The sequence below is a fragment of the Nocardiopsis synnemataformans genome, from assembly GCF_965343085.1.
In the GTDB taxonomy this organism is placed as follows: domain Bacteria; phylum Actinomycetota; class Actinomycetes; order Streptosporangiales; family Streptosporangiaceae; genus Nocardiopsis; species Nocardiopsis alborubida.
On the sequence record NZ_CBDRFA010000057.1, the window covers coordinates 1 to 55955 of the forward strand.

The 55955-nt window shown below is 72.8% G+C and carries 47 protein-coding genes; 6 read left to right on the top strand and 41 right to left on the bottom strand.

Features of this window, described 5'->3' with window-relative positions:
• Positions 1-445: 445 nt before the first annotated feature.
• Complete coding sequence (tyrS, locus tag ACSIH6_RS27145) at positions 446-1744, bottom strand: tyrosine--tRNA ligase (protein WP_435111185.1); 1299 nt, start codon at positions 1742-1744, stop codon at positions 446-448.
• A 255-nt stretch (positions 1745-1999) separates the two neighbouring features.
• Here tyrS and ACSIH6_RS27150 point away from each other — a divergent pair, with 255 nt between their 5' ends.
• The 4 genes from ACSIH6_RS27150 to ACSIH6_RS27165 all read left to right on the top strand — a co-directional run bounded on the left by ACSIH6_RS27150 (position 2000) and on the right by ACSIH6_RS27165 (position 4850).
• Complete coding sequence (locus tag ACSIH6_RS27150; RefSeq protein ID WP_435111186.1) at positions 2000-2809, top strand: alpha/beta fold hydrolase; 810 nt, start codon at positions 2000-2002, stop codon at positions 2807-2809.
• Entirely contained in the window at positions 2802-3410 is a 609-nt protein-coding gene (locus tag ACSIH6_RS27155; protein ID WP_435111187.1) for a TetR/AcrR family transcriptional regulator, read from the top strand. The genes ACSIH6_RS27150 and ACSIH6_RS27155 overlap by 8 nt, the downstream gene beginning before the upstream one ends.
• A gap of 3 nt (positions 3411-3413) precedes the next feature.
• Entirely contained in the window at positions 3414-3572 is a 159-nt protein-coding gene (locus ACSIH6_RS27160; protein ID WP_435111188.1) for a hypothetical protein, read from the top strand.
• 570 nt (positions 3573-4142) lie between these two features.
• Positions 4143-4850: an HNH endonuclease family protein gene (locus tag ACSIH6_RS27165; protein ID WP_150254734.1), complete on the top strand. Its 708-nt coding sequence runs from the start codon at positions 4143-4145 to the stop codon at positions 4848-4850.
• 7 nt (positions 4851-4857) lie between these two features.
• On the opposite strand, the gene ACSIH6_RS27170 is transcribed toward ACSIH6_RS27165, so the two are convergent.
• From ACSIH6_RS27170 to ACSIH6_RS27345, 36 genes are all read right to left on the bottom strand, one after another.
• On the bottom strand, positions 4858-5265 hold the full coding sequence (locus ACSIH6_RS27170; protein WP_435111223.1) for a hypothetical protein: 408 nt from the start codon (positions 5263-5265) through the stop codon (positions 4858-4860).
• 243 nt (positions 5266-5508) lie between these two features.
• A complete protein-coding gene (lhgO, locus tag ACSIH6_RS27175) occupies positions 5509-6720 on the bottom strand; it encodes an L-2-hydroxyglutarate oxidase (RefSeq protein ID WP_435111189.1) in 1212 nt (403 codons plus the stop codon).
• A 47-nt stretch (positions 6721-6767) separates the two neighbouring features.
• Complete coding sequence (locus tag ACSIH6_RS27180; RefSeq protein ID WP_435111190.1) at positions 6768-7229, bottom strand: DUF742 domain-containing protein; 462 nt, start codon at positions 7227-7229, stop codon at positions 6768-6770.
• Positions 7219-9777 carry a sensor histidine kinase gene (locus ACSIH6_RS27185; protein WP_435111191.1) on the bottom strand — a complete coding sequence of 853 codons (2559 nt, stop codon included), beginning with the start codon at positions 9775-9777 and terminating at the stop codon, positions 7219-7221. Before ACSIH6_RS27185 ends, ACSIH6_RS27180 begins: the two co-directional genes overlap by 11 nt.
• Before the next feature lie 323 nt (positions 9778-10100).
• Complete coding sequence (locus ACSIH6_RS27190) at positions 10101-11018, bottom strand: sirohydrochlorin chelatase (protein WP_435111192.1); 918 nt, start codon at positions 11016-11018, stop codon at positions 10101-10103.
• Positions 11019-11174: 156 nt separating this feature from the next.
• Positions 11175-11771 carry a GTP-binding protein gene (locus tag ACSIH6_RS27195; protein WP_435111193.1) on the bottom strand — a complete coding sequence of 199 codons (597 nt, stop codon included), beginning with the start codon at positions 11769-11771 and terminating at the stop codon, positions 11175-11177.
• Complete coding sequence (locus ACSIH6_RS27200; RefSeq protein WP_435111194.1) at positions 11752-12246, bottom strand: DUF742 domain-containing protein; 495 nt, start codon at positions 12244-12246, stop codon at positions 11752-11754. Before ACSIH6_RS27200 ends, ACSIH6_RS27195 begins: the two co-directional genes overlap by 20 nt.
• Positions 12243-12677, bottom strand: coding sequence for a roadblock/LC7 domain-containing protein (locus ACSIH6_RS27205; RefSeq protein WP_017565019.1), 435 nt, complete (start codon positions 12675-12677; stop codon positions 12243-12245). The genes ACSIH6_RS27200 and ACSIH6_RS27205 overlap by 4 nt, the downstream gene beginning before the upstream one ends.
• Position 12678: 1 nt before the next feature.
• Complete coding sequence (locus ACSIH6_RS27210) at positions 12679-15165, bottom strand: sensor histidine kinase (protein WP_435111195.1); 2487 nt, start codon at positions 15163-15165, stop codon at positions 12679-12681.
• A gap of 305 nt (positions 15166-15470) precedes the next feature.
• Positions 15471-16889, bottom strand: a complete 1419-nt coding sequence (gene argH, locus ACSIH6_RS27215) for an argininosuccinate lyase (RefSeq protein ID WP_435111196.1) — start codon at positions 16887-16889, stop codon at positions 15471-15473.
• Positions 16890-17013: 124 nt separating this feature from the next.
• Positions 17014-17547, bottom strand: coding sequence for an arginine repressor (locus ACSIH6_RS27220; protein WP_150254744.1), 534 nt, complete (start codon positions 17545-17547; stop codon positions 17014-17016).
• Positions 17544-18491: an ornithine carbamoyltransferase gene (argF, locus tag ACSIH6_RS27225; RefSeq protein ID WP_435111197.1), complete on the bottom strand. Its 948-nt coding sequence runs from the start codon at positions 18489-18491 to the stop codon at positions 17544-17546. Before argF ends, ACSIH6_RS27220 begins: the two co-directional genes overlap by 4 nt.
• A gap of 2 nt (positions 18492-18493) precedes the next feature.
• The gene (locus ACSIH6_RS27230; RefSeq protein ID WP_435111198.1) at positions 18494-19702 is read right to left on the bottom strand and encodes an acetylornithine transaminase; all 1209 of its coding nucleotides are present in this window, start codon (positions 19700-19702) and stop codon (positions 18494-18496) included.
• Entirely contained in the window at positions 19699-20700 is a 1002-nt protein-coding gene (gene argB, locus ACSIH6_RS27235; protein ID WP_435111199.1) for an acetylglutamate kinase, read from the bottom strand. Before argB ends, ACSIH6_RS27230 begins: the two co-directional genes overlap by 4 nt.
• Positions 20697-21467, bottom strand: a complete 771-nt coding sequence (locus tag ACSIH6_RS27240; protein ID WP_435111200.1) for a bifunctional ornithine acetyltransferase/N-acetylglutamate synthase — start codon at positions 21465-21467, stop codon at positions 20697-20699. The genes argB and ACSIH6_RS27240 overlap by 4 nt, the downstream gene beginning before the upstream one ends.
• On the bottom strand, positions 21464-22492 hold the full coding sequence (gene argC, locus ACSIH6_RS27245) for an N-acetyl-gamma-glutamyl-phosphate reductase (RefSeq protein ID WP_150254749.1): 1029 nt from the start codon (positions 22490-22492) through the stop codon (positions 21464-21466). Before argC ends, ACSIH6_RS27240 begins: the two co-directional genes overlap by 4 nt.
• A 118-nt stretch (positions 22493-22610) precedes the next feature.
• Complete coding sequence (locus ACSIH6_RS27250) at positions 22611-22748, bottom strand: hypothetical protein (protein WP_435111201.1); 138 nt, start codon at positions 22746-22748, stop codon at positions 22611-22613.
• Positions 22749-22960: 212 nt separating this feature from the next.
• Complete coding sequence (locus ACSIH6_RS27255) at positions 22961-23458, bottom strand: hypothetical protein (RefSeq protein ID WP_435111202.1); 498 nt, start codon at positions 23456-23458, stop codon at positions 22961-22963.
• 54 nt (positions 23459-23512) lie between these two features.
• Positions 23513-24994 (bottom strand): NAD(P)/FAD-dependent oxidoreductase, encoded by a 1482-nt coding sequence (locus ACSIH6_RS27260; RefSeq protein ID WP_435111203.1) that lies wholly within the window; start codon positions 24992-24994, stop codon positions 23513-23515.
• Between the two features lie 196 nt (positions 24995-25190).
• Complete coding sequence (locus ACSIH6_RS27265; protein WP_223839617.1) at positions 25191-25586, bottom strand: MarR family winged helix-turn-helix transcriptional regulator; 396 nt, start codon at positions 25584-25586, stop codon at positions 25191-25193.
• 443 nt (positions 25587-26029) lie between these two features.
• On the bottom strand, positions 26030-27256 hold the full coding sequence (locus ACSIH6_RS27270) for an aminotransferase family protein (RefSeq protein ID WP_435111204.1): 1227 nt from the start codon (positions 27254-27256) through the stop codon (positions 26030-26032).
• Between the two features lie 511 nt (positions 27257-27767).
• Positions 27768-30254, bottom strand: coding sequence for a phenylalanine--tRNA ligase subunit beta (gene pheT, locus ACSIH6_RS27275; RefSeq protein WP_435111205.1), 2487 nt, complete (start codon positions 30252-30254; stop codon positions 27768-27770).
• Positions 30254-31372, bottom strand: coding sequence for a phenylalanine--tRNA ligase subunit alpha (gene pheS, locus ACSIH6_RS27280; RefSeq protein ID WP_435111206.1), 1119 nt, complete (start codon positions 31370-31372; stop codon positions 30254-30256). The genes pheT and pheS overlap by 1 nt, the downstream gene beginning before the upstream one ends.
• Positions 31373-31558: 186 nt before the next feature.
• Positions 31559-32698: a sensor histidine kinase gene (locus ACSIH6_RS27285; RefSeq protein ID WP_435111207.1), complete on the bottom strand. Its 1140-nt coding sequence runs from the start codon at positions 32696-32698 to the stop codon at positions 31559-31561.
• Positions 32699-33234: 536 nt separating this feature from the next.
• Positions 33235-34086, bottom strand: a complete 852-nt coding sequence (locus ACSIH6_RS27290; RefSeq protein WP_435111208.1) for a TrmH family RNA methyltransferase — start codon at positions 34084-34086, stop codon at positions 33235-33237.
• Positions 34087-34096: 10 nt separating this feature from the next.
• Positions 34097-34468, bottom strand: coding sequence for a 50S ribosomal protein L20 (rplT, locus tag ACSIH6_RS27295; protein ID WP_435111209.1), 372 nt, complete (start codon positions 34466-34468; stop codon positions 34097-34099).
• 162 nt (positions 34469-34630) lie between these two features.
• Positions 34631-34825, bottom strand: a complete 195-nt coding sequence (gene rpmI / locus ACSIH6_RS27300) for a 50S ribosomal protein L35 (protein WP_013154086.1) — start codon at positions 34823-34825, stop codon at positions 34631-34633.
• Between the two features lie 177 nt (positions 34826-35002).
• Positions 35003-35587 carry a translation initiation factor IF-3 gene (gene infC / locus ACSIH6_RS27305; RefSeq protein WP_150254756.1) on the bottom strand — a complete coding sequence of 195 codons (585 nt, stop codon included), beginning with the start codon at positions 35585-35587 and terminating at the stop codon, positions 35003-35005.
• Between the two features lie 400 nt (positions 35588-35987).
• Entirely contained in the window at positions 35988-36824 is an 837-nt protein-coding gene (locus ACSIH6_RS27310) for a shikimate dehydrogenase (protein ID WP_435111210.1), read from the bottom strand.
• Positions 36825-36836: 12 nt separating this feature from the next.
• Positions 36837-39344 (bottom strand): endolytic transglycosylase MltG, encoded by a 2508-nt coding sequence (gene mltG / locus ACSIH6_RS27315; protein WP_435111211.1) that lies wholly within the window; start codon positions 39342-39344, stop codon positions 36837-36839.
• Positions 39341-39826: a Holliday junction resolvase RuvX gene (gene ruvX / locus ACSIH6_RS27320; protein ID WP_150254758.1), complete on the bottom strand. Its 486-nt coding sequence runs from the start codon at positions 39824-39826 to the stop codon at positions 39341-39343. The genes mltG and ruvX overlap by 4 nt, the downstream gene beginning before the upstream one ends.
• A gap of 592 nt (positions 39827-40418) precedes the next feature.
• Positions 40419-43085 carry an alanine--tRNA ligase gene (alaS, locus tag ACSIH6_RS27325; RefSeq protein WP_435111212.1) on the bottom strand — a complete coding sequence of 889 codons (2667 nt, stop codon included), beginning with the start codon at positions 43083-43085 and terminating at the stop codon, positions 40419-40421.
• Between the two features lie 238 nt (positions 43086-43323).
• Positions 43324-43932: a hypothetical protein gene (locus ACSIH6_RS27330; protein WP_435111213.1), complete on the bottom strand. Its 609-nt coding sequence runs from the start codon at positions 43930-43932 to the stop codon at positions 43324-43326.
• Positions 43933-44218: 286 nt separating this feature from the next.
• Positions 44219-44800 (bottom strand): hypothetical protein, encoded by a 582-nt coding sequence (locus tag ACSIH6_RS27335; RefSeq protein ID WP_435111214.1) that lies wholly within the window; start codon positions 44798-44800, stop codon positions 44219-44221.
• A 55-nt stretch (positions 44801-44855) separates the two neighbouring features.
• Positions 44856-45134: a hypothetical protein gene (locus tag ACSIH6_RS27340; protein WP_435111215.1), complete on the bottom strand. Its 279-nt coding sequence runs from the start codon at positions 45132-45134 to the stop codon at positions 44856-44858.
• A complete protein-coding gene (locus ACSIH6_RS27345) occupies positions 45131-45523 on the bottom strand; it encodes a DUF948 domain-containing protein (protein WP_435111216.1) in 393 nt (130 codons plus the stop codon). The genes ACSIH6_RS27340 and ACSIH6_RS27345 overlap by 4 nt, the downstream gene beginning before the upstream one ends.
• 384 nt (positions 45524-45907) lie before the next feature.
• Here ACSIH6_RS27345 and ACSIH6_RS27350 point away from each other — a divergent pair, with 384 nt between their 5' ends.
• Positions 45908-47500 (top strand): serine/threonine-protein kinase, encoded by a 1593-nt coding sequence (locus tag ACSIH6_RS27350; protein WP_435111217.1) that lies wholly within the window; start codon positions 45908-45910, stop codon positions 47498-47500.
• An 89-nt stretch (positions 47501-47589) separates the two neighbouring features.
• On the opposite strand, the gene ACSIH6_RS27355 is transcribed toward ACSIH6_RS27350, so the two are convergent.
• The 4 genes from ACSIH6_RS27355 to ACSIH6_RS27370 all read right to left on the bottom strand — a co-directional run bounded on the left by ACSIH6_RS27355 (position 47590) and on the right by ACSIH6_RS27370 (position 54432).
• Complete coding sequence (locus tag ACSIH6_RS27355) at positions 47590-48981, bottom strand: replication-associated recombination protein A (RefSeq protein WP_435111218.1); 1392 nt, start codon at positions 48979-48981, stop codon at positions 47590-47592.
• 30 nt (positions 48982-49011) lie between these two features.
• Positions 49012-51042: a SpoIIE family protein phosphatase gene (locus ACSIH6_RS27360; protein WP_435111219.1), complete on the bottom strand. Its 2031-nt coding sequence runs from the start codon at positions 51040-51042 to the stop codon at positions 49012-49014.
• Positions 51043-51724: 682 nt separating this feature from the next.
• Positions 51725-53479, bottom strand: a complete 1755-nt coding sequence (aspS, locus tag ACSIH6_RS27365) for an aspartate--tRNA ligase (RefSeq protein WP_435111220.1) — start codon at positions 53477-53479, stop codon at positions 51725-51727.
• Between the two features lie 275 nt (positions 53480-53754).
• The gene (locus tag ACSIH6_RS27370) at positions 53755-54432 is read right to left on the bottom strand and encodes an MBL fold metallo-hydrolase (protein WP_435111221.1); all 678 of its coding nucleotides are present in this window, start codon (positions 54430-54432) and stop codon (positions 53755-53757) included.
• A gap of 453 nt (positions 54433-54885) precedes the next feature.
• On the opposite strand from ACSIH6_RS27370, the gene ACSIH6_RS27375 reads away from it, so the two are divergent.
• The coding region (locus ACSIH6_RS27375; protein ID WP_435111222.1) for a DUF349 domain-containing protein at positions 54886-55955 on the top strand (1070 nt) is incomplete at its 3' end.

Below are 55955 nucleotides of genomic sequence, written 5' to 3' on the forward strand. Positions count from 1 at the left end.
CTCCGAGCTTACCCGGGCTGAAGCAGTGCTTGAGCCGGTTCGTCTTGGAGAGGAAGAGGGTTCGCGATCGCGGTCCGGTTCTGAGTCGACCCGAGGGCCGCTCGCCGTCCCACAGCGACTCGTCCGAGTATAGGGAGGGCGGGAGCAGACGTCAAGCCGGAGCCCGGTACTCGCGTCAACCGCGCGGTCCGGGACCCTGTCGCCCCTGACGGGCCGCTTGTACAGGCCCCTGTGACATGCGCGCGGTCCTCACACCGGGTCCGCGCTGTTACGTCGGCTTTTGTTCAGACAACGGGCATCCTGCCCGGAAGGTTCCTGATCGAAACCCGCTGGCCCTGTGCCCCTGCTCCGCTGTAGACGGCCGGGCCGTGCCCGGGTACTGGGACGCGACGGTACCCGGGCACGGCGCGGGCCGGTGATCGTCACCGGCCCGCCAAGCGGCACGTCAGCCGTTGAGGACGAGGCCGCCGATGTTGCGCTTGCCCTTGCGCAGCACGACGAAGCGCCTCTGGAGCACGTCCTCGGCGCTGAGCACGGCATCCACGTCGGTGACCTTGACGTTGTTCACGTAGGCCCCGCCCTCCTGGATGGCGCGGCGGGCGGCGGACTTGCTCGGCGTCAGGCCGCTCCGCGCGAACACGTCGGTCACGAGCAGCCCGTCGACGGGGCCGTCGACCTCGGCCCTGGGGACCTCGGCCAGGGCGGCGTCCAGCGTGCGGGCGTCCAGGTCGGACAGGTCCGCGCGGCCGAACAGCGCCAGGCTGGCCTCCTTGACCTTGCGGCACTCCTCCTCGCCGTGCACGAGGGTGGTGAGGTCCTCGGCCAGGACGCGCTGGGCGGCGCGGGCCTGTGGACGCTCCTCGGTCTGACGCTCCAACTCCTCGATCTCGTCACGGCCGCGGAAACTGAAGGTCCTCAGGTAGCGGACCACGTCGCGGTCGTCGGCGTTGAACCAGAACTGGTAGAAGGCGTACGGCGAGGTCAGCTCGGGGTCGAGCCAGACGCTGCCGGACTCCGTCTTGCCGAACTTGGTGCCGTCGGCCTTGGTGAGCAGGTTCGTGGTCAGCCCGTGCGCCTGGCCGTGCGGCTCGTTGCCGTCCATCCTGCGGACCAGGTCCAGGCCCGCGGTGATGTTGCCCCACTGGTCGGAGCCGCCGGTCTGGAGCGTGCAGCCGTAGCGGCGGTAGAGCTGGACGTAGTCGTAGGACTGGAGGAGCACGTAGCTGAACTCGGTGTAGCTCATGCCCTCGCCGTCGAGCCGGCTCCTCACCGTCTCCCGGGCGAGCATCTGGTTGATGCTGAAGTGCTTGCCGACGTCGCGCAGCAGTTCGATGGCGTTGATCTCGCCGAGCCAGTCGGCGTTGTTGGCCAGGACGGCGTCGGTCGGCTCCGGCTGCTCGCCCTCAGGGGTGAAGCGCAGGAACGCGGACAGCTGCCCGCCCAGGTTGTCGACCCAGCCCAGCACGGTCTCCAGCGAGTTGAGCTGGCGCTCGGCGTTGGGCTTGGGGTCGCCGATGAGACCGGTGCCGCCGCCGACCAGCGCGATCGGGCGGTGTCCGGCCTGCTGGAAACGGGCCAGGGTCAGGATCTGCGTGAGGTGGCCGACGTGCAGGCTGCCCGCCGTCGGGTCGAATCCGCAATACAGGGTGATCGGACCATCGGCGAGCACCTTGCGCAGTGCGTCAAGGTCGGTCGTCTGCGCGAGCAGGCCGCGCCACTGGAGTTCGTCGATGATGTCGGTCACTGTGTTGCTCTCTGTTGTGTAGGCGGGCCCCACGGGGCCCGATCTGCCTTGAAGTGTAGGCCGGACGCGACGGAACGCCATCCGGTTTTCCCACCTCCCCACGCTATCGGCTGTGGTGGAGCCGCAGATCGCACGGCCCCGTCCCGGCACGGACACAACCCCTTCCGAAGAACCCGACGGGATCCCCTTGACCCGACTAGCTAATAGCATTAGCTTTCTGGTTATCAGGGAAAGCCAAACGGCAGGGAGAGCACAGTGCACCACCTCACACGCCCTCAAGGGCGGATCGCCTACGACCTCTACGGAGCCGGGAACACCGGACCGCTCGTGGTCTGCGTGCCCGGTATGTTCGACCACCGCCACTCCTTCCGCTTCGTCGGCGCGGGCCTGGCCGAGGCCGGGTACCGGGTCGCCGCCATGGACCTGCGCGGCCACGGCGACAGCGACACCACCTTCGACGACCACACCAGCCGGGCGGCGGCCACCGACGCCCTCGCGCTCGCCGAGGAGCTGGGCGGCGGGGACGTGGTCATCGTGGGCAACTCCCTGGGCGCGGGCGCCGCCGCCATCGCGGCCAAGGAGCGGCCCGACCTGGTGGCGGGCATCGCCCTGCTCGGCCCGTTCCTGGGCCCGTCCTCCTCCGGCCTGTTCACCCGTGTCGGCCAGCGGCTGCTCCTCATGCGGCCCTGGGGCCCCCGCGCCCTGACCGCCTTCTACGACCAGTTGCACACCGGCCGCAAGCCCGAGGGGCACCGGCGCCAGCTGGAGCTCATCCTGGAGATGCTGCGTCCGGCCGACCGCTACCGCGCCGTGTACCGGACGATCTACGCGCGCAACGAGACCGTCGCCGACGCCGAGGGGATGCGGGCCCGGGCCGTGGTGGTCATGGGCGAGCAGGATCCCGACTGGAAGGACCCGCGCGCCCATGCCGCACGGGTGGCCTCCGTGGTGGGGGGTTCGGTGCTGATGGTGCCCGAGTGCGGCCACTACGCCCACGCGCAGCGGCCCGACGTGGTCGTGCCCGCCGTGGAGGCGCTCGTCAGGGAGGTCGTGGCCGGTGCCTAGGGCGGGACTGACCCCGGCGGTGGTGGCCGAGGAGGCGGCGCGGCTCAGCGACGAGGAGGGGTTCGACTCCCTGTCCCTGGCCGCGGTCGCCAAGCGGCTCGGGGTGGCCACGCCCAGCCTGTACAAGCACGTGGACGGACTGGCGGGGCTGCGCCGTGAGGTGGCGCTGCTGGGCGCGAACGGGATCGGCGAGGAGGTGCAGCGCGCCGCGGTGGGCCGGTCCGGCCCGGAGGCGCTGCGCGCGACGGCCGACGCCTACCGCCGCTACGCGCACGCCCACCCGGGGCGCTACGTCGCCCTCCAACAGTTACCGGTGCTGGCCGGGGCCAGAGCCGAGCTGACCACCGACCCGGTGCGGGTCCTGGCCGCCGTCCTGCGCGGGTTCGGCATCGCCGAAGACCAGGACGTGCACGCGATCCGGGCGCTGCGCAGTTCGCTGCACGGGTTCGTGGACCTGGAGACGCGCGGCGGCTTCGGTCTGCCCGAGGACGTGGACCAGTCCTACGCGCTGCTGGTGGAGGGGTTCGTCCGCGCCTTCCAGGAGTGGCCGGGCGCCGTGCCCGGCGCGGCTGTGACACACGAGAACACGGAGAAGGGGTAGACGATGCTGGCAGGACACTTCGGGGTCGCGGGCATCGTCAGGGCGTGGCGCCCGGAGCTGCCCATGGGCGCGCTCCTGGTCGCGACGCAGTTGCCGGACCTGGTCTTCCTTCCGTTGGCGGTGCTGGGTGTGGAGAGCGGGACCCGGCCGAACCCGGTCTGAGCGGCTACGGGTCCCTCCTCATCCGCGCGGAGTACTCCCACGCCCTGGCCAGCAACCTGGCGCTCGCGTTGTTGGTGGGCGGTCTGGCGCACGTGTTGCTCCGTGGACGGTGGGGTCGGGACGCCGGTCTGGTCCTGGGCGGGGTGGTGTTCAGCCACTGGCTTCTGGACCTGCTCGTGCACCGGCCGGACATGCCGTTCCTGCCCGGTGGCGCGGGCGGGCTGCCGCTGCTGGGCCTGGGGTTGTGGGAGGCGCCGGTGGCGGCGGCCGTGGTGGAGGGCGCGCTGGTGCTGGCGGGCACCGTCCTGTACGCCTGGCGCACGCTCCGGGACCAGTCGAACCACGTCCGGGCACGGCTCTACAGCGCGGGTGTGGGGGTCCGCTGCTGGTGGGTTCCTTCGTGTTCGACCTCCTCACGTCCTGACGTTTCCTTCGCCCCCGTCGACGCGGCTCCCGGTGAGCAACACCTGGCTCCGAGCGGTGTTACGGCCTTACCCGGGCATGGGCCAAGCTGGTGGACACGACCGTGCGCCGTCCGTGTACGGCGCCCAACCCGTTGTGGAGCCCCTGATGCCCAAGAAGGCCGCGTCGAAGATCGGTGGTCTGGTGACCGCCGTGGTCGGCGTCCTCGCCGTCGCCGCGTTCGTGCTGTACCAGCTGGGAGTGATCGAGCCCGATCCCGAGCGCACCGCCGAGCCCCGGGACGACGGTTCGTCCGTGCCCGGGGACGGCGGTGCCTCCTCGTCGGTGGAGCAGGCCCGACAGCGGATGGAGGAGTTGCGGATGGAGGAGGAGAACGACCCGCCGGGGTACGACCGGGCGCTGTTCCCCCACTGGGACAGCGGTGTGCAGGACAACTGCACCACCCGTCAGGTGGTCCTGCTGCGCGACGGCGAGGACGTGCGGGTCGACGACGACTGCCAGCCGGTGTCGGGGTCCTGGTACAGCCCCTACGACGGGGAGACCCTGACCGAGGCGGAGGACCTCGACATCGACCACATGGTGGCCCTGAAGGAGGGCTGGCGTTCGGGCGCCCACGCGTGGACGACCGAGGAGCGCGGACGCTTCGCCAACGACCTGGACTCCTCGCAGCTGTGGGCGGTGAGCGCGTCGACCAACCGCTCCAAGGGCGACTCCGACCCCGCCGACTGGCTGCCGCCGCTGGAGTCCTCGCACTGCGACTACGTGGTCTCGTGGATCGAGGTCAAGCACGTGTGGGACCTGACCGTCGATCCGGACGAGGAGGCGGCGCTGCGCGAGGTGCTCTCGGGCTGCTGAGGCCGGTTCAGGCGGGGTTGGCGGCTCTGACGCCCCGGGCGGTGGCCAGGAGTTCCTTCTGGCCGACGAGGCCGAAGGCGTCGCGGACCTCCACCGCCACCCCCTGGAAGGGCGTCCAGAACGCCTCGGTATCGCCGTGCAGGGCGGTAAGGCCGTTGTTGTCGAACTCGGTGAGCTCCCAGTCGGGCGAGCGTTCGTGGTACTCGGTCAGGAAGTCGCGGACGGCGGGCAGGTTGGTGAGCCCGTCGCCGCGCATGACCAGGACCTGGAGGACCACCCTGGCCCCTCCCCCCTCCAGGGTCGTCTCCCACACCCGGCTGGAGAAGGACACCCCGCCCCACTCGTAGTCGAAGTCGGAGACCGAGGTCTGGTCGTCGATCTGGTCGGGCAGGTGCCCGATGGTGAATCCGTCCAACTCTCCCCCTCGTGGGCTGGCTGCGGCCGGGGCCGCGACGAGTGCGAGCGCGGCGGCGAGGACCGCCGCGACCCACCGGAGAACACGCATGGTCACCTCCGGCGGCAGTCGCGGGACCCTCCCGCACCGCCGCCACCTCTTATGGTGGGACGTCGCGAGGGCCCGTTCCAGAGTGTCCTCGAACCTGTGGACAACCCCCACCGACACGCGCGGGGTCCGCGTCGGAGCCCCCTACCCCGCCGGTCAGGGGACGAACGTGTCGGTGAGGAACTCGGCGATCGCCAGAGAGGACGTGGCCGCGGGCGAGGGCGCGTTGCGCACGCACACCACACGCCCGTGGGTGTCCACGTGGAAGTCGTCGACCAGGGAGCCGTCCCGGGCCAGTGCCTGGGCGCGCACTCCGGACGGGGCCGGGCGCAGGTCGGCGGCGGCCAGCTCGGGCAGCAGCCGCCGGGCCTGGGCGGCGAACGCGGCCCGCGAGGCGGACACGAGGGTCTCCCGGGCGCCCGCAGTCCAGTGGCGGCGGGCCAGGCGCCAGAAACCGGGCCAGGACAGGGTCCGCGCGAGTTCCCGGGTGCGCACGTCGCGTGCCCGGTAGCCCTCCAGCGCGGTGGCGAGGATGGCGTTGGGCCCGGCCATGACCTCGCCGTGGACATGGCGGGTCAGGTGCACCCCGAGGAAGGGGTACCGCGGGTCGGGGACGGGGTAGAGCAGGCCGTTCACCAGGTGGCGGCGCTCGGGGACGAGCTCGTGGTACTGGCCGCGGAAGGGCACCACCCGGGGATCCTCCGCGGCGCCCGCCATGCGGGCGAGGCGGTCGCTGTGCAGGCCGCCGCAGACCACCAGGCGGTCGAAGCGGTGGATGATCCGCTCGCCCCGGGGGTCGCCGGTGAGGACGCGGACGCCGTCGTGCTCCTGGCGCAGGTCCAGCACGGGTGTGTTGAGCAGTACCCGGCCGCCGGACCGGCGCACGTCGTCGGCGAACTGCTCGGCGACGGCGACGAAGTCGGTGACGGCGGTGGTCGGCGAGTGCAGGGCGACGACGCCCGCCGCGTGGGGTTCGATCGCACGCAGGCCCTCGGGGCCCAGTCGGGTGACGCCGGGGACGCCGTTCTCCCGCGCGCGGCGTTCGACGTCGTCCAGGCGTGCCTCGTCGTCGGCGTCGGCGGCCACGAGGACCTTGCCGACCTCCTGGTAGGGCAGCCCGTACTCGGCGCAGTAGTCCCGGAGCAGGCCGACGCCGCGCCGGCACAGCGTGGCCTTCAGGGAGCCGGGTCTGTAGTAGAGCCCGGCGTGGACGACGCCGCTGTTGTGGCCCGTCTGGTGCGCGGCGACCCGGTCCTCCTTCTCCAGGACGGTGACGCGTGTGCCGGGGCGGTGGAGGGTGAGGCGGCGGGCGAGGGCCAGGCCGACGATGCCCGCCCCGATGACGCCGATGTGTTCGGTGCTGCGCATGGCGGCACGCTAGCAACCCGGGTCCGGGCGGGAGGCGGGCGGACCGGTCACAACGCGCGCAGTCCGACGAGGACGGCGTGCAGCAGGTCCTCCCGGCCCAGCGGACGCGAGGGGCCGCAGCGCTGGAGCGAGCCGTCGGCGACCATGTCGGAGACGATGCCCCTGACCTGGCCGACCGGCAGTCGCACCTCGGCGGCGAGCTCGACGACGGTACGCGCGCGCAGGGCGTGGCGGAGGAGGGCCTCGCGTTCGGGCCGCAGCAGCTCGTGGCGGCCCGGGACGCGCGCGGCGACGACGAGGCTGAGCAGGTCGGGCTCGTCCGGACGGCAGCGGGGAACGCCGAAGGCGTGGGCGTCGGGGTCGCCCGCGGCCACGGCGAAGGGGCGCAGGAAGCGCTCCTGGCCGGGTTCCTCCTCTGGACCGGGGAGGACCGGGGGCGGGGATGGGGCCGGGTGGGTTCTGGGGGCGTTGGCGGCCGCTCTGCGACCGGGGGTGCCGTCAGCTCTCACCGTTCCCCCTCGGCTGTGTGGGGGCGGGTGCGCGCGCCGCGCCGTCGGGCCACGGTTCGGAGACGGGTTCCTGCCCGAGGGGGTGGCCGTGCGGGTCGGGGAGCAGGTACTCCCCCGTGGTCCCCGGCGGGGCGGCGCCGGGTCCGCCGGACGCGGGAACGTGTCCCTGCGGTCCGGTGTGCGCGAGGATGACGCCGTCCGGTCCGGTCCGGTCCGGCTGCGGGGCGAAGGGCTGCGGACCACTGTGCCCGAGAGGCGGCACGGGGACCTGCGGGTCACTCTGCCCGGCACGGCCCACAGGAGACTGCGGACCTGTCTGACCTCCGCGCGCGGAGAGCTGCGAGCCGGTCCGGTCCGGCTGCGGCGCGAAGGGCTGCGGACCACTGTGCCCGAGAGGCGGCACGGGGACCTGCGGACCGGTCCGGCCGTGGACGGTACCGTCCGCGCCGCCCGCGGCGTGGCCGCGCAGGGGGATGGCGGCCCGCACGGGAGTCGCCCCCCACCCGGCCGGGACGCCCGTCTCCCGTCCGTTCGCCGCAGGGCGGCCCGTGGGCGTGCCCGCGACCGTCACGAGGTTGTCGACCGGCTCCAGCAGGGAGGCGGGGATGAGCACGGTAGCCCGGGTGCCCCCGTAGGGCGAGGGCCGCAGCCACACACGGACCCCGTGCCGCCCGGCCAGGCGGGACACCACGAACAGGCCCAGCCGGGGGTCCTCGGGCAGGGCCATGACGTCGAACTCGGGAGGCTGGGTGAGCGTGCGCTCGGCCTCCGCGTAGCCGCGCTCGGACATGCCCAGGCCCCGGTCCTCGACCTCCACCACCAGCCCCTCCGCGGCCGGGGTGCAGCCGACGTCCACGGGCGTGCCCGCCGGGGAGAACTGCGTGGCGTTCTCGACCAGCTCGGCGAGCAGGTGCACCACGTCGGCCACCACCTGCCCGTGCACGAACACGCGGGGCGCCGAGGTCAGTCGGACACGCTCGAAGTCCTCGGTCTCGGCGATGGCGGCGCGCAGCACGTCCACGAGCGGACGGGGCTGGCGCCAGCGGCGGGCCGACTGCCCCCCGCCGAGGATGATGAGGTTGTCGGAGTAGCGGCGCGCGCGGGTGGCCAGGTGGTCCAGGCGGAACAGGCGGCGCAGCGCCTCGGGGTCCTGTTCGTGGTACTCGATCTCGTCGAGCAGACGGAGCTGGCGCTGGACCAGGGCCTGGTTGCGGAAGGCGATGCCCAGGAAGGCGCGGTTGGCTCCCCGGCGGATCTCGGCCTGGAGCACCGCCGACTCCACGGCGGTGAGCTGGGCGGTGTCGAAGGCCTCGGCGACCTGGCCGATCTCGTCGTCCCCCCACTCGTCCAGCGGCGGCAACTCCTCCTGCACGTCGACCTTCTCGCCGCGCTGGGCGCGGTCGACGATGTCGGGCAGGTCACCGTCGCGGTCCAGGATCTGTTCGCGCAGGTGGGTCAGGCGCTCGGTGAGGCGGCGCGAGGAGCGGCCGACCACGGCGATGGCCACCGCGCCGCCCGCCAGGGTGAGCGCGGCCGCCGCCACGCCCAATGAGACCCGCAGCAGGGCGGCGCTCCAGGCCAGGTCGACGGTGCGCCGGGCCTGGACCCCGGCCAGGTCCTGTAGCGCCAGGGCGGCCTCGGCGGAGGAGTCGTCCCACGCGTCCGCCCTGATGTCGACGTCGGCGTTCCAGTTCGAGCCCGTGGCCCCCTCCCCGGGTTCGGCCGGCTCGGCGAGCGGCCGTCGGGTGACGACCCGGCGGCTGAGCTCCTCCGCACGGGACCAGGCGGGCAGGGAGACCACATCCTCGTGGTGCGCGGCCACGCTCGGGTGCATGGCGGTGTCGACCGACTCCAGGGTGTCGCGGTAGGCGGCGGTGAGGTAGGTGAAGTGCGCCGTCTCCTCGTAGCTCATCTCGCCCCGGGCGATGGCGCCCGCGAGCAGCGCGTCGGCGGTGGAGTAGGCGGAGGAGGCACCCATGAGCTCGCTGGTCAGGACGGCGTCGGTGAGGTTCTCCCCGCCGTCGGTGGTGTGCACGAGCGCGGTGGTGGCGCCGGTGGTGCCCGCCAGGACCTCGCCGTAGCGCAGGATGGTCTCCTCCTGCCCGACACCGTGCCCGTCCACGTCCGCGCGGACCTCGTCGAGGATTCCGGCGCCGTCCACCAGGGCGGTCGCGCTGCGTTTGACCTCGTCGTCGCGGGTTCCGCGCAGTCGCTCGGCGAACGCGACGGCCTCGGCCATGGCGGCGTCGGTGTTCTCCCGCTGCTCGTCGAGGGTGGCGCCGACCTCGTCGTCGCGGGTGCCGGTGCTTTCGAAGCGGCCCAGGTGGACCAGGGAGAGGCGGCGTTCGGCGCGCACCTCCTCCGCCGCGTCGGAGAAGACCTGTGCTCCCTCGCGCGCCTGGACGACGGCGCCCATGAACTGGACGGCGCGGATCGTGCCGACGGCGGCCACGACGAGCCAGAGCGCGAGGAAGCACAGGCTCGGGATCAGCACGATGCGGGTGAGCTGCCTCCGGATCGTGGGCGCGTTGTCGCGGGTTCTGCGCATGGCCCCCTCCAGCCTGTGCGGTTGCCGGGCGGCGAGAGGGCGCCCCGGCGGCTTTCGGTCGAGCCGAGGCTATCGAAAAATCCTTGCTTTATGCTGTCAAACGATCACTATCAGTTGCCTTTTCTTTGGTCGGCTCTCTCCCGTGGATGTGTTACCGCCGCTCCCGGGCGAAGAATCCGCAGGTCCGGGCGCCGGGTGCACACGACGGGGGCCGCCCGCCGTGCGGACGGCCCCCGGGAAGGCACACCGTCGTGTGCCGGGGTACGGCGTGTCGCGCCTCAGGGCGCTGTCGGGGAGGCTGCGTTCGTCGCGGCCGCGCGCCGTCAGGACTCCGGGCGGTGCCGGGAGCCCACCGGGGCGGGCAGTTCCTCGACCGTGGGCGGCTGCTCCACTCCCAGGGAGTTGAGGACCTCGGCGTAGCGCAGGGCGGCGATCTTGCCCAGCAGGCTGTCCGCGCCCAGGGGCGCGCCGAGTCTGGCGCCGAAGCGCGCGGCGAGCGCCTCCAGCTCCTCGCGGGGCAGCTCCGGCCCCAGGGCGCTGGGCGCGATCACCGGGCGTTTGCAGCCGCCCTGGCGCAACTGGCCCACGACCTGCTCGACCGCGGCCTCGTTCTCCAGGTCGGCGGGCAGCACGGTCAGGCCCAGGCGCGCGGCGAGCAGCACGGCGCTCACCCCGGCGGCCCCGGCCGCGGCCTCACCGCCCACGGCCCCGACGATGATGCCGTCCGCCATGGTGGTGTCACGGGCGACCACGCTGATCAGGCGCATACGGTCCGCGCGCACGTATCCCGACTCGGCCAGCCGCAGGTGCAGCACCTCGGCGAGCATGGGGTGCGGCCCCAGGCCCTCGGTGACGCGCGATTCGGTGCCCGTCCGGGCCACGGCCGCCTCGATCGCGGCGGAGGTGCCCGCGTGCGGTGCGGTGACCAGCGGGACGACGACGGCGGACAGGGGGCTGCCCTGCGCGTCCTTGAGATCGGTGAGGGCCTCGGTGAGGCTCTGCTCGTCGCCCTCGGTGTGGCCGTAGCGGATGGTGACCTCGGGGCGGTAGGCGCGCACGAGGTCGGCCATCCGGGCACCGATCGACTCACCGTCGGCGCCCCTGGCCCGGTCGGCCGTGCCCGGGACCGCCATGATCAGGGCGGGGGTGCCGAACCAGTTGTCGAAGGACAGCGGGTTGCGGTGGCGGCCGGAGCGCCGCTTGGGCAGTTCGCGTGGGGGAAGTCGGTCAGAGTTTCGCATACCAGGATTCAGATGAGAGGCGGATGGGGCGCCCGGTGGGGCCGGTGGTCACTGCCGCGACATTGTAGCGTTCGGCACCCTGTTTCATGGGCGTGTCCCCCGAACGTATACCGGATCGAATCCGCGGGGATTGTCCGGGTCGGCGACCCACACGTGTCACCCGCTCATGACGGGGTCCCGGCCCCGGATCACATGGGTGACCAGCTCCACCAGCACCTCCTTGCAGGACTCGCGCTCGCGGGCGTCGGCCATGACGACCGGCACCTCGGCGGAAATGTCCAGCGCCTCACGGACCTCCTCCCGGCGGTAGACGGTGGAGCCCTCGAAGCGGTTCACCGCCACCACGAACGGCACCCCGCGGCGCTCGAAGAAGTCCACGGCGTGGAAGCAGGTGTCCAGGCGGCGGGTGTCGGCCAGCACGACCGCGCCCAGCGCCCCCTGAGAGAGTTCGTTCCACATGAACCAGAACCTGTCCTGCCCGGGGGTGCCGAACAGGTACAGGACGATGTCGGGGTTGATGGTGATGCGGCCGAAGTCCAGGGCGACCGTGGTGGTGGTCTTGTCCTCCACTCCCCCCAGGTCGTCCACACCGTAGCTGGCCTCGGTCATCACCTCCTCCGTGCTCAGCGGGGTGATCTCACTGACGGAGCCGACCAGTGTGGTCTTGCCCGCGCCGAATCCCCCCGCCACGATGATCTTGACCGCTTGGGGGATCGCCTCCTGCGGCCTGGTGTCAGAGTCTGCGGATGCCATCGAGTACCGCCTGAAGTACTTTCTTCTCGGGGAGCTGGGTCATGGGCTCCCGGGTGCGCACGTCGCCGTCGGCGAGGAGGTCTCCCAGGAGCACCCTGACGACGGTCAGGGGGATGTCGAGCCGGGCGGAGATCTCGGCCACCGATATGGGTCTGCGGCACAGGCTCAGGATGGCCTGCTGTTCGGGCTCCCCCTCCCGGTCCCCGCGGTCCGCGGCGGCGACGACGATGGTGACCAGGTCCAGGCGCGGGCCGGTGCGGGGCCGGGTGCGGCCCCCGGTCATGGTGTACGGGCGCACGAGCTGACCCGAGGGGGCGTCGCCGAGCACGACACCCGGCGAGGGCCCCTCCGACGTCGGGTGCCCGCGGCCCCGGTACCAGGCCAGCGCCCTACGGCCGGACAGCGGTTGCGCCGCCTCGTCCGGGGCCGAGGGTACGGCCGGTGGCGCTCCGCGCCGCTCTCCGGGCGTGCTCATGAACCGGCGCTCCCGGTGACGGTGAGGTGGTCCGGCCGACGCGGCGCGGCGGTGAGGAACTGGCCCACCCGCTTGACCCGCAGGTTCATCTCGTAGGCGACCAGTCCGACGTCCGCGTCCTCGGTGGCCAGCACCGCCAGGCACGCTCCCGCACCCGCGGCGGTGACGAAGAGGTAGGAGTGCTCCATCTCCACCACGGTCTGGCGGACGTCACCGCCGCCGAAGTGGCGCCCCGTCCCGCGCGCCAGGCTCTGGAACGCCGACGCCAGGGCGGACAGGTGCTCGGCGTCCTCGGAGGCCAGCCCCCGCGAGCCTCCGAGCAGCAGTCCGTCGGCCGACAGCACGATCGCGTTCTCGGCGCCGACGACGCGGTCGACGAGGTCGTCCAGGAGCCAGTCCAGGTTGTCAGCGGCCTTGCTCTTGCCCACCATGTCAGTCGCTTTCTCCCGTGTGATCGTCGGCGCTCGCACCGACCTGACCGTCACTGCTGTGTTCACGCCCGTCGGCGTCGGCCCCGATGTCCGCGGCCCGGCCGCGCCGGGTCCCGGTGCTGAAGGCGTCCATCATCCGCCGTGCCTGTTCGGGGGTGCGCCGGGAGGAGCCCGGGGGGTCGGACTCCTCCCACTCCTGAGGGTCCGCGGCTCTGAGCTGGGGGGCGAGGCTGGCCTGCCGTCTGCGTCGGGGAAGTCCGGGGCGGTCGGGTCCGGCGCCGACCCGGCCGGACCCGGGCTCGGTCCCCGGGGCAGCGTCCGCGGATTCGGGGTCGGGGGCGGGCGACGGCACCCGGCGCAGCAGGGGCGTGCTCCGGGCCGGGCGTGCGCCGCCGTCGTCGCGGGGGACCGGGCGCAGGAGGGGCCGGTTCCGGTGGGGGGCGTCCTGCACCGTGAGCAGGTCGCTGTGCTGCCCCGACGGCTCCGTCTGCGCCGAGTGGGCGCCCTGGCGGATGGCCGCGCGGGGCCGTTCCGGCGCGCTGGAGGAGGCGACCAGGGCGCCGGGAACGAGCACCACGGCCCGGGTGCCGCCGTAGGGCGAGTGCCGCAGCTGCACCCGGATGTCGTGCTTGGCGGCGAGGCGGGCGACGACGAACAGGCCCAGGCGCGAGTCCCCGCCGGAGGTCATGACGTCGAACTCGGGTGCCTCGCTGAGGGTGCGGTTGGAGCTGGTCAGGACCTCCTCGGTCATGCCCAGGCCCCGGTCCTCGATCTCCACGGCCACGCCCTTGGGCACGGACTCGGTGGCGATGGTGACCTGGGTGTGCGGCGGCGAGTAGGCGGTGGCGTTCTCGACCAGCTCGGCGAGCATGTGGATGACGTCGGCCACGGCGGCGCCGGACAGCGACAGGTCGGGTACGGAGGTCAGCCGGACCCTGGTGTACTCCTCGGTCTCGGAGATGGCGCCGCGCAGGATGTCCACGAGCGGGACGGGGTGACGCCAGCGGCGGCCGGGCTGGGCTCCGCCCAGGATGATGAGGTTCTCGGCGTGGCGGCGGCCCCGGGTGGCCAGGTGGTCGAGCTGGAAGAGGCTCTCCAGCAGGTCGGGGTCCTCCTCCTCGCGCTCGACCCGGTCCAGCAGCTGGAGCTGGCGCTGGAGGAGGGACTGGTGGCGGTGGGCGATGCCGAGGAAGACCCGGTTGACGCCCGCGCGGATGTCGGCCTGCTTGACGGCTGCGGCGACGGCGGTGCGCTGGGCGATGTTGAAGGCGTCGGCGACCTGTCCGACCTCGTCGTCGCCGTGGTCGAGCTGTTTCATCTCGGTGTCGAGGTCCACGTGCTCTCCCGACTCCAGGCGGCGCACGATGCGGGGCAGGTCGCTGCGCGCGCTGCCCAGGGTGTCGGCACGCAGCTGGGCGAGCCGGTAGGTGAGGCGTCCGGCGGAGCGGGCGGCCACGCCGTAGGCGAGGGTGCCCGCGAACAGGGAGGCGATACTGCCGCCCACGGCGAGGGTGAGCATCCAGGAACTGGCCTGCTCGGTGGCGGTGACGACGGCGCCGGCGCGCGCGGCGGTGATGTCGGCCAGTTCGGTGTTGACCTGGTCGGCGGCCTCGCGCCAGCCGCCGAGCCCCTCGGGCGGCGCGGGTTCGCGGACCTGCTCGCCGGTGAGGGCGTCCACGGTGACCGGGGCCTGGTACGTGGCGAGGGTGTCGGCGATGGCCAGGGCGTCCTGCCAGGTGCGGCTCCCGGCGAGGGCGGTCAGGGCGGGGGAGTCGCCGTCGTCGGCGGCGGGGCCGGGAGGGGCCATGTCGACGCGGTGGCGGGCGTCGGTGGTGAGCGCGGCGACCTGTGCCTGTTGGAAGCGGTCGAGGGAGTCCTCGGCGAGCACGGCTCCGATGAGGGCGTCGGCGTGGCTGAAGCTCTCCTGTGCCCACATCAGGTCGGTGACGGCGGCGGCCTCGGCGGTGGCGGGACCGTTGTCGAGGGAGCGGGCGGTGCCGGCGTAGAGGCGGATGCCCTGCCCGATCGCGGTGGTGTAGACGGTGAGGGCGTCCTCGGGCGGGCCGGGCTCGGCCAGGCTCTGGGTGCGCAGCTCCGCGACCTCGGTCAGGGAGGCGAAGAAGTCCTCGGTGAGGGGCGCGGTCGCCGGGTCGTCCTGGTCGCCGATGGTGCCGCGCAGGTCGTGGACGGGGACGAGCGCCTCGTCGGTGCGCGAGACCGCCTCGGCCAGGGCGGCACGGCCGTCCTCGGCGGGGTCGGCGAGGTACTCGGCGCTCAGGCGGCGCTCCTCCTGGAGGAGGGTGAGCGCGTCGGCGAGCCGGATCCCGGCGCGGCCGTCGCCGACCGAGGAGCGCAGCGACACCGCCTGGACGAGCATGGCCGTGCTGAGGACGACGAACAGCGCCAGGAAGGTGATGCTGGGGATCAGTACGATCCTGTTGATCTGAGCCCTGATGGCGCTGCGGCCGGTGCCTCCCGTGTTCCCCATTGCGTTCCTCCCACGGACTGGTCGCGGGCGCCTGTCGGACGTGGTCGCACCGCACGACGCGCGGATGCGCCGGAAGTGCCGTGCACCGAGGAGTCGTCACGGTTCGCACAGGGCAGACCACGCCTGGTGCCCGCAGACTCAGGACGCTACCGCACTCTCACCGCGGGTGCCGGGCGAATTCCAAAATGGATGTGACGTGGGCGCGGGTGCCGCGAACGCGGTCGCGGAAGAGGGCTCCGCGAACGTGTACGGGCGCGCTGACCCCGGTGGGGATCAGCGCGCCCGTACACGGACTCTCGCGGGGATCAGGCGGTGAAGGCCTTGCGGTGCTCCTCGACGTCCGAGCGCAGCTTCTCCAGCTGCTCGGCCACGCGCACGGGGGCGGTACCACCCCTGCCCGAGCGCGAGGCCAGGGAACCGGCCACGGTGAGGACCTCGCGCACCGCCGGGGTCAGGTGCTCCGAGACGGCGGCGAGGTCGTCGTCGCCGAGGTCGGGCAGGTCGATGCCGCGCTCCTCGCACACGCGCACGCAGGTGCCCGCGATCTCGTGCGCCTCCCGGAAGGGCACGCGCTCGCGCACCAGCCACTCGGCGATGTCGGTGGCCAGGGAGAAGCCCTGCGGGGCGAGTTCGGCCATCCGGTCGGTGTGGAAGGTGAGGGTGGCGACCATGCCTGTCATCGCGGGCAGCAGCAGGTGGAGGGTGTCCACCGCGTCGAAGACCGGCTCCTTGTCCTCCTGGAGGTCCCGGTTGTAGGCCAGCGGGAGCCCCTTGAGGGTGGTGAGCAGCCCGGTGAGGTCTCCGACGAGGCGCCCGGCCTTGCCGCGGGCGAGTTCGGCGACGTCGGGGTTCTTCTTCTGCGGCATGATCGAGGAACCGGTGGAGAAGGCGTCGTCGAGCGTGACGAAGGAGAACTCCTTCGTCGCCCACAGGATGACCTCCTCCGAGAGCCGGGACAGGTCCACGCCGATCATGGCGGTGACGAAGGCGAACTCGGCGACGACGTCGCGGGCGGCGGTGCCGTCGATGGAGTTGTCCACCGAGTCGGGGAAGCCCAGCTCGGCGGCGACCGCGCGGGGGTCCAGTCCGAGGGAGGACCCGGCCAACGCGCCGGAGCCGTAGGGGGACACCGCGGCGCGGCGGTCCCAGTCGCGCAGCCGCTCGACGTCGCGCACCAACGGCCAGGCGTGCGCCATGAGCTGGTGGGCGAGCAGCACGGGCTGGGCGTGCTGGAGGTGGGTGCGGCCGGGCATGGCGGCGTCCGGGTGGGCCGCGGCCTGGTCGGCCAGGGCCCGCACCAGGTCCAGGAGCTGGTCGGCGATCTGCCGGGCCTCCTCGCGCAGGTACATGCGCACGAGGGTGGCGATCTGGTCGTTGCGGGAGCGCCCGGCGCGCAGCCGTCCGCCCAGTTCGGCGCCGACCCGCTCGATGAAGCCGCGCTCCAGGGCGGTGTGCACGTCCTCGTCCTCCAGGACGGGGGTGAACGCCCCGGAGGCCACGTCGGCCTCCAGCAGGTCCAGGCCCTCGATCATGCGGTCCAGCTCGTCACCGGTGAGCAGGCCCGCGCGGTGCAGGGCGCGGGCGTGGGCGCGCGATCCGGCGATGTCGTGGCGGGCCAGGCGCCAGTCGAAGTGGGTGCTCAGCGACAGGCGTGCCAGGGCCTGGTCGGGGCCGCCCTCGAAGCGGCCTCCCCACAGGCGCAGCGCCTCGGGCTGGTCGGCCATGGTGGTCTCTCCTTGACGTGTGGTGCGGCGGAACGGGGCCGGGGCCCCGCGTCCGCGCGGGTGCTACGTGTGCGGGCGCCGGTCGCGCGGCCCGGCGGGGTGCCCGGGACGTCCTCGTACGAGGTTACGGTCTGCGGTCGGCCAGTCGCAGGAGGGCGGCGGCCAGGTCCTCGCCGCCCTGGGGGGCGCGGGAGATGACCAGGATGGTGTCGTCCCCCGCGATGGTGCCCAGGATGGCGTGGAAGTCGGTGTGGTCGATGGCCGAGGCCAGGTACTGGGCCGCTCCGGGCGGGGTGCGGACGATGACCATGTTGGCGGAGGCCTCGGCCGAGACCAGCAGGTCCTCGGCGAGCCGGGTCAGGCGCGCGCCGGAGACCTGTTCCAGGTCCAGGCTGTCGGGGCGGGTGCGCTGGAGGCGTTCTCCCCCCTCCCCCGGCAGCACGTAGACCAGGTGGCCGTCGGCGGTGCGGAGCTTGACGGCGCCCAGCTCGTCCAGGTCCCGGGAGAGGGTGGCCTGGGTGACCTGGACGCCCGCCTCGGCCAGGCGCCTGGCCAGCTCGCCCTGGGACCTGACGTCCTCACGGGTGAGGACGTCGGTGATCCGGGCGTGTCTGGCCGCCTTGGTCATCGGCGCCGTGCCGCCGTTCTCCGCCGTCATGGCCGGACGGCTCCGGGGTTGTCGCTGGCCTCCAGCAGGAAGGCGAGCAGGGCCTTCTGGGCGTGGCGGCGGTTCTCGGCCTCGTCCCAGACCACGCTCTGCGGCCCGTCGATGACCTCGGCGGAGATCTCCTTGCCGCGGTAGGCGGGCAGGCAGTGCAGGACGAGCGCCTCGGGATGGGCGGTGGCGAGCAGGTCGGCGTCGATCGCGTAGGGGCGGAAGGGCGCCTCGCGGTCGGCGGCCTCGTCCTCCTGGCCCATGGAAACCCAGGTGTCGGTGGCCAGGACGTCGGCTCCCCGGGCGGCCTCGCGGGCGTCGGCGGTGACCGTGACCGACCCGCCGGTGGTGGCGGCGATCTCGGCGGCGCGCGCGACCACGCCGGGGTCGGGCTGGTGCCCCTCGGGGGCGCCGACGCGCACGTGGAGTCCGGCGGTGGCGCCGCCGAGCAGGTAGGAGTGGGCCATGTTGTTGGCGCCGTCGCCCAGGTAGGCGAGGGTGAGCCCGGCCAGGGCGCCCTTGTGCTCGCGGACGGTCTGGAGGTCGGCCAGGATCTGGCAGGGGTGGAACTCGTCGGTGAGGGAGTTGACCACCGGGACGGAGATGTGGGCGGCCAGGGTCTCCAGGTCGCGCTGGGCGAAGGTGCGCCACACGACGGCGGCGACCTGGCGCTCCAGGACGCGGGCGGTGTCCTCCAGGGGTTCGCCGCGTCCCATCTGGGTGCTGGTGGTGTCCAGGACCAGGGCGCTGCCGCCCAGGTCGGCGACGCCGACGGCGAAGGACAGCCGGGTCCGGGTGGAGGGCTTGTCGAAGATCAGGGCGACGGTGCGCGGACCGGCGAGCGGCCGGTGGCCGAAGCGGTCCTTCTTCATGTCGTCGGCGAGGTCGAGGACCCGGGCCTGTTCGTCCGGGGCCAGGTCGTCGTCGCGCAGGAAGTGGCGGGTCACGGCTACTGCTGCTCCTTCGTCGCTGCGGCCTCGGCTGCGTCCAGGACGGTGGGCAGCGCCTCGATGAACAGGCCGATCTGTTCGGGTGTGATGACCAGGGGCGGGGCGATCCGGATCGCGCCGGGGGCCACGGCGTTGACGAGGAAGCCGCGGACGGCCGCCTGTTCCTGCACGTGGGCGGCGTGTGGTGCGGTGAGCTCCAGGGCCCGCCACAGTCCGCTGCCGCGCTGTCCGGCCAGCAGGGGATGGTCGATGGCGTCGATCTGCTCGGCGAGCAGGTCGCCCATGACGGCGGTGTGGGCGAGCAGGTTCTCGCTCTCGATGGTGTCGAGGACGGCGAGGGCCGCCGCGCAGGCCACGGGGTTGCCGCCGAAGGTGGAGCCGTGGTCGCCCTTGTCGAAGGCGTCGGCGTAGCGGCCGAACCCGACGCAGGCACCGATGGGCAGGCCGCCGCCCAGGCCCTTGGCGAGGGTGAGCACGTCGGGGCGCACGTCCTCCTCCTGGTGGGCGAACCAGCGGCCGGTGCGGCCGATGCCGCTCTGGATCTCGTCGAGGACGAAGGCGGCGCCGGTGTCGTCGCAGATCCGCCGGACCCCGGCGAGGTAGCCCTCGGGGGCGGGGACGACCCCGGCCTCGCCCTGGGTGGGTTCGGTGAACACCGCGACGCAGTGCTCGTCGACGGCCTCGGCGAGGGCGTCCAGGTCGCCGTGGGGGACGAAGCGCACGTCCATGCCGAAGGGCCCGAAGGGCTCGCGGATGGCCTCCTTGCCGGTGAGGGCGAGGGCGCCGGAGGTGCGGCCGTGGAAGCCGTGGGCGGCGGCGACGAAGTAGTGGCGGCCGGGTCCGGCGGCACGCTTGACCAACTTGAGCGCGGCCTCGTTGGCCTCGGTGCCGGAGTTGGTGAAGAAGACCTTGGCGTCGCCGCCGACCAGGCCGATCAGGCGCTCGGCGAGTTGGACCTCGCGTTCGTGGACGAACAGGTTGCTGGTGTGGGCGAGCGTGGCCGCCTGGTGGGCGACCGCCTTGACCAGGGCGGGGTGTCCGTGTCCGAGGCTGGAGACGGCGATCCCGGCGATGAGGTCGAGGTACTGGCGGCCGTCGGCGTCGTAGACCTCGCAGCCGCGCCCGAGGGTGAGGGCCACGGGCGGGACGCCGTAGGTGGGCATGAGCGAGGCCGCGAAGCGCTCGCGCAGGTGGGAACCGCTGGTCACTGTGCGCCTCCTGCGTTGGTGACGATGGTGTGGGTGTTGCGCCAGGGGCGCGAGGTGTGGCCGTTGCCCGCGAGCAGGGCGGCTTCCAGTTCCTCGTCGGCGACCATGGTGCCCACGCCCTGGTCGGTGAAGACCTCCAGGAGCAGGGAGTGGGGCACGCGACCGTCGATGATGTGGGCCTGGGGGACGCCGCCCTCCACGGCGTGCAGGCAGGCCTCCATCTTGGGGAGCATCCCCGAGGACAGGGAGGGCAACAGGGCGCGCAGCTCGTCGACGTCCAGGCGACTGATCAGCTCGGTGTTGCGGGGGTAGTCGGAGAACAGCCCCTCGACGTCGGTGAGCATGATGAGCTTGCTGGCGCCCAGGGCGACCGCGAGGGCGGAGGCGGCGGTGTCGGCGTTGACGTTGTAGACGCCGCCGTCGTCGGCGCGGGCGACGCTGGAGACCACGGGGATGCGGCCGTCGTCCAGGAGCGCGGCGACGGCTCCGGGGTCGACCCCGGTGATCTCGCCGACGCGGCCGATGTCGACGGTCTCGCCGTCCACCTCGACGGTCTTGCGCACGGCGGACAGGAGGTTGGCGTCCTCGCCGGACATGCCGACGGCGAAGGGGCCGTGCTGGTTGACCAGGCCGACGATCTCGCGGTTGACCTGCCCGGTGAGGACCATACGGACGATGTCCATGGCCTCGTCGGTGGTCACGCGCAGCCCGGCGGTGAAGGTGGACTCCACGCCGGAGCGCTTGAGCTGGGCGCTGATCTGGGGGCCGCCGCCGTGCACGACGACGGGTCGCAGGCCCGCGTAGCGCAGGAAGACGATGGACTCGGCGAAGCGGACCCGCAGCTCCTCGCTGATCATGGCGTTGCCGCCGTACTTGACCACGACGGTGCGGCCGTGGAAGCGAGAGAGCCAGGGCAGCGCCTCGATGAGGTGGGCCGCCTTGTCCAAGGCGTGGGCCCTGGCCGGATCGTCGGTGGTGTGGGGTGAGCGCGCGATCATGAGTTCTGGGCCCGGTCGTGGTCGGTGGCGGGGGTGTCGGCGCGCAGCTGGGTGGCCAGCTCGGCCAGCACCTCGGTGAGCAGTGCGGCGAGGTCGTCCTCGTGGGGGGACGTGCCGCTGGCTCCGCTGGCCATGAGCAGCACGGTGTCGTTGGTGGCGGTCAGCGGGTCGAGGGACGCCGCGACGGCGTCGGCGAGCAGGCGCTGGCACTGGTCGGCGGTGACGTCGGCGTCGGTGGTGAGCACGCACAGCGCGGTGGACAGGGAGGCGTCCGGGCCCTTGGCCATGGCGCCGACGGTGTAGCCGCCGCCGCGCCGGAAGGCGATCTTGGCGACGGTGTCGGTGGTGCGGATGGCGTCGGCGGCGTCCAGTCCGCCGCCGCGCGAGGCCTGGCCCAGGGCGGCGGTGACGCCCCGGAGCAGGGCGCCCGGGTCGGTGCGCCCGCCCATGGGACCGGCGGAGCAGAGCACGACCTCGGCGGCGGAGTCGTCGAGGAGGTCCGCGGTGTGCTCGGCCGCGGCGTGGACGTCCTGGAAGCCCGCGTCGGCCCCGCCGGAGTCGATGACGGCGGCGCGCACGCGCTCGCCGAAGAGGACCTGCTGGGACCACAGGACGGGGGCGGCCCGGTCCTCGGCGGCGGTGAAGACGGCTCCGGCGGCCCGGGAGGGGCCGTCGTTGACGACCACGGCGACGTCCCGGGCGCCGCCGCCCCTGAGCCCGGCGGCGACTCCGGCGGCGCGGAAGCCCCGGGGCGCGGTGACGCTCACGGGGCGACCGCCGCGAGCGGAAGGCCGGTGTCCTCGGGCAGGCCGAGGGCGAGGTTGGTGCTCTGGACGGCGCCGCCCGCGGTGCCCTTGGTGAGGTTGTCCAGGGCGGCGACGGCGACCATGCGGCCCGCGTCGGGGTCGACGGTGACCTGCACGAGGGTGGTGTTGGCGGCCAGCGTCATGGCGGTGCTGGGCCAGGTGCCCTCGGGAAGCAGGTGGACGAAGGGCTCGTCGGCGTAGGCGGTCTGGTAGGCGGCGCGGACCTGCTCGGCGGTGACGCCCTCCTTCAGGGGCGCGGTGCAGGTGGCCAGGATGCCGCGGGGCAGCGGGGCCAGGACCGGGGTGAAGGAGAGCCTGACCGGCTCACCGGTGACCGAGGTGAGGTTCTGGACGATCTCGGGGTTGTGCCGGTGGGTGCCGCCGACCCCGTAGGGGCTGAGGGCGCCCATGACCTCGCTGCCGACGAGGTTGGGCTTGGGCGCCTTGCCCGCGCCGGAGGTGCCGGTGACGGCGACGACGGTCAGGTCGGGCTCGACGAGCTGTTCGGCCAGTCCCGGGAAGAGGGCCAGCGTGGCGACGGTGACGTGGCAGCCGGGGACGGCGACGCGGCGGGCCCCGGTGAGTCGCTCGCGCTGTCCGGGGAGTTCGGGAAGACCATAGGGCCAGGTCCCGGCGTGCGGGGTGCCGTAGAAGCGTTCCCATGCGGCGGCGTCGTTGAGGCGGAAGTCGGCGCCGCAGTCGACCACGAGGGTGTCGTCGCCGAGCTGCTGGGCGATGTCGGCGGACTGGCCGTGCGGGAGGGCCAGGTAGACGACGTCGTGGCCGCGTAGCTCCTCGACGGTGGTGGGCGCCAGGATCCGGTCGGCCAGCGGCAGCAGGTGCGGCTGGTGCTGGATGAGGGGGGTCCCCGCGTTGCCTCCGGCGGTGACCGCGCCGATCGAGATCTCGGGGTGTCCCAGGAGCAGGCGCAGCAGCTCGCCTCCCGCGTAGCCGCTGGCTCCGGCGATGGCCGCTGTGTGTCCCATGGTGGTGCCCCCTGATCAGTTCGACTGAACTATCATGCACTCACGTGTAAATTTATGCAACCAGATTCAACGAAGACCCCGCCCAGTGTGGGCGGGGTCTCGTCACGGACCTGGGCGGTTACTCGGTGGCCTTGGGGTGGCGTGGACTGGCGTAGTCGATCCACACCGTCCGGCGCTCCTCGTCGACCAGGTACCAGATCCTGCCGCCGCTGGTGACCTCGATCTGCCAGCGAGGGCAGTAGCGACCTCGGACCAATCCCAGTGCGAGCTCATCGGACAGAGGGCTGTGCCGAGAGGTCCACGTCCGGGGAATCGGATCATGCCGCATCAGGTACCAGGCACGCGTAGCGTTCCCTGGAGTTTGCCCACACAGCTCTTCCCAGCCTTTGGCGGCCTTGTTGTCGAGGAACCGCACCGCCCACTCGCCGTTCCAGGCAGGGGGTCCGGCCAGATCTCCACGCTTTGGACTCACTCCGCCACCCCTGGTGGAGGTGACACCGGACCGAAGTCCTCCTCCTCGGGGCTGCGCTTTCGCGTCAGAGCCTCCAGCACCTCAGGATCAGCGTAGACCTCAGCCGTGTTACGCCATGTGATGACGAACTGGTGCACGGCGGGAGCGGGATCATCGAAGTCCTCCGTGGCGCGGAGTACGTCCGCGAACTCGTGAAGGAAGTTCTCCTTGCTCTCCTCCGGCAGGTAACGAGTCCAGGGAAAGACGTCGGCGGCGACCTCCCGCGCGATGTTCATCCTCTCCTCGTCCCCCAACACGAGGGCACGCAGGAAGCGCGTGGCGGTGTTGACCATCTCGGTGCGCTGCTGGTCCGCCTCGGACTCGCGCAGCACGAGGTCCACGTCGTCCCTCCGACGCAGGCGCAACTCGTGCGCGCGGGACTCGGCGAGCTTGGCCGTAGTCGCCTTGGGTCTGTTGATGAGCTCGGAGAAGGGCACCTCAGGAATCAGGGTCATGACTTTGAATGTACTTCAAATGTCACGCCCTGTCAGGAGAAACCGAAGACCGCCTCAGCGACCCGAGATACGGGTGGCGATCCCGGCCAGACGCGAGGTGTGCGCCCTGTCCTCGGTCCGAGACTCGCGGCGGTCGGCGCTCCGGTACAGCCCGTGGATGACCTGCGTGCCCACCCAGCGCAGGGGTTCGGGCTCCCAGCCGCGGACGCGGTGGCCCACCCACGGCAGGCGGGTCAGGTCGGTCTCGCGGCGCAGGACCAGGTCGCGCAGGGTGCGCCCGGCCAGGTTACTGGCGGCCACGCCGCTGCCCGCGTAGCCGCCCGCCCAGCCCAGACCGGTCTCCGTGTCCAGGTGCACGGTGGGGCGCCAGTCGCGCGGCACCCCCAGCACACCGGACCAGGCGTGCTCGACCGGCACGTCGGCCACGTCGGGGAACATGCGGGTCAGCGCCTGCCACAGCTCGGCGATGGCCTGCGGCTGGGTGGCGCCCTCCCCGTCCCTGGTCCCGTCCTTGGCCCCGTCCCCGCCCCTCTCCCTGGCCTTGGCCTTGGCCCCGTCCTGGGCCGAGCCGAAGCGGTGCGGGACGCCGCGTCCGCCGATCGCGATGCGGCCGTCGGCCGTGCGCTGGGCGTAGACGTGGGAGTGGGCGGTGTCGCCCAGCAGCTCCCGGCCCTCCCAGCCGATCTTCTCCCACAGCTCGGCGGGAAGGGGCTCGGTGACGATCATCGAGGAGTTCACCGGCTGCCAGTCGCGGCGCTGGCCGCGCAGGGTGGAGGTGAAGCCCTCGGTGGCACGCACGACGTGGTCGGCGTAGACGGTGCCGTGCTCGGTGACGACCGCCGGGCGGGCCGTGCCCTGGCGGGGGCGGATCTCCTCCACCGAGGTGCCCTCGAAGAGGGCCACGCCCAGGTCCTCCACCACCCGGGCCAGTCCCGTGACCAGCTTGGCGGGCTGCACGCGGGCGGCGTGCGGCGAGTAGGCGCAGGCGACGGCTCCGGACACCGACAGGCGGGGCTCACGCTCACCGTCCAGCAGGTGGATGTCGTCGGGCCAGTAGCCCCACTCCTGGAGGTACTCGATGTCCTCGGCCAGGCGCTCGCGCTGGGCGGCGTTGGTGGCCACCAGGCGCATGCCGCCGCGGACGATGTCGGCGTCGACGCCCTCGGCCTCGGCGACCGAGGCCACCTCGGTGACGGTGTCCATCATCGCCCGTTGCAGGGCGACCATCGCGGCCTTGCCGTGTGACTGCGCGTAGCGCTCGCGGGAGCCCGCGAACTCCGCCGACAGCCACCCTCCGTTGCGGCCCGAGGCGCCGAACCCGGCGAACTCGCGTTCGACCACCGCCACACGCAGGTCCGGCTGCTCCTTCTTGAGGTAGTAGGCGGTCCACAGGCCCGTGTACCCGGCTCCGACCACGCAGACGTCGTAGTCGGCGGTGCCGGGCAGGGGCGCGCGGCGCTCGGGGAGCCCGATCTCGCGGAACCAGAAGGAGACCCCTCCGTTGGCGAAGCGCGAGGACCGTGGAATCGCTCTCATCTGCGCGGCAGTGGTGAACAGTCCCATGATTCCCCCCGAAAAACTGTGCGCTCACGGTCCACCCCGCGGGACCCACGAACTTCCGCCAACCTACACGGGAACGGCGGCCGGTGGGATGCCTTCCCCGCCTTCGGGTCCGGTGGCGCACCGGGAGGGCGCGGATTCGGCTACCGAGAGTTCCGACCCGAACGCGCCGTCAGCAGCAGGAGCTGTCACGGAGCGTACGCGCGATGGCGGCGAGCTGGCGCACCCCGTCCTCGCCGAGGGGACCCAGGACGTGCTCGCGAAGCCGCTCGACGTGTCTGGTGCGCGCCTGGCCGATGAAGTCCAGGCCCCTGTCGGTGAGGACGGCGTAGACGACGCGGCGGTCGGAGGCGCAGTTCTCCCGCGCCAGGTAGCCCTCGCGCTCCAGGCGGTCCGCGAGCTTGGTGAACCCGCCCGTGCTCAGGCTGACCTCGCGGGCCAGACGGCTCATGGGCAGCCGGTGGCCGGGGGTGCGCTGGAGGCGTATGAGCACCTCGAACCACGGCCCGGCCATGTCCCTTCCGTCGGGGGTGATGCCGCCCAGGAGTTTGGGCTGGATGACGCTCATGGCCTCGTGGACCAGCCCCCAGGCGGTGATGAGGTCGTCGTCGTTCGTCGCGCTGCCAGCGTTGCCCGCACCACCCGCACTACCTACGCTGTCCGCGCCACCCGCACTACTCGCCCTACCCGCGCTGTCCGTGGCCTCGGTCGGCTCTGTGGTCATGTCCGCTCCCTGTCCCTCCCGGGGCGGACACCGGCGCGCATCTCACCCACAAGAAATATCTTCCCAGTAAATTTTACTCGACGCGGGGCGTTTCGCCCAGTGGTTTTGCCCCGAACGCGTCACACCCGGCGCGCGGAGTAGCGCACCGGGCTCGGGAAGGCGGCCGCGGGAACGGACCTCGGGAAGACGGCTGTAGGAACGTGCCTCGGGAACGGGCCGGAGGAAGGCGGCCGCGGGAGGAGGTTTCCTCCACGGGGCCCCGCCGGGGACGCGGCGGGGCCCCGTGGTCAGTGCCGGGCGGCGACCGCGTCCAGCGCGGCCGACAGGGTGGACACCATGTGGTCGATCTGCTCCCAGGTGATGATGAGCGGCGGCGAGACGAGCAGCGCCGTGGGGATCGGCCGTACGATCACACCGCGGGCCCGCGCCTCGGTGAACACCTCCTGGGTGGTGATCCCCCTGCCGCTGAGAGCCTCCTCGGTGAGCTCCACCGCGCCCATGACGCCCAGGCCCGAGCGGACCTCGGCCACCATCGGGTGGTCGGCCAGACCGCGCAGCGCGCCGTCCAGCTGGCGCTCGATCTCCAGCGACACCGTGAACAGGTCCTCGCGCTCCAGGATGTCCAGGTTGGCCATCGCCGCCGCGCACGCCGTCGGGTGCCCGGCGTAGGTGGTCCCGTGCAGGAACGGGTTGCCCTCGCCGTTGTAGAAGGGGTCGGCCACGCGTCCGCTGACCACGACGCCGCCCAGCGGCAGGTACCCGCTGGAGACGCCCTTGGCGAAGACGATCATGTCCGGGTCGACACCGAAGCGCTCGATGCCGAACCAGTTCCCCATCCGGGCGAAACCGCAGATGACGCTGTCGACGACGAACAGCACGCCGTACTTGTGACAGATCCGCGACACCTCGGCGAAGTAGTTGTCCTGCGGCAGGAAGACCCCGCCCGCGCCGACCACCGGCTCGGCGAAGAAGGCCGCGACCCGCTCGGGGCCGACCCTGAGGATCTCGGCCTCCAGGGCCTCGGCCGAGTCGTGGGGCACCACGGAGGTGTCCTCGACCAGCTTGCCGTAGCCGCTGCGGAACCGTTCCATGCCCGAGATGCTCGTGCCGAACCCGTGCAGGCCGTGGTAGCCGCCGGTCCGGCTGATCAGGTGGGTGCGCGCGGGCTGGCCGGTGACCGCCCAGTACCGCCGCGCCAGCTTGGCGGCCGTGTCGATGGACTCCCCTCCCCCGCAGGTCAGGATCACCCGCGGGTCGGCCACCGGGGCGTGCGAGGCCAGGCGCTCGCACAGTTCCACCGCGGGCCCGTTGGCGAAGTCCCCGTAGACCGTGTAGGCGTCCAGGGTGCTGATCTGGCGGTGGACCGCGTCCGCGATCTCGGTGCGGCCGTGGCCGACGTTGCAGTACCAGAGGCTGGCCGTACCGTCCAGGTAGCGGTCACCGGAGCTGTCCCAGAGCCACACGCCCTCGGCGCGGGCCACCATGAACTCCGGGCCCCTGACCACCGTGTTCATATCGCAGAAGGTGTGCCAGAGGCGGCTGGGCTCCCGCTGTTGCGTGGGAGCGAGTGCGGACGAGACAACCGTTTCGGTCATATGGCGACCTCCGAGCCGTGTCATGCGCGAGAGCGCAGTGGAAAACTCAGGTTGATCCAGCCTGCACACGGGCGCCCGTTGGTGGCAGGTGCTTGCAGGCTAAGCGTGCGACCCACCTCACAGCAAGAGCCAAAACGAAGATCCATGCCCCGAAACACAAACTTCATGCCGGCTACCCTTGGGGATCGGCGGCAAAACCCTTGCTGGGCTGGAAAAACACGCCGAAAAACAATCTGGAATCCGGTGTCGCCGACGGAGCTTTCACCGACGCGCGTGGCGTGGCGTGGCGGTGTGCGGCCCCCACACCACACTCGGTGCGCGGACCCGCGTACACACGAGGGCGGGGCCGGTCACCCCCGTACTCGGGAAGTGACCGGCCCCGCCCCGGCCCGAACACGCGCGCCCGGGCCACGCAGGACGGCCCCCTGCCTCAGCCGCGCAGGACGGCCCCCGTGCGCTCGGTCGCCAGGGCGACTGCCGCGTCGCGGGCCGCTCCGGCCTCCTCCGCCGTCAGCGTCCGGTCGGCGGCACGGAAGCGCAGGGCGAAGGCCACCGACTTGCCGCCCGCGCCGACCTGGTCCCCGGTGTAGACGTCGAACAGGCGCACGCTCTCCAGCAGCTCACCGGCGCCCTCGGCCAGCGCGGCGCTGACCTGGCCGACCGGCACCGAGGAGTCCACGACCAGGGCCACGTCCTGCGTGGCCACCGGGTACGTGGAGATCTCCGGCGCGATGACCGGAGTGCGGGCCCGCTCGATCCGGTCGAGCTCGACCTCCACCGCGGCCGTGCGCTCGGGCAGCCCGAACGCCTGGACGGTGCGCGGGTGCAGCTCACCGGCGTGGCCCACCAACAGGCGCTCGCCGTCCACGCGCACGTACAGCGCGGCGCAGCGGCCCGGGTGCCACGGAGCGTGCTGGTCGGCCTCGACCTCCAGCTCGACCCCCGCGACGCGGGCGACGTCGCGCGCGGTCTGGATCGCGTCGGCCCAGCCGGCCTCCCTGCCCGGGCCCCACCATCCGGCGCGTTCGGCGTGGCCGGAGATCACCGCGCCCACCCGGCGCGGCTGGTCCGGCAGGGCGGCCTCGATCCGGGCCAGTTCCTCGGCGCCGGGCCCGCGGTCCACCGCCAGCATGGGCGCGCGCGGGGCGTCGGGCCTGGGCCGGTAGACCAGGCCCGTCTCGTACAGGGCCACGTCGGTGAACCCGCGACCCGCGTTGCGGGCCAGCGCCTTGAACAGGCCCGGCAGCAGCGTGGTGCGCAGCAGCGGCTCGCCCTCGTTGAGCGGGTTGGCCAGGCGCAGGGCACCGCGGCGGTCGTCGTCGGCCGCCAACTGGAGGCCGTCGAGGTCGCGCTCGCCGACGAAGGGGTAGTTCAGCACCTCGTGGAAGCCGGTCTCGGCCAGGGTGCGGCCGACCGCGCGGCGCAGGCGCTGGCTCGCGGTCAGGCCGCGGCCCGAGGCGCGCGGGCGGATCGAGGGGATGTTCTCGTAGCCCTCGAAGCGGATGACCTCCTCGGCGAGGTCGTTGGGGTCGGTGATGTCGGGCCGCCAGCTGGGCGGAACGACCCTCAGCAGGTCCCCGTCGGCCTCCACCTCGCAGCCGACGGCACGCAGCCACCGCCGCGTGGTGCCTTCGGGGTAGTCCACCCCGGCGACGGCGCCCGCGTGGGAGGCCCGCACCATGACCGGCTCGCGCGCGGCGGTGCGGTCCAGGTGGGTGTAGGCGGTCTCGACCGTGGCGCCGCCCAGGTCGGCGAGCAGCTCGACCGCGCGGGTGGCGGCGGCCAGCTGCACGGCCGAGTCCACGCCGCGTTCGAAGCGGCGGGAGGACTCCGAGGACAGCTGGTGGCGCCGCGAGGCGCGGGCGATGTGCATGGCGTCGAAGTGCGCGGCCTCGACCAGCACCTCGGTGCTGGTGAGGGAGATCTCCGTGGTCAGGCCGCCCATGACCCCGGCGATGTTGACCGGGCCGCTGTCGTCGGCGATGACGATGTCGTCGGCGTCCAGGGAGCGCTGGACGTGGTCCAGGGTCTCCAGCTTCTCCCCCGCCTCGGCGGCACGCACCCGCAGGGCCCCCCGCAGCTGGGCGCGGTCCCAGGCGTGCAGCGGCTGGCCGAGTTCGAGCATCACGTAGTTGGTGACGTCGACGGCCAGGGAGATCGGGCGCACGCCGCACTGGTGCAGGCGGCGCTTCATCCACAGCGGGCTGGGCGCGTCGGGGTCGAACCCGGTGGCGCCGCGCAGGACGTAGCGGTCGCACAGGGCGGGGTCGATCTCGGCGGGGTGGCCCTCACCGCCGGACCCGGCGACGGCGACGTCAGCCGGGTCGCGGAAGTCCACCCCGTACAGCGCGGCGGCGTCGCGGGCCACCCCGCGCAGGGACAGCGCGTAGCCGCGGTCGGGCGTGACGGCGATGTCCAGGACGTCCTCACGCAGGCCGAGCGGCCCGATGGCGTCCTCGCCCACCGTGCCGAAGCCCTCGGGCAGGACGACGATGCCGCTGTGGTCCTCCCACAGGCCCAGCTCACTGGCGGAGCAGATCATGCCCGCCGACATCCGGCCGTAGGTCTTGCGGGCGCCGATCCGGAAGCCGCCGGGCAGTTCGGCGCCGGGCAGGCAGACCACGACCAGGTCGCCCTCGGAGAAGTTGCGGGCGCCGCAGACGATCTCCTGCGGCTCACCGGTGCCGTTGGCCCCGCCCACGTCGACCCGGCAGTAGCGGATGGGCTTCTTGAACCCGGTGAGCTCCTCGATCTCCAGCACGCGGCCGTACACGATGGGGCCGGTGATGTCGGAGCCGAGCTCGTCGACGGTCTCGACCTCCAGGCCCGCCAGCGTGAGGCGGCCGGCGAGTTCGCGGGCGGTGGTGCCGACCGGAAGGTCGACGTACTCCCGCAGCCAGCTCAGGGGGACGCGCATCAGTTCTCACTCCCGAACGCCGAGGTGAAGCGGATGTCGCCCTCGACCATGTCGTGCATGTCGCGCACCCCGTGCGCGAACATCAGTGTCCGTTCGATTCCCAGGCCGAAGGCCCAGCCCGTGTAGGCCTCGGGGTCCACGCCCGCGGCGGTGAGCACACGGGGGTTGACCACGCCGCAGCCGCCGATCTCGATCCAGCCCTCGCTGGAGCAGGTGCGGCAGGACGCGTCCGGGTTGCCCACGGAGGCGCCCCGGCACACGAAGCACTCCATGTCGACTTCGGCGGAGGGCTCGGTGAAGGGGAAGTAGGAGGCGCGAAAGCGCGTGCGCAGTCCCTCGCCGAACACGCCCTCGACGTAGGCGTCGATGGCCCCGCGCAGGTGCGCCAGGGTGACGCCACGGTCCACGACCAGGCCCTCCAGCTGGTGGAAGACGGGGCTGTGGGTGGCGTCGAGCTCGTCGGTGCGGAAGGTCTTGCCGGGCGCGACCACGTACACCGGCAGCTCCCGCGAGAGCAGGGCGCGGATCTGCACCGGCGAGGTGTGGGTGCGCATGACCAGGCCGGACTCGCCCCCGTCGGGGCCCTGCACGAAGAAGGTGTCCTGCATGGTGCGGGCGGGGTGGTCGGGCTTGAAGTTGAGGGCGTCGAAGTTGAACCACTCAGCCTCGACCTCGGGACCCTCGGCGATCTCGAAGCCCATGCCGACGAAGATGTCGGCCACGCGCTCGGCGACGGTGGTCAGCGGGTGGCGTGAACCGCGCGGGGCCCGGTCCCAGGGCAGGGTGACGTCGACGCGCTCCTCGATGAGGACACGCTCGTCGCGCTCGGCCTCCAGGACCGCCTGGCGGGCCTTGAGGGCCTGGCCGACGTCGCGGCGGGCGCCGCCCACGCGCTTGCCCGCGTCGGCCTTGGCCGCGGGGGGAAGCGCGCCGATCTCCCGGTTGGCCAGGGCCAGCGGGGAGCGGTCCGAGGCGTGCGCGAGCCGGACCTCCTTGAGTTCGGCGAGGTCGGCGGCGGCCTCGACGGCGGCCAGCGCCTCCTCGCGCATGCGGGCGACCTCGTCGGGGTGCAGGGGGGTCACCTCGACCGGGTCGAAGGAATTGTTCGGTGCAGACATGGTTGGTTGCCTCGCCGCCGACGTCCCCGGCATGGAGGACGGGCGGCAGTCACGGTCCGCGGCGGGGCGGACGAAGCCGACAGGAAGAGCACAGGCGGATTTCGGGCGGGCCCGGCAAAGGACGTGTGTCGCGGAGCCCGGGGCACGCCGTTGCGCCCACCGGGGAGGCTGGAGGGTCTGAGGGCCTCAGACGAACTCGGGTGCCCCGGCGGGCATGGTAAATCGGAACTCCGCGCCGCCGCTGGGGGCGCGTCCGACGGTGATCGTGCCGCCGTGGGCCTCGACGAGGCCCTTGACGATGAACAGACCGAGGCCGGTTCCGCCCCGGCGCTTGCTGCGCCAGAACTGGCGGAAGACGCGCGGAATGGTCTCGGGCGCTATGCCCTGGCCCTCGTCGCGCACCGACACCGCTGTTCCTCCCTCGCAGGGCTCGATCACGACACTGACAGTACCAGCGCCGTGCCGCACCCCGTTTTCCACGAGGTTCGACAGGATCTGCTCGATCTTGTCCGCGTCGAGCCACGTGCGCGGGAGCTCCCCGCGGGTCTCGACCCGGAAGCGCTCCTCCGGTTCCCCCGAGGCGACGCGGCCGGCCACGACCCGGCGCACGGCTTCGGGCAGGTCCACCACCTGGCGGCGCACCTCCAGGCGGCCCGACTCTATGCGGGAGACGTCGAGCAGGTCGTGGATGAGGCGGGTGACACGGTCGGCGTCGGCGTTGACCGTCTCCAGCATGAACAGCTTCTGCTTGTCGGTGAGCCGTTCCCACTTGGCGAGCAGGGTGGAGGTGAAGCCCTTGACGCTGGTCAGGGGTGAGCGCAGTTCGTGGGCGACCTCCGAGACCAGGTCGGCGCGGGAGCGCTCGGCGTGCGCGGAGGCGTCCCGGAGGGTGACGACCAGGCGGATGAGCTCTCCCCCGGGGCGGGCGCGCACGTAGCGCGCGGCGACGAGGACCTCACGGTCGTCGGGCAGCAGGAGGGCGCGCTCGGCCTGGCGGACGCGGTCGCGCGCGCCGCCGTAGGGATCGCTGGCCTGCCACCAGTCGTTGCCGTCGATGCCCAGGAGGGGCAGGACGGCGCGGTAGTCGCGGCCCAGTGCGGACTCGGCGGGGATGCCCAGGACATGGGCGGCCTGGGTGTTGAAGAGCACGACGCGACCGCGGGCGTCGGCCACGACGACGCCGTCGGGCAGGTCGTCCGCGTGCAGCGGGGTGCCGCCCGGCCCCGCGGGCGAGCCGCCGTCGACCTCCCACAGGACCGCGGGGACGTGAGCGGTCCCGCTGCCCGAGTCCTCCGCCGGGTGGTCCACCTGCCGGCCGCTGCCCACGCCTCTCCCCGCTCCCCTTGAAGGTCCACGACCACAGGCTCCTGGGCCGAGGACCGCTGACCGGTCGTGTCCGCAACACCCGTGGACACCACCGCAGGTTGCCTACCCTGCACTTCCACCTGATACGCCTCGCGACCCGGGAACGGGCGTCCGACGACAGACGAGCGTACAAGCCCCCTCCCGGCGACCCGCCGCCCGGGAACGGGGACCGCGGGCCCGAGCGCGCGGCGCGTGCTCACGCGATGTCGTCAAGCCTGCCGGGTGGGGCAGGAAGGACACAGCGTCGCACCCGTGACACGGGTAGCCCGCCGGGCCCTACGCGCGACGCGCATGGACCCTCCCGGGATCCCTCGGCCCCGACCCTATAGGCACGCGGTGCCGGTGCACGTGCACTTCGGACGAACGCGGTACCCGGAACCCGCACGGGCGCCGAGGGCCGGGCCCGCGCACGGGAGTCCCGAAAACGCATCCGGACAGTCACGCGCAGTGACTTAATCTGTCGTGAGCTGGGCCGATCCGAACCCGTCCGGACCGGCTCAGGAACGCCGCTGCTGTCGCGCGGTGGTGTAGAGGCAGACCGCTGCCGCGGTGGCCAGATTCAGGCTTTCGGCCCCGCCGTAGATCGGAACGCTGACCGCGCCGTCGGTCAGGGCGACGGTCTCCTCGGGTAGTCCCCAGGCCTCGTTGCCGAACACCCAGCCGACCGGGCCGTCCAGGTCGCCGCTGTCGGCGACGGCGTGCAGGTCGCGCTGGCCGCTGCCGTCCGCGGCCCACACCCGCGCGCCCACGCCGCGCAGGAAGTCGACGGCGCGCGCCACGGGGACCCCCACGACCACGGGCAGGTGGAACAGGCTTCCCGCGGAGGCCCGCACGCACTTGCCGTTGTAGGGGTCGACGGAGGCGTCGGTGAAGATGACGACGTCGGCGCCGGCCGCGTCGGCGGTACGCAGCACCGTGCCCGCGTTGCCCGGGTCGCGGACGTGGGAGAGCACGGCCGCGAGTCGGACGTCGCCGACCCGCTCCAGGGGGACGTCGACGAACTCGCAGACCGCGATGATCCCCTGCGGGGTGACCGTCTGGGCCAGCTCCGACATCACGTCCAGGCTGACCCTGTGGGTGGGCACGTCCACCGCGCGAGCGGCGTCCACCAGGTCGATGTGGCGCTGCATGGCCTCCGCCGTGGCGTAGACCTCGACCACTCCGGGGGCGGTCCCTCCGTGGGGGGACCGCCCCCGGGTACCGTCGACCGCGGCGGCCAGGGCCTCGCGCACAGCCTGCGGGCCCTCGGCGAGGAAGCGCCGCTCGCGTTGGCGGAAGGTGCGCTTGGCGAGCCGCCGAACTCCCTTGATCCTGGGTGAGCGGATGCTCGTGAACTCGTGGCTCGCCATCACCGCTCGCCTAGGCCGCGGCCTCGGCGGGGAGGGCCTTCTTGGCCGACTCCACCAGGCTGGCGAAGGCGGCCTCGTCGTTGACCGCCAGCTCGGCGAGCATACGGCGGTCGACCTCGATGCCGGCCAGCTTCAGACCCTGCATGAAGCGGTTGTAGGTCAGGCCCTGGGCGCGGGAGGCGGCGTTGATGCGCTGGATCCACAGGCGACGGAACTGCCCCTTGCGGTCCTTGCGGTCCCGGTAGGAGTAGGTCATCGAGTGGAGCATCTGCTCCTTGGCCTTGCGGTACAGGCGCGAGCGCTGCCCGCGGTAGCCGCTTGCCCGGTCGAGGACGACCTTGCGCTTCTTCTTGGCGTTGAGAGCCCGCTTCACGCGTGCCACTGGAACTCCCTAGTTGTCTCTTCCGGCGCGCGCGGCGCGCCGACCGGCCCGGCTACGTCGAACCCGGCGGCCGTGTTGCTTCGGTGGTTCCCTCCCGGGTGCCGTCACCGCACCGGCCGTGGCCGGCGGATGGGCGCTTCCGCGGAGGGGAGGGGCCCGGGACTACTTGCCGAGCAGCTTGCGCATGTTCTTGGCGTCCGCGGGGGAGAGCACGGCCTCGTTGCCCAGCTTGCGCTTGCGCTTGGAGGTCTTGTGCTCAAGGATGTGGTTCTTGTTGGCACGGCGGCGCATGATCTTGCCGGAGCCGGTGACCTTGAAACGGTCCTTGGCCCCACTGTGGGTCTTGTTCTTCGGCATGTCGCCGTCGTCTCCTACTCCGTCGGAGTGCCACCCGCCCCGAGGGGGCGGACGACACGGTTCTTCCGCTGCTGTGGCGGGACACCGCGCGTCGGGGCGCCGCATCCGGGCCGTGCGCGCAGCCCTACTCACCACCCGGTCCCTGCCGGTGACCGGGCGGTGGAGGACTTCGCGTCGCTAGGCGTCCGAGCTCTGCTCGCGGCGGGTCTTGTCCCCCGCCGCCGCACGGGCCTCGGCCTTGTGCTCGGACCGCCGCTTGTGCGGGCCGATCACCATGACCATGTTGCGACCGTCCTGCTTGGGCTGCGACTCCACGGTGCCGAGGTCCTGGACGTCCTCGGCCAGGCGCGCCAGCAGGCGGCGGCCCAGCTCGGGCCGGGACTGCTCGCGTCCGCGGAACATGATCGTCACCTTGACCTTGTCCCCGCTCTTGAGGAACCGCACCACGTGACCCTTCTTGGTCTCGTAGTCGTGCGGGTCGATCTTCGGGCGGAGCTTGATCTCCTTGATGATCGTGTTCGACTGGTTCTTGCGCGACTCTCGGGCCTTGACCGCGGACTCGTACTTGAACTTGCCGTAGTCCATCAGCTTGGCGACCGGCGGGCGCGCGGTCGGCGCGACCTCGACGAGGTCGAGGTCGGACTCCTGGGCAAGACGCAGGGCGTCCTGCACGGAGACGATACCGACCTGCTCGCCGTTGGGTCCGACGAGACGGACCTCAGGCACCCGGATGCGGTCATTGATGCGGGGCTCTGCGCTGATGAGACCCCTCCCTAGCTATGTCGATTACCTGGGACCGGTCGCCCGCCTGGTGGCGGACGGCCGTGTGGACCGGGCCGCCCTCGTCCGTCGGGCCGCCGATCGCGTCGGGGTCCGCGTACAGCGAAAACCCCGCCAGCGTGTGCAAGCGGGGTGATCCGACCGGATATTCCCAGCGAGGACGGACGCGCGGACCGGGCCCCCCGGACACGGGTGCTCGGTCGACAGAACGCGGCACGATCGATCGCCGGGCCGGAACCTACGCGGGCGGTACCCGGCAGGTGGGAGGATCATCTCCGCTTGCGGTTCCGGTGTGGGACACACCGGACCAAGTCGATACCTCATAGTACCAGTGCCCGAGGCCCGCTCGTCCCACCCTGCCGGACGCCGCCTCCGACCGCGCTCAGGCGGAGACGGAGCGGCGGGCCAGTTCCGCCTCGCCCGCCGCGCGCATGGCCTCCACGGGCACGTCCCGGACACCGGTCATCAGGCGGACCTGCTCGACGGCCTGGTGCAGGAGCATGGGGAAGCCGCCGACCACGCGGCCGCCGCGCGCGGCGACGGCCGCCGCGGCGCGGGTGGGCCAGGGCGAGTAGACGACGTCGAACAGGTCGGCGCGCGAGGCGGCGAGCAGGTCGGCGTGAAGGTCGGCCGCGCCCGAGGGCAGGGAGGACACGACCAGGTCCGCGTCCAGGTGCCTTCCCACCTCGGCGAGCGGCGCGACCTCCAGCGGGTGGCCCATCCGGCGGGCCGCGGCGGCCACCTGCCCGGCTCGGGCCGTGTCGCGGGCCAGCACGGTGACCGGAGCGGTCAGGCCGAGCAGGCGCAGGGCGGCCAGCGCGGAGGCAGCCGTGGCCCCGGCGCCCAGGACGACCGCGCTGCGCGGGGCGCCCGTCCCGGCCTCGGTCAGGGCCGCGGCGATCCCGGCGACGTCGGTGTTGGAGGCGTGCCACCCTCGCGCCCCCCGGACCAGGGTGTTGGCCCCGCCCACCTGGAGGGCCAGGTCGTCGACCGTGTCGGCCAGCTCCAGGGCGCGGCGCTTGAGCGGCATGGTCAGGGACAGCCCGGCCCACTCCCCGCCGAGCCCGGAGAGGAAGGGCGCGAGTTCCTCCTCCCCGCACTCGTGCAGGCCGTAGGACCAGTCGTCCAGGCCCATCGCCGCGTAGGCGGCGGTGTGCAGGACCGGTGAGAGCGAGTGGGCCACCGGCGAGCCCAGGACGGCGGCGCGCACCGGTCCCATGTCACCCTCCCCCTACCATTCGGCCTGGTTCTCGGCCACCATCTGGTTGTGCTCCTCCAGGGTGTTGGAGAAGCCGGTCTCACCGTTCTCGGGGTCGACGAGCGCGAAGTAGAGGTACTCCTCGTCGGCCGGTTCCAGCGCCGCCTCGATGGCGTCCACTCCGGGGGCCACGAACGGCCCGACGGGCAGCCCGGTCATGCCGTAGGTGCTGTAGCCGCGCGGGTCGGCCTCACAGGAGGCGCGCTGCTCGTCGTTGAGGAAGGTGCCCTCCTCACCCAGGACGTAGAAGCACGTGCTGTCCATCTGGAGCTGCATGCCCTCTGCCAGGCGGTTGTGCACGACCGCCGAGATGAGGGGCATGTCCTCCTTGGTGCCGGTCTCGGCCTGGACGATGGCCGCGATCGCCATGATCTCGTTGGCGTCGTAGCCCTGTGCCTCGGCCCTGTTCTCCAGCTCGATCTCCTCGGCGACCTGGGTGTGCTGGGTGACCATCGTCCTGATCACCGAGAGCGCCTCGGTGCCCGGGTCGAACCGGTAGGTGGACGGGAACAGGTAGCCCTCGGGCCCCTCGGTGGCGTAGTCGGGCAGACCGAGCTCGTCGGTCTGGGCGTAGGCCGCGTCCAGCTCCTCCACGCTCAGGTCGGTGGCCTCGGAGATCCTCTCGAAGATCCCGTCCGTGCGCAGCCCCTCGGGGATGGTGACGCGCCCGCCGACACGGCTGGCCGGGTCGAGCAGGGCGGCCACGGCGGCCTCACCGCTCATCCCCTGGGCCAGGGAGTAGGTGCCGGGGGCCAGCCCGGATCCGAGCTCCTCCTCGGGGACGGCGCCCAGCGCGTTGAGGAACGCGCGGGAGCTGGCCACGACCCCGGCCTCCGCGAGGTTGTCGGCCACGGCCGAACCCGCGTCGCCCTCCTCGATGACGAACACGGTCTCGCCGCTGCCCTGGCCGTCGAAGTCGGCGGGCAGGACGTAGGTGCGGATGACGGCGTAGCCGCCGCCCGCCACCACCAGGAGCAGGATGAGGGCCAGCACGATCGTCAGGGCCCTGCTCCTGCGGCGGCGCTTCCTGCCGCCCTTGCCCGCGTTGGCGCGGGCCCTCTTGAGCTCCTTGGCCTTCCTGCGGCTGCTGCGGCCGCCGCCGTAGGCCTCGGCGATGTCGGCGAGGTTGGGCTCCTCGTACTCGTCCTCCTCCTCGGGCTCCTCCTCCGGTTCCTCGCGGCGGCCGCGCCTGCGGCGTCCGCCGCGCCGACCGCCGTCGTCGGCCGCGGACGCGCGGCGGGAGCGGCGGGGACGGGGCTCGGGCTCCTCCTCGGGGGCCTCCTCGGCGAAGGACTCGGCGGACTCCTCCTCAGGGGCCTCGTCCTCCTGCGGGGCCTCCTCCACGGGGGCACCGCGCCTGCGGCGTCCGCCGCGGCGGCGGCCTCCCCGGTCCTCCTCCGCCTGCCTGCGGCGGGAGCGGCGCGAACGCGGCTCGGGCTCCTCCTGCGGTTCCTCGTCGAAGTCCTGGGCCTCGAACGCGCCGGAGTCGGGCTCCGGAGCCGGGGCGAAGGCGTCGGTGCCGGGGAAGGCGCCGCTGTCGGCGGGGGCGTCGGAGCGCTCGTCCCACGGGTCGCGGTCGGCGCGCGCGCGGCGGCTGCGACGGGCCGGGGGCTCCTCGACCGCGGCGAACGCGCCGGTGTCGGCGGAGCCGCTGACGCCGGGGAAGGTCCCGGAGTCGAAGACCCCGCTGTCCTCGGGGGCGTCGTCCAGGAAGCCGCCGGTGGGCTCGTCGTCGCGCCTGCCGCGCCTGCGGCGCGCGCGACGGCCGCGGGGCTCCTCCTCGGGGGGCGGGGCCGCGGCGGCTGGGGCCTCGTCGGCCGGGGCGCCGCGCCTGCGGCGCCCTCCGCCGCGTCGGGGCTCCTCGGGCTGGGGCTCGGGCGGGGATTCGGGTTCGTGCTCGGGGCGGGCGCGGCGGCCGCGCCGGGTCGGCTCCTCCTCCGCGGCGGGCGCGGCCGGAGCGCTCTGCTCGGGCCGGGCGGGCGCGGCGGACTCGCCCAGGTTGGCCAGGGCGGCCAGGGCGTCCTGGGTCGGGTCGCCCGCCGGACCGGTCTGCCGGGAGCGCGCGGGGCCCTGGGAGCGGGGCGGCGCGGGTTCCGGGGGCCGGGGAGCCTCCTGGTCCTGGCGGCGGGGGGCGCTGGAGCGGGCGGCGCGTCCGCCGCGCAGGGCGTCGGCGGCGCCTCCGCGCCGGGCGGGGCCCGAGGGGCCCTCCGCGGGCGGCTCGGCACGGTGCCGGCGCCCGGGCGGCTGTCCTTCCGGACTCAGCGGGTCGTATCCACCGCTGCGGGGTCCGTACCGGGGCGTGCGGAACTCACCCGTGCCGGAGTCCTCGTTCCAGTCCGCCGGCTCGGGGCGCGCCCTGCGGCCGCGCGGGGGCGGCTGTGCGGGCGGGGGATCGCTGAGCGGGTCGTAGTCGTAACCGCGCTCGCGGTCGGCTCGCCCACGATAGGGAGTGTCGGGGTAGTCGTCCCTGTCGTTCATCATTCTCCCTGGCTGGAGCGGACGATCTCGCCCGGGGGATGGCCTGTTGACCGTTCCTGGTCCAAGGCGCTCTGGAGGAGCACGGTGGCGGCGGCCTGGTCGATGACCGACCTGCGGGCCCGGCCGCCCTTGGCGCCCTTGGCGGCGAAGGAGGCGCCGGAGAGCAGCTGGCTCTGGGCGGTCACCGTGGTGAGGCGTTCGTCGACCAGACGGACGGGGACGGGGTGCAGGAGAGCGGCGAGCGTGCGCGCGAACTCCCTCGCGGAGCGGGCCGCCGGGCCCTCCTCCCCCGACAGTGAGGCAGGGTAGCCCACCACGACCTCCCGTGCCTCCCGTTCCAGGACCAGCAGGGCGATGCGCTGGGTGTCGCCCCTTCCGCGCCGGACGGTCTCGACCGGGCTGGCGAGCGTACCGCTGGGGTCGCTCGCGGCGACTCCGATGCGGGCGTTGCCGGGGTCGACGGCCAGGCGCACACCGTGCCTCACGAGGACCTCTCCCCGGAACCGGGAGCGGTGCTCGGGCGGGCCGTGCCGTTGCGGACACGGCACCGCGGCTGGGAAATCCTCAACACGGTGGTCCTGTTCATCAGCTGGATCGCGGGAAACTCCGCACAAACAGCCGTGTGATCGGCTGTGACGCGCCACAGTATGCCCGATTCGATGACAGCACGCAGCCTCAACGGCGTTGGTTGCCGTGCGGGGCCGCGGGCCGCGTCGGCCGCCTCGTACGGGGCGGCTCCGGCGGGGCCCGGGTCGGACGCGCTCCGTCAGAGTGTAAAACACCCCGGAGCCGGTGCTGCGCGGCCGGACGCCGCAGCGGCGCCCGGCCGCCGGGCCCGGGGTGGTTCCCCCGCAGGTGGTGACGGGTCCGAGTCCTCTGGGGACCACCGTGCCCGAGCGCCGCGGAATCCTCCATATGGTCACTCTTGGTTATGCTACATATTCATTTCGTGTCCATGTGGGGTCCGGCTGGCGCGCCCGGGGAAAACGGACGGGTCCCGTGGTACTCGTCACGTCCGCGCACACGCGTCGGGCGTGTGCGGCGCCGGTGCCGCACACGCCCGTTCGAGCGGTTCGCCTAGCCCCTGGCCACGCGCTCCTCGACGGCGCGCAGGGCCTCGTCCACCTTGGTGGCGTCGCTGCCGCCGCCCTGGGCGATGTCGGGTTTGCCGCCGCCACCGCCGCCGAGCGCGCGGGCCGCGATGCCCACCAGCTCGCCCGCCTTGATCCCGGCCTTCTGCGCGGCCTTGTTGGTCGCGATCACCACGACCGGGCGGTCCTTGGGCACGGCGGTCATCGCCACGACCGCGGGCTCGTCCTCGCCGAGGCGGCCGCGCACGTCCAGCACCAGCTTGCGCAGGTCGTCGCCGCTGGCGCCCTCCGGCGCGGGGGCGGCCACGACCAGCGCGGCGCCGTGGCGGCGGGCGCCCTCGGCGATCGAACCGGCCGCCTGGAGCACCTGGGCGGCACGCAGCTTCTCGATCTCCCGCTCGGCGGCGCGCAACCGGGAGACCATGGAGTCGATGCGCTCGGGCAGTTCCTCACGCGGGGTCTTGAGCTGCTCGGACAGCTGCCCGACCAGGGTCGACTCCTTGGACAGGCGCCGGAAGGCGTCCACGCCCACCGCCGCCTCCACGCGGCGCACGCCCGAGCCGATGGAGGACTCGCCGAGCAGCTTGACGATGCCCAGCCTGGCGGTGGAGGGCACGTGGGTGCCGCCGCACAGCTCGACGGAGTAGTCGCTCATCTCCACGACGCGTACGCGGTCGCCGTACTTCTCGCCGAACATGGCCATGGCGCCCATCTTCAGCGCGTCGTCCAGGCTCTTCTCCTCGGTCTGGACCGGGATGTCACCCGCCAGGACGGTGTTGACCTCCTCCTCGACCTCGGCCAGGCGCTCGCCGCCCAGCGCGCTGTCGGCGGTGAAGTCGAAGCGCAGCTGGCCGGGGCGGTTCTCCGAACCGGCCTGGCCCGCGGACGGGCCCAGCGCGTTGCGCAGCGCCGAGTGGATGAGGTGGGTCGCCGAGTGCGAGCGCTCGATGGCGTGGCGGCGGCCGGTGTCGATGCCCGCGTGCACGGTGTCGTCCAGGACCACCTCCCCCGAGCGGACGGTGCCGCGGTGCACGAACAGGCCGGGCAGCGGCTTCTGCACGTCCTCCACGTCCACCACGCCGCGGCCGTCCACGGTCAGCGTGCCGGTGTCGGCGAGCTGACCGCCGCTCTCGGCGTAGAACGGAGTGCTGTCCAGGACGACCTCGACCTTGTCCCCCGCGCGGGCCGCGGGCGCCGAGACGCCGTCCACGACGATGCCCTTGACGCGCGACTCGCTCTCGGCCTCGGTGTAGCCGAGGAAGTCGGTCTCCCCCGTGCCCTCCAGCAGCCGCGCGTACAGGGAGATGTCGGCGTTGCCGAGCTTCTTGGACCTGGCGTCGGCCTTGGCGGTGTCCTTCTGGCGCTGCATGAGCTCACGGAAGGAGGACTCGTCCACGGACAGGCCCTGCTCCGCCGCCATCTCCAGGGTGAGGTCGATGGGGAAGCCGTAGGTGTCGTGCAGCTGGAAGGCGTCCGAACCGGAGAGGAGGGTGCCGCCCCCGGCACGCGTGCGCTCGGCGGCGCGGCCGAACAGCGCGGTGCCCGCGCGCAGGGTCTCGGCGAAGTTGCGCTCCTCGGTGTCGACCACACCGTGGATGACGTCGGCCCGGTCCAGCAGGTCGGGGTAGATGTCCTTCATCGCGTCGATGCTGACCTCGGTCAGCTCGTGCAGGAAAGCGGTGTCGGTGCCCGAGAGCAGGCGCAGGTTGCGGATGGAGCGGCGCAGGATGCGGCGCAGGACGTATCCGGCCTTCTCGTTGCCGGGCCGCACGCCGTCGCCGACGAGCATGACGGCACTGCGCACGTGGTCGGCGACCACGCGGAGCATGACGTCCTGGTCCTGGTCGTCGCCGTAGCGGGTGCCGGTGAGCTCGGCGGCGCGGTGCAGGACGCGGCCGATGATGTCGGTCTCGTAGATGTTGTCGACGCCCTGCATGACCGCCGCGAGGCGCTCCAGGCCCAGGCCGGTGTCGATGTTCTTCTTGGGCAGCTCCCCGAGGATGGGGTACTCCTTGCCGCTGCCCTCACCCCGCTCGTACTGCATGAAGACGAGGTTCCAGATCTCGATGTAGCGGTCCTCGTCGGCCTCGGGGCCGCCCTCGACGCCGTACTCGGGACCGCGGTCGTAGAAGATCTCGGAGCAGGGGCCGCAGGGACCGGGCACGCCCATGTCCCAGTAGTTCTCCTCCTTGCCCATGCGCTGGATGCGCTCGGGCCGCACGCCCACCTTGTCGCGCCAGATCGCCTCGGCCTCGTCGTCGTCGAGGTAGACGGTGACCCACAGCCTCTCGGGGTCGATGCCGAAGCCGCCCTCCTCCACGGGCGTGGTGACCAGCTCCCAGGCCAGCGGGATCGCCCGCTCCTTGAAGTAGTCACCGAAGGAGAAGTTGCCCAGCATCTGGAAGAACGTGGCGTGCCGGGAGGTCTTGCCGACCTCCTCGATGTCCTTGGTGCGGATGCACTTCTGCACGCTGGTGGCGGTGTCGTGGGGGGGCGTGCGCTGGCCCAGGAAGTAGGGCTTGAACGGGACCATGCCTGCGGGCACCAGCAGCAGCGTGGGATCCTCGGCGATGAGGCTTGCCGAGGGCACCACGGTGTGTCCGTTCTTCTCGAAGAAACTGAGGAAGCGGCGCGCGATCTCTGCCGTCTCCATTGATGCCCTCCTGCTGCTCGGCTCCGCCGCCCCGGGCGGCGTGCGTGTCCCTGTGACGGGACCGTTGTCACGCGTGGTCGGTAGGCGCCCATCGTAGAGGGAACCGTGGTGCCAGCGCGCGTGGTTTGCGGGTGGCCGCCGGGGCCGCCCTGATCAGGACAACGGCGGCGGCCTGGTTGTTCCAAGGCTATCGCCGCCGACCACCGCCGGGCCCCGTTCGGACGGGGCCGCGACGGTGCTAGGACAGGTAGAACTCCCGGACCCGGGGGGTGAACATCAGGCCGATCATCACCGCGGCGAAGGCGAGCGGGATGAGGGAGAGGTAGTCGCCGGCGATGACGGCGACGAGCAGGATCAGGGACGCGACGCCGTGGAAGGCGACCACGCCCCACAGCAGGCCGCCGCGGCGGCGTCCCATCAGGGAGGCCAGGGTGGTGGAGACGATGCCGTAGGCCAGGGGGACGAGGGCGACGGCTCCGGTGAAGGCGGCCAGGAAGCTGAAGGCGCCCTCGTCGGCCTCTCCCGCCATCTCTCCCACACCGAAGCCCAGGAGGGCGATGGCGCCGAGAAAAACGCCCAGCAGGATGCCGATGGGCCCGCCGATGAACATGAGCACCCGGACGGCGACGGCCTGTCCCGGCATGCCCTGGAAGGCCTGGTACACGGGGGGCGGTGGGACCTGGCCCGGGAAGCCGTAGCCGACCGGAGGCTGGCCGGGGACGGGGTGACCGTGCATCGGCTGAGCTGCTGGAAGCTGCCCCGGAACGGGTTGGCCGGGTACCGGATAGCCGGGCGGGAACTGCCCGGGGAGGGGCTGGCGGGGGTCGGGCTGCTGCGAGGGGTGCACGGGTGATCCCTTCCGGATCGCGAGGGGGAGGAGCGTCTGAGGCCGCGGGCGGCCCAGGAATGGCGGGGACGGCTGCCCCGCCGGGGCGGGCCCGAGGTGGCGGGAGGTCGCGGCACGGAGCCGGAGGCTTGCCTTTCGGCCTTTCCGTAACCCCGACCGCCGGGGCACGACTCTACGAGAGTCTCCGACATGACACGAAACGCGCAGGTGGAACGCGGTACCGCACACGGTGAGGGGGACCGCGATCCCTCGCGGTCCCCCTGTGGCGCGGACGGGTCGGCCCGCCTCAGTAGGCGGCGGGAGCGGACCGGGTGTAGTAGGCGCGCGTGTGCTCCCGCACCATGAGCACGAGCATGAGGACCGCGAAGGCCAGCGGGATGACCGATCCGAAGGTGCCGGTGAGGACGTTGAGCACCAGGGAGAGCGCGGCCAGTCCCTGGAAGACCACGACCGACCACAGCACGCCGCGACTGCGGCGGCCCAGTAGCGAGGCCAGGAGGACGGACACCACCCCGTAGGTGAACGGGATGGCGGCGATGAGCGTGAGGCCCAGCACGGCCTGGTCGGCGGACAGGGGCAGGCCCGAGTCCCGCAACCCGGCAAGGACGCCCTCGCCGGCCTCTCCCCCTCCGGAGACCGTCGCGACGAGAACCCCGAACAGACCCGCGAGCAGCAGGCCGAGTCCGCCGCCGATGAACATCAGCACCCGCACGGCAACCGCCGCGCCGGGCATCCTGACCGGGCCCGACGGGAAGTGGCCGCCGTAGGGCACCGGCTGCTGCGGATAACCGCCCTGGTAAGGACCGTTCGGAGGCTGCTGCGGATAACCGCCCTGGTAGGGACCGTTCGGAGGCTGCTGCGGGTGCACGTGCGGCTCCAGCGTGAGGGGGAATGCGTGTCTCGCGGACCACTTTAGGGGACGGTCAACCGGACCCGGGCAGCCCGCGGTCGTCGGCCCCCGGCAGGGACCGGCGCCCCTTCTCGGGGGCGTACCGGCGCAGGAGTTCCTCCTCCTGCTCGCGCACGGCCTCGGCCAGGTCCTCGTTGAGTTCGCGCAGGGCACCCCGGTACTCGCCGACCCGGCCCTCCACGCGCTCGGCGATACCGTCCGGGGTGAGTGCGCGCCGGGCGCGGTGGACGCGGTGGACCGCGTAACCGCCGATGGCGGCCCCCGCGGCGAGGTAGAACAGTCTGCCGATCACCGGGCCGCCTTCCTCCTGCGGGTGCGCACGACCGCCAGGGCCCTGCGCTGGCCGAGGACGCGGCGTACGCCGTAGGACAGCGAGGCCACCTTCACCAGCGGACCGGTGAGCACCGAGCGGGTCAGCGCGGTCATCGTGGAGACGTCCTCGGAGCTGGCCTGCACGTTGGCGGTGATCTCCTCGACCCGTTCCAACGAGGTGTTGGTGCGCTCCACCGTGGACGCGACGTCGTCCAGCAGGGGCGGGGTGCGGTCCCCCAGTTCCGACACGACCTTGGTCGCCTCGTTGATGAGCTTGATGAGTTTGACGAGCGCCACGCACATGAACGTGGCCAGCACCGCCCAGACCACCGCGGCGACGAGCGCGGCGACCTCTCCTCCGGTAAGCATGCGGGCTCCGTGGGCAGATAGAGGGTGACTTCGAGGGTGTGCGTCGGCCCCTCGCGCACGCGCCGGGACCGGGGACCGGGGGACGCCGGCGACCGCGCCGGGCCGGGCGCCGCGAACGGGCGTCCCTGGCTCGGCGGATCCTCCCCTGTGGTCCGCGCGGGACGGGCCGGTTTCGGCCGACCCTATCGCGTCCCGTCTCCGGGTGAGCGAGGACGCCACGGCGCGTCCGCACCCCCTGCGGGATGGCCGGTCCGGGCCACGGGGATCGACGGTCCGCCCGCCCCGGGGGACAATCGTCCGCAAGCCCGGTCCTTCCGAAAAGCTGAATACGATGTGCGGACACTCAGCCACCCCCTCGGCCCCAGAAGCATCGACAGGACGCTCATGAGCCCTCGTTCTCCCCGAGAGATCTCCGTACTGGTACCGCCGGACCTGGCCCCCCTCTATCCGGACGACCCCTCACGGATCGGTCCCTACCTCGTCCTCGGGCGCCTCGGACAGGGGGGCAGCGGCACCGTCTACGCCGCCGTGGACACCGCCTCCGCCAGCGCGGGCGACCGCCTGGTGGCAGTGAAGGTCCTCACATCCCCCGAACTGGAGTCCGCGGACGCCTACCCCGCGCTGGAGCGGCGCCTGCGGGCCCTGTCCAGCGTCGACTCCGCGCGCGTGGTCGTCCCCCTGGTCTTCGACAGCGACGCCAACCCCCCGTGGCTGTCCATGCCCTACATGGCGGGCGAGCGGCTGTCCCACTTCGTCACCAAGCGCGGCGGGCTGGGCGCCGGCAAGCTCATCGCGCTGGCCACCGGCCTGGCCGAGGGGCTGTCCGCCCTGCACGCGCGCGGCGTGGCGCACGGGTCGCTGCGCCCCAGCGAGATCCTGCTGGAGTCGCACGGCCCGCACGTCATGGAGTGCGCGGTCGTCGCCTCCCCGGAGCGGATGCGCGGGTCGGGTGCCACCTGGCTGAGCCCCGAGCGCTTTCGGGGCGGGGCGGCCACACCCGCCGCCGACGTGTTCGCCTGGGGCGCCGTGGTCGCCTTCGCCGGAACCGGGCGCCTGCCCTTCGGCCCCGGGGAACCCGAGGAGATCGCCGAGCGCGCCGCGCAGGGCTCGTTCGACCTGACCGGTCTGGCCAGGGGGCTCCAGCCGGTGGTCGGGCGCTCGCTGGACCCCGACCCGGACGGCCGCCCCAGCCTGCGCGAGGTGATCGGCGCGGTCATCGCGGTGTGGCAGGCCCAGAACGTCGCGGAGGGCGGCGGGGGCGCCGCGGGCTCCCCCGCCGGGGGCGCGGCCGCCGTACCGGACCGTGACGAGCTGGCGCGCATCCTGGAGCGCGAGTGGCACGCCGTGGAGCCCCCCGCGCGGGTGCCCGAGGTCATCCGGCTGGAGGGGCGCATGTCCAACAGGCGTCCCACCCGGGCCGTGTTCCTGGCCGGGAGCGCCGTGCTCGCGCTCGCACTGGTCGGCGGCGGCCTGTGGGGCGTCTCCCGGCTGCTCGCCCCCGAGCAGGGGGACGCCCTGGTCGCGGGTGCCGCCGGGGAGGGGGCCGCGTCGCCGAGCCCCGTCGCCGAGGAGGACCCGCTGACCCTGGTGGTGCGGTTCGACCCCGCAGAGCAGGAGTCCCCCGAGTCGGGGCCGTGGGTGTACACCCCCGTCGACCGCGAGGACGAGCCGGTCCGCGGTCAGGGCATCCCCAGCCATGCGGCCTGGGCCGAGCAGTGGGACGTGGCCGGGGAGCCCGGCGAGGCCGTCATCGCTCCCGATGCCGCGGTGCTCTGCGCGAAGTTCTGCGCCGCGCCCGAGCACCTGTTCATCGACGAGGAGGGCCGGGGCACCTGGGAGCTGACCGGGAGCGACTTCGTCGACTACCTGTCGTGGGGCCCGGTGGTGATCGTGGAGGTGACCTTCGCCGAGCCCGCCGAGGAGGGGGACGACGCCCCCCGCGAGATCGTGCGGGTCACGGAGCTGTTCACCGACTGACCGCCGTGGACGGGCACCCGTACTCGGGTGCCCTCCCCGAAGGCGTGCGGCGCGGCTCCCGGCGGCATCGCGGGCCCGCTCCCCGGCGCTCAGCCGCGCTGGCCGCCGCCCCGCAGGACCTCCTTGATGCGTTGGAGGACCTCGCTGAAGCGCCGTTCGGCGCCGTGCTGGGTGGGCCGGTAGTACTCGCGGTCGGCGAGCCCGTCGGGGGCGTGCTGCTGGGGAGCGACGCCGCCGGGGAAGTCGTGGGCGTAGCGGTAGCCCTTGCCGTGGCCGAGTTCGGCGGCGCCCCGGTAGTGGCCGTCGCGCAGGTGGGCGGGGACGGGTCCGGCCAGGCCCGCGCGCACGTCGGCCGCCGCGGCGTCGATGGCGGAGACGACCGCGTTGGACTTGGGGGCCAGGCTGATGTGGATGACGGCCTGGGCGAGGTTGATGCGGGCCTCGGGCATGCCGATGAGCTCGACGGCCTGGGCGGCGGCCACGGCGGTCTGGAGGGCGGTGGGGTCGGCCATGCCGACGTCCTCACTGGCGTGCACGACCACGCGGCGGGCGATGAAGCGGGGGTCCTCCCCCGCCTCGATCATGCGCGCGAGGTAGTGCAGGGCGGCGTCGGGATCGGAGCCGCGCATGCTCTTGATGAAGGCGCTGACGACGTCGTAGTGCTGGTCGCCGGAGCGGTCGTAGCGCACGGCGTGCCGGTCGACGGCGCGCTCGACGTGTTCGGCGGTGATGGTGACCGGCCCGGCACCGGGGAGGACCGCGCTGGAAGCGTCGTTTGAGGGTGGTGGCGGGCGACGGCTGGGCCCGGCGACGAGCGCGGCGGCCTCCAGGTAGGTCAGGGAGCGGCGGCCGTCGCCGCCCGCGAGGCGCACGAGGTGGTCCGCGCCCTCGTCGGAGAGCGTGTAGCGACCGTCCAGCCCGCGCTCGTCGGCGAGGGCCCGGTCCACCAGGGCGCGGATGTCGGCGTCCTCCAGCGACTCCAGTGACAGCAGCAGGGAACGCGACAGCAGGGGGCTGACCACGGAGAAGAAGGGGTTCTCGGTGGTGGCGCCGATGAAGCTGACCCAGCGGTTCTCCACGGCGGGCAGCAGCGCGTCCTGCTGGGTCTTGTTGAAGCGGTGGACCTCGTCCACGAAGAGCAGGGTGCGGGTGCCGTGCATGCCCATGCGGCGCCGGGCGTCGTCGACGACGGCACGCACGTCCTTGACCCCGGCGTTGACGGCGGACAACTCCACGAAGCGGCGCTTGGTGACGCGGCTGACCACGGTGGCCAGGGTGGTCTTGCCGGTGCCGGGCGGTCCCCACAGGAACACGGACATGGGTGCGTCGTCCTCGACCAGGCGGCGCAGCGGGCTGCCCCCGCCGAGCAGGTGGCGCTGGCCCACGACCTCGTCGAGGGTGCGGGGGCGCATGCGCACGGCGAGCGGTTCCTGGCCCCTGGCGGCCTCCGCACCGGCGTCGTCGAAGAGCGTTTCGGACACCTGTCCAGAGTAGGCGGCCAAGGGCACCGGTCAGGTCGTCGACGCCATGGCGGCGCGGTCCCGCGCGGGCTCGGCCGAGGGGATCATGCGGGTGATGAGCAGGGCGATGTCGTCGCCGCGTCCGGCCGGGGCCATCTCGGCGATGACGTGCGCGGCGGCCTCGGGGCTCTCGTGGTGTTCGGCGAGCGCCGCGCCGACCCGGGCCAGCCCGTCCCCCATGGGCACCTCGGAGCTCTCCACGAGCCCGTCGGAGCACAGCAGCAGGGCGGTGCCGGGCGGGAGCATGCGGGTGGTGACCGTGTACTCGGGGTCGGAGAGCACGCCCAGCGGAGGACCGGTCTCGGGCTCCCAGAGCTCGTAGCCGCTCCGGGTGGCCAGGACGGCGGGCGGCTGTCCGGCCCAGGCCGCCTGCATGACGCCGCTCTCGCGGTCCACGACGAGGTAGCCGCAGGTGGCGAAGACGATCTCGCCGGTCTCGGTGAGCAGGCGGTTGGTCTCGCCCAGGACGACGCCGGGGTCGGACTGGTTGGTGGCGTAGGCGCGGAAGGCCACGCGGATCTGGCCCATGGCGGCCGCCGCCTCGACGCCGTGCCCCTGGACGTCGCCGACCAGGAGGCCGACCTTGTTCTCGGGGAGTTCGATGACGTCGTAGAAGTCCCCGCAGATGCGCCAGTCCGCGCGGGAGGGCAGGTACTTGGTGGCGATGTCCATGTCCGGGAAGCTGGCCACCTGGCGGGGCAGCATGCGGCGCTGGACCGCGTCGGCCAGTTCCAGCTCGGCCTGCTGCGCCTTGATCCGCTGGAGCGCCTGCCCGGCGAGCCCGGCGAAGGTGAGCATGAGGGCACGCTCGTCGCGGCTGGCGTGGTGGGGGCGGTCCCAGACCATCTGCCACACGCCCAGGGCGACCTTGCCGTCGCCGAAGATGGGCACGGTGGCCCAGGCCTGGCCGCGCACCTGGCGCATGAGCTCGACGGCGGCGGGGAAGCGGCTGATGATCTCGGCGCGGCTCTCGAAGAAGCGGGGCTGGCGGTCCTGGATGACCGCGCCCATGGGGAAGTCGGTGTCGTCGGCGCGGCGGCCGTCGATGCGGTCGATGTTGCTGTCGCCGCCCTTGGTGTGGGCGCTGGGCGAGCTGCGCAGCAGCCCTCCCTCGACGTAGAGGGCGACGGCCTGGACTCCGCCGAAGATGGGCAGGAACTCCTCGCTGAGCAGGTCCATGACCTTGTCGACGGTGGTGGCCGAGACGAGTTTGGAGGACAGCTCGGTGACCAGGCGGCCGTGCTCGGCCTCGGTGCGGCGGCGGTCGGCGAGGCGGCGCACGAGCTGGACGTGCTCGGTGACGTCGTCGACGATGCCCACGAGGCGGTCGGGGTCGCCGGGCACGTAGCGGGCGCGCACGTGCAGGGAGCGCTCGTCGCCGAGGCGGTCGAAGACGCGGAAGCGCTGCTCGTAGTCGCGTCCGGCGAAGGAGGCGGAGATGGCGTCGCGCACGCGGGCGATGTCGTCGGGGTGGACGCGCTCCAGGATGCGTTCGAGCTCGCGGTCGTTCCCGGCCAGCAGCGCCCCGAGCGGGGTGGGGCCGAACATCTCGCGCAGGCGTCCGCTGACCGGGTCCAGGCTCCACAGCACGGAGTCGGAGTTGTCGGTGCGCAGCTCGCCGATCACGCGCAGGTCGGCCTCCTCGGTGGAGAGCACGTGCAGCAGGACGACCACGCGGGCGCCCTCCGCACCGTCCCCGGGCAGGGGGCGCAGCTCGGCCTCCACCAGGTGGGCGGCCTTGTCGGCGACGTTCAGGCGCAGGCGGGACCGGCGCCCCCAGCACCCGGCGAGGGCCTCGTCGTGGACCCGTGCGCCGCGCTGGGCGTCGTCACCGTCGAGGAGGTCGAACCAGGCCCCTCCGGCGAGCTCGGGGGCGTCGCGGCCGAAGAGTTCGGTGAAGGCCAGGTTGGCGTGCACGATCGCGCCGTCGGCCAGGGCGAGCGCCATGGGCTCGGGGGCGTGGGAGAACGCCTCCGCGAGAGCGCTCTCGGAACCATCGCCTGAAGCGCGTTTTCCGTTCACGTATGACTCATCCTCATGTCGTCTCGGACGTCACACCCGCGCTCAGGCGCGGTCACCCTTGAAACGTTCCGACCGGCTCATTCTAGTGTCCGGGGCTGGGCCGGATCCGGTGCCGGAACGGGGGCAGGGCCGACGCACGCGTCGTCCGGCGTCCGTGTGAACTGGCTGGACGCGGACCCGCGTGCTCCATCGGCGCGACGGGAGGGCGCCGGATCCCGCACCCGCGGTCGCACCCGACCGACCACAGGATGGAAATCGTTACGCCCGTGTGACTCAACAGCGCAGAATGCACTCCGCCACCACTTCCACCCGCGGGCGGGGACGTCCCCGTGAGATCCGTGTCCACTCCACAACACGTTCTCATCGCGGCTCGGAAGGGGTGATTCGCCCTCAACGGTAGGGGATGACGGCTGTCCGCGCATCCGTACCGGGACCCCGGGGCCGTGTCCGGCCACACGCGCACCCTTTCATGACGCCTGATAACCGCCCGTTTTCGCCGAGTGACCGAATGAGACAGGTTCAAAATAGGATGAATTCGGGCACTTCACGGAAACCGCGAAATTCTTCGGCCCCCCGGGGACGCCCGGAGGACGGATGCTGTGCCTTCGGCGCCCTCCTCGGAACACGCGTCGGGGACGGCACGCGCCGTGCGCGCACCGTCCCCGACGGGGTCCGCGGCCCCCTACTTCTGCTTCTCCCGCTCCTCGGCCTCGGGGTCGGCGTCCACCCCGGCCTCGGCCCGCTGGTCAGCGGTGATCGGCGTGGGCGCGCCCGTCAGCGGGTCGCCGCCCGAGGCGGTCTTGGGGAAGGCGATGACCTCGCGGATGGTCGGCTGACCGGCCAGCAGCATGACGATGCGGTCCCAGCCCACGGCCAGGCCGCCGTGCGGCGGCGGGCCGAACTTGAACGCCTCCAGCAGGAACCCGAACTTCGACTCGGCCTCGGCCTTGCTCAGGCCGATGACGTCGAAGATCCGCTGCTGCATCTCGGCCCGGTGGATACGGATGGAGCCCGACACCAGCTCGTAGCCGTTGAGCACCAGGTCGAAGGCCCGGGAGTCGGTGGTGCCCGGGTGGTCCTGGAAGTCGGCCTCGTCCCCCACCGCCGGAGCGGTGAAGGGGTGGTGCACCGGCTTCCAGGAGCCCTCCTCGTCGGCCTCCTCGAACAGGGGCATGTCGGTGATCCACAGGATCTCCCACCGGGAGGTGTCGATCAGGCCGCAGCGCCTGCCGATCTCCAGGCGGGCGGCGCCCAGCAGCTCCTGGCTCCCGGTCCGGGGCCCCGCGGCGAAGAACACCGCGTCGCCCGGCGCGGCGCCGACCTGGGCCGCCAGGCCCTCGCGCTCGGCCTCGGAGAGGTTCTTGGCCACCGGACCGCCCAGGGAGCCGTCCTCCTGGACGAGCACGTAGGCCAGGCCCTTCGCGCCGCGCGAGCGCGCCCACTCCTGCCAGGCGTCCAGCTCCTTGCGGGTCTGGGAGGCGCCGCCCGGCATGACCACGGCACCCACGTAGGGGGCCTTGAAGACCCGGAAGGGGGTGTCGGCGAAGTAGGCGGTGACCTCGACCAGCTCCTGGCCGAAGCGCAGGTCCGGCTTGTCGGAGCCGAAGCGGCCCATGGCCTCGGCGTAGCGCATCCGCGGGAAGCGCTCGGGCAGCTCGACGCCGCGCACCTCGCGCAGCAGGCGGGTGAACAGCTTCTCGCCGACGGCGAAGAGGTCCTCCTCGTCGACGAAGCTCATCTCCAGGTCGATCTGGGTGAACTCCGGCTGGCGGTCCGCGCGCAGGTCCTCGTCGCGGAAGCAGCGGGTGAGCTGGTAGTAGCGCTCCATGCCGCCGACCATGAGCAGCTGCTTGAACAGCTGCGGGGACTGCGGCAGCGCGTACCAGTGGCCCGGCTGGAGGCGGACCGGGACGAGGAAGTCGCGGGCGCCCTCGGGCGTGGAGCGGGTCATGTAGGGGGTCTCGACGTAGGTGAACCCCAGGTCGCGCATGACCTCGTGGGCGACGTAGGTCGCCTTGGAGCGCAGGCGCAGGTTGTCGGCCATCTCCTGACGGCGGATGTCCAGGTAGCGGTAGCGCAGCCGGGTCTCCTCGGCCACGTCCGCGGCGCTGTCCAGCTGGAAGGGCAGCGGCGCGGCCTCGCTGAGCACCTCGATCTCGTCCGCGACGACCTCGACGGCGCCGGTGGGGATCTCGGGGTTCTCGTTGCCCTCGGGGCGGGCCCGGACCGAGCCGGTGACCTTGATGCAGTACTCGGCGCGGAGGTCGTGGGCGAGGTCGTCCTCGCGGACGACGACCTGGACCACCCCGGAAGCCTCGCGCAGGTCGAGGAAGACCACCCCGCCGTGGTCGCGGCGGCGTGCCACCCACCCGGCGAGGACGACGGTCGCGCCTGCGTGCTCGGCGCGCAACGCACCTGCCTCATGCGTGCGTATCAACGGACTACTCCTTCAGCGTCTTTAGTTCGTGTCAAGTGTGCCCGACCTGCGCTCGGGTGCGGGCCAGATCCTGCGCACACGGCCTTCGGGCACCCGGTGGGGGAGGCCCGGGGAAGGGTGTGCGAAGCCACCGGCAACCCGCCCTCAGGCGGGGCCGGTGCGGGTATCTCGTCCGCCGTGCGGCCGCACGGGCGCGCTCGGGCGGTGGGCGCCTCGGTGGCGTGGGGTGGTCATACGTCGTTCCTGCGGGACGGGAGGGCGGCCGGGACGCGGGGTCAGCCGGTGATATCGCGCAGGTAGGGGTTGGTGGCGCGCTCGCGCTCGACGGTGGTGGCCGGGCCGTGGCCGGGCAGGACCTGGGTGGCGTCGGGGCGGCCCAGCACCGCGCTGGCGAGGCTGCGCAGCATGGCGGTGTGGTCGCCGCCGGGGAAGTCGGTGCGGCCGATGGAACCGGCGAAGACCAGGTCCCCGGCGAACATCACGGGGACGCCGTCCTCGGTGGTCACCGTGTACACGACCGATCCGGGGGTGTGGCCGGGGGTGTGCTCGACCCCGAAGTCCAGTCCGGCCAGGGTGAGGGTCTCGCCGCCCGAGACCTCGACCAGGTCGTCGGGCTCGGCGTGCGGGCCCGGGCCCAGCAGGGCGGACAGCTGCGCGGCGAAACCGGGGTCCACCCCCGCGGCGGGCTCGGTGAGCAGCCCGCGGTCCTCGACGTGCAGGTGGACGGGGACGCCGTGGCGCGCGCACAGGTCGGCGGCCGACCACACGTGGTCGAAGTGGCCGTGGGTGAGCAGCACCGCGACGGGGGTCAGCCCGTGCTCGGACAGGACCTTGTCGACCTGCTCGGTGGCCTCCTGGCCGGGGTCGACGATGACGCAGTCGCCGCCCGGGGCCGGTGCGAGCACGTAGCAGTTCGCGGCAAGGGGCCCGGTGGGAAGTGCGGCGATGAGCACGGCGGATGTCGTCCTGTCCTCGGTCGGGTGCGCGGTCGCGGGGCGGCGGGTCCGCGGTCCGGACGCAGCGTCCCCCGGGTGCAGCCTATCGAGGCACGGGAGGGTCGGCGACCCGGTTGTCCTGCCCCGGTACGCGTTTGATCACCATTCGATCACCGCCCGCGGCTGGCCTCTTTGCCAAACCGCGTGGTAATGCCATATTGGTCACCGTCCTTGGTGCACGCCGGGGCCCCGACCTGCGCCCGCGCTGGGCGGGAGGGCGGCCCGGCCCGATACCCGAGGGCGCGCGGACCAGCGTGATCTGCGCAGACGTGAATTCACGGCGCGGCGCCCCTCACCGGATCGCGGGGATATCGTGCTCAGCACGGTGGTTCCCATCGCGAACCGGCGAGGAGTGCGACGCGACGACCCGAACCCGCCCCACGGCTGGGTTCATGACAGCAGGAGGACACGGTGACCACGGACCCTTGGGGCCGCGTAGACGACGAAGGCACGGTCTACGTGCGCACGAGCGAAGGCGAGCGGGTCGTCGGATCGTGGCAGGCGGGGGCGCCTGAGGAGGCCCTGACCTTCTTCCGGCGCAAGTACGACTCCCTGGTCACCGAGGTGGAGCTGCTGGAGAACCGGCTCCGCAACACCGACCTGTCCGCCTCCGCCGCGATGTCGAACATCGACAAGCTGCGCGACTCGGTCCGGGAGGCGAACGCGGTCGGCGACCTGGAGTCGCTGATGGGACGCCTGGACGCGCTGGCGGGCCGCGCCGAGGAGCGCAAGGTCGAGCAGAAGCAGGCGCAGGAGCAGGCCCGCGGCCAGGCCCGGGAGGTCAAGGAGCGCATCGTCGCCGAGGCCGAGCGGGTCGCGGTGGAGACGACGCACTGGAAGTCCGGCGGCGAGCGGATGCTCCAGCTCATCGAGGAGTGGAAGAAGGCCCCGCGGGCCGACCGGCCCACCGAGCAGGCGCTGTGGAAGCGCATGTCGGCGGCGCGCAACTCCTTCTCCAAGCGGCGCAAGGCCTACTTCGCCAACCTGGACCAGGAGCGCGAGTCGGTGCGCGTGGAGAAGGAGCGCATCGTGGTGGAGGCCGAGTCCCTGTCGGGCTCCACCGACTGGGGGGCCACGGCCCGTGCCTACCGCGACCTGATGCAGCGGTGGAAGCGCAGCGGCCGCGCGGACCGGGCGAGCGAGGACAAGCTGTGGGCGCGCTTCAAGGCCGCGCAGGACACCTTCTTCGACGCGCGCAACGCGACCTTCGCCGAGCGCGACGCCGAGCTGCGGGTCAACGCCGAGGCCAAGGAACGGATCCTGGCCGAGGCCAAGGCGGAGATCCCGGGGATCTCCGACCCCCGCCGGGCGCGTGCGCGGCTGCGTGACTTCCAGGACGCCTGGGAGGAGGCCGGTGAGCTGCCGCGCGACGTGCGCGACCAGTTGGAGGGCGCCTTCCGCCAGATCGAGGACGGCGTGCGCCGGGCCGAGGACGCCGAGTGGGAGCGCAGCAACCCCGAGGCGGGGGGGGGGGGAAGGGA

What these genes read in the sequence shown, in the direction of transcription:
- ACSIH6_RS27210 (WP_435111195.1), bottom strand. Translation starts at nt 15,165, where the DNA reads ATGGGGAACACGGGAGGCACCGGCCGCAGCGCCATCAGGGCTCAGATC.
- argB (WP_435111199.1), bottom strand. Translation starts at nt 20,700, where the DNA reads ATGATCGCGCGCTCACCCCACACCACCGACGATCCGGCCAGGGCCCAC.
- argC (WP_150254749.1), bottom strand. Translation starts at nt 22,492, where the DNA reads ATGGGACACACAGCGGCCATCGCCGGAGCCAGCGGCTACGCGGGAGGC.
- ACSIH6_RS27345 (WP_435111216.1), bottom strand. Translation starts at nt 45,523, where the DNA reads ATGCTTACCGGAGGAGAGGTCGCCGCGCTCGTCGCCGCGGTGGTCTGG.
- pheS (WP_435111206.1), bottom strand. Translation starts at nt 31,372, where the DNA reads ATGTCTGCACCGAACAATTCCTTCGACCCGGTCGAGGTGACCCCCCTG.
- ACSIH6_RS27165 (WP_150254734.1), top strand. Translation starts at nt 4,143, where the DNA reads ATGCCCAAGAAGGCCGCGTCGAAGATCGGTGGTCTGGTGACCGCCGTG.
- ACSIH6_RS27290 (WP_435111208.1), bottom strand. Translation starts at nt 34,086, where the DNA reads ATGGCGAGCCACGAGTTCACGAGCATCCGCTCACCCAGGATCAAGGGA.
- pheT (WP_435111205.1), bottom strand. Translation starts at nt 30,254, where the DNA reads ATGCGCGTCCCCCTGAGCTGGCTGCGGGAGTACGTCGACCTTCCGGTC.
- ACSIH6_RS27270 (WP_435111204.1), bottom strand. Translation starts at nt 27,256, where the DNA reads ATGAACACGGTGGTCAGGGGCCCGGAGTTCATGGTGGCCCGCGCCGAG.
- ACSIH6_RS27195 (WP_435111193.1), bottom strand. Translation starts at nt 11,771, where the DNA reads ATGGCATCCGCAGACTCTGACACCAGGCCGCAGGAGGCGATCCCCCAA.
- alaS (WP_435111212.1), bottom strand. Translation starts at nt 43,085, where the DNA reads ATGGAGACGGCAGAGATCGCGCGCCGCTTCCTCAGTTTCTTCGAGAAG.
- ACSIH6_RS27265 (WP_223839617.1), bottom strand. Translation starts at nt 25,586, where the DNA reads ATGAGCGTCATCCAGCCCAAACTCCTGGGCGGCATCACCCCCGACGGA.
- ACSIH6_RS27205 (WP_017565019.1), bottom strand. Translation starts at nt 12,677, where the DNA reads ATGGTGGGCAAGAGCAAGGCCGCTGACAACCTGGACTGGCTCCTGGAC.
- ACSIH6_RS27310 (WP_435111210.1), bottom strand. Translation starts at nt 36,824, where the DNA reads ATGGGACCGGTGCGCGCCGCCGTCCTGGGCTCGCCGGTGGCCCACTCG.
- rpmI (WP_013154086.1), bottom strand. Translation starts at nt 34,825, where the DNA reads ATGCCGAAGAACAAGACCCACAGTGGGGCCAAGGACCGTTTCAAGGTC.
- ACSIH6_RS27255 (WP_435111202.1), bottom strand. Translation starts at nt 23,458, where the DNA reads ATGACCCTGATTCCTGAGGTGCCCTTCTCCGAGCTCATCAACAGACCC.
- argH (WP_435111196.1), bottom strand. Translation starts at nt 16,889, where the DNA reads ATGGCCGACCAGCCCGAGGCGCTGCGCCTGTGGGGAGGCCGCTTCGAG.
- lhgO (WP_435111189.1), bottom strand. Translation starts at nt 6,720, where the DNA reads ATGCGCAGCACCGAACACATCGGCGTCATCGGGGCGGGCATCGTCGGC.
- ACSIH6_RS27185 (WP_435111191.1), bottom strand. Translation starts at nt 9,777, where the DNA reads ATGCGCAGAACCCGCGACAACGCGCCCACGATCCGGAGGCAGCTCACC.
- ACSIH6_RS27350 (WP_435111217.1), top strand. Translation starts at nt 45,908, where the DNA reads ATGAGCCCTCGTTCTCCCCGAGAGATCTCCGTACTGGTACCGCCGGAC.
- ACSIH6_RS27220 (WP_150254744.1), bottom strand. Translation starts at nt 17,547, where the DNA reads ATGACGGCGGAGAACGGCGGCACGGCGCCGATGACCAAGGCGGCCAGA.
- ACSIH6_RS27200 (WP_435111194.1), bottom strand. Translation starts at nt 12,246, where the DNA reads ATGAGCACGCCCGGAGAGCGGCGCGGAGCGCCACCGGCCGTACCCTCG.
- mltG (WP_435111211.1), bottom strand. Translation starts at nt 39,344, where the DNA reads ATGATGAACGACAGGGACGACTACCCCGACACTCCCTATCGTGGGCGA.
- ACSIH6_RS27190 (WP_435111192.1), bottom strand. Translation starts at nt 11,018, where the DNA reads ATGCGAAACTCTGACCGACTTCCCCCACGCGAACTGCCCAAGCGGCGC.
- ACSIH6_RS27260 (WP_435111203.1), bottom strand. Translation starts at nt 24,994, where the DNA reads ATGAGAGCGATTCCACGGTCCTCGCGCTTCGCCAACGGAGGGGTCTCC.
- ACSIH6_RS27160 (WP_435111188.1), top strand. Translation starts at nt 3,414, where the DNA reads ATGCTGGCAGGACACTTCGGGGTCGCGGGCATCGTCAGGGCGTGGCGC.